Source organism: Cytobacillus sp. IB215316 (assembly GCF_033963865.1).
Classification (GTDB): Bacteria; Bacillota; Bacilli; order Bacillales; family SM2101; genus Nanhaiella; species Nanhaiella sioensis.
Map to the genome: position 1 here is coordinate 115,343 of NZ_JAXBMC010000006.1, position 57,671 is coordinate 173,013.

At 34.1% G+C, this 57,671-nt stretch carries 59 protein-coding genes (2 of these 59 running past the window's edge); 23 read left to right on the forward strand and 36 right to left on the reverse strand.

Annotated features, from left to right (window positions below):
- The 4 genes from SLH48_RS11995 to dnaN form a co-directional block, all read right to left on the reverse strand.
- Positions 1-83 carry the 5' portion of a phosphotransferase enzyme family protein gene (locus SLH48_RS11995; RefSeq protein WP_320258355.1) on the reverse strand. 775 nt of this gene lie to the left of the window's left edge, so the window shows 83 of its 858 coding nt (coding positions 1-83); it begins with the start codon at positions 81-83; its stop codon lies off the left edge, out of view.
- Between the two features lie 261 nt (positions 84-344).
- On the reverse strand, positions 345-611 hold the full coding sequence (locus SLH48_RS12000) for a CD3324 family protein (RefSeq protein WP_320258356.1): 267 nt from the start codon (positions 609-611) through the stop codon (positions 345-347).
- Between the two features lie 406 nt (positions 612-1,017).
- Complete coding sequence (locus SLH48_RS12005) at positions 1,018-1,455, reverse strand: VOC family protein (RefSeq protein ID WP_320258357.1); 438 nt, start codon at positions 1,453-1,455, stop codon at positions 1,018-1,020.
- Between the two features lie 288 nt (positions 1,456-1,743).
- A complete protein-coding gene (gene dnaN, locus SLH48_RS12010; RefSeq protein WP_320258358.1) occupies positions 1,744-2,874 on the reverse strand; it encodes a DNA polymerase III subunit beta in 1,131 nt (376 codons plus the stop codon).
- 315 nt (positions 2,875-3,189) lie between these two features.
- Between dnaN and SLH48_RS12015 the strand changes: the two genes are divergently transcribed.
- A complete protein-coding gene (locus SLH48_RS12015; RefSeq protein WP_320258359.1) occupies positions 3,190-4,410 on the forward strand; it encodes an MFS transporter in 1,221 nt (406 codons plus the stop codon).
- A gap of 319 nt (positions 4,411-4,729) precedes the next feature.
- On the opposite strand, the gene SLH48_RS12020 is transcribed toward SLH48_RS12015, so the two are convergent.
- On the reverse strand, positions 4,730-5,656 hold the full coding sequence (locus SLH48_RS12020) for a DMT family transporter (RefSeq protein WP_320258360.1): 927 nt from the start codon (positions 5,654-5,656) through the stop codon (positions 4,730-4,732).
- Positions 5,657-5,757: 101 nt separating this feature from the next.
- Here SLH48_RS12020 and SLH48_RS12025 point away from each other — a divergent pair, with 101 nt between their 5' ends.
- Complete coding sequence (locus SLH48_RS12025) at positions 5,758-7,233, forward strand: PLP-dependent aminotransferase family protein (protein WP_320258361.1); 1,476 nt, start codon at positions 5,758-5,760, stop codon at positions 7,231-7,233.
- A 94-nt stretch (positions 7,234-7,327) separates the two neighbouring features.
- Here the strand turns inward: SLH48_RS12025 and SLH48_RS12030 are convergent, their stop codons facing one another.
- The 5 genes from SLH48_RS12030 to pdaA form a co-directional block, all read right to left on the reverse strand.
- A complete protein-coding gene (locus tag SLH48_RS12030) occupies positions 7,328-8,182 on the reverse strand; it encodes a GNAT family N-acetyltransferase (protein WP_320258362.1) in 855 nt (284 codons plus the stop codon).
- A 145-nt stretch (positions 8,183-8,327) separates the two neighbouring features.
- Positions 8,328-9,362: a HAMP domain-containing sensor histidine kinase gene (locus SLH48_RS12035; RefSeq protein WP_320258363.1), complete on the reverse strand. Its 1,035-nt coding sequence runs from the start codon at positions 9,360-9,362 to the stop codon at positions 8,328-8,330.
- On the reverse strand, positions 9,359-10,069 hold the full coding sequence (locus SLH48_RS12040) for a response regulator transcription factor (protein ID WP_214480656.1): 711 nt from the start codon (positions 10,067-10,069) through the stop codon (positions 9,359-9,361). Before SLH48_RS12040 ends, SLH48_RS12035 begins: the two co-directional genes overlap by 4 nt.
- A gap of 51 nt (positions 10,070-10,120) precedes the next feature.
- Entirely contained in the window at positions 10,121-10,882 is a 762-nt protein-coding gene (locus SLH48_RS12045) for a DM13 domain-containing protein (protein WP_320258364.1), read from the reverse strand.
- A 132-nt stretch (positions 10,883-11,014) separates the two neighbouring features.
- The gene (gene pdaA, locus SLH48_RS12050; protein WP_413785417.1) at positions 11,015-11,779 is read right to left on the reverse strand and encodes a delta-lactam-biosynthetic de-N-acetylase; all 765 of its coding nucleotides are present in this window, start codon (positions 11,777-11,779) and stop codon (positions 11,015-11,017) included.
- Positions 11,780-12,116: 337 nt separating this feature from the next.
- Here pdaA and SLH48_RS12055 point away from each other — a divergent pair, with 337 nt between their 5' ends.
- A complete protein-coding gene (locus tag SLH48_RS12055) occupies positions 12,117-13,784 on the forward strand; it encodes a DUF3981 domain-containing protein (RefSeq protein WP_320258366.1) in 1,668 nt (555 codons plus the stop codon).
- 640 nt (positions 13,785-14,424) lie between these two features.
- On the opposite strand, the gene SLH48_RS12060 is transcribed toward SLH48_RS12055, so the two are convergent.
- Positions 14,425-15,957, reverse strand: coding sequence for a fumarate hydratase (locus SLH48_RS12060; protein WP_214480660.1), 1,533 nt, complete (start codon positions 15,955-15,957; stop codon positions 14,425-14,427).
- 245 nt (positions 15,958-16,202) lie between these two features.
- On the opposite strand from SLH48_RS12060, the gene SLH48_RS12065 reads away from it, so the two are divergent.
- Positions 16,203-16,448, forward strand: a complete 246-nt coding sequence (locus SLH48_RS12065; RefSeq protein WP_214480661.1) for a hypothetical protein — start codon at positions 16,203-16,205, stop codon at positions 16,446-16,448.
- A gap of 182 nt (positions 16,449-16,630) precedes the next feature.
- On the opposite strand, the gene SLH48_RS12070 is transcribed toward SLH48_RS12065, so the two are convergent.
- The 3 genes from SLH48_RS12070 to SLH48_RS12080 all read right to left on the reverse strand — a co-directional run bounded on the left by SLH48_RS12070 (position 16,631) and on the right by SLH48_RS12080 (position 18,510).
- A complete protein-coding gene (locus SLH48_RS12070; RefSeq protein ID WP_320258367.1) occupies positions 16,631-16,843 on the reverse strand; it encodes a hypothetical protein in 213 nt (70 codons plus the stop codon).
- A gap of 305 nt (positions 16,844-17,148) precedes the next feature.
- Positions 17,149-18,024 carry an NAD-dependent epimerase/dehydratase family protein gene (locus tag SLH48_RS12075; protein ID WP_320258457.1) on the reverse strand — a complete coding sequence of 292 codons (876 nt, stop codon included), beginning with the start codon at positions 18,022-18,024 and terminating at the stop codon, positions 17,149-17,151.
- A gap of 303 nt (positions 18,025-18,327) precedes the next feature.
- Positions 18,328-18,510, reverse strand: coding sequence for an SE1561 family protein (locus tag SLH48_RS12080; protein ID WP_214480739.1), 183 nt, complete (start codon positions 18,508-18,510; stop codon positions 18,328-18,330).
- A 275-nt stretch (positions 18,511-18,785) separates the two neighbouring features.
- Here SLH48_RS12080 and yfkAB point away from each other — a divergent pair, with 275 nt between their 5' ends.
- On the forward strand, positions 18,786-19,922 hold the full coding sequence (yfkAB, locus tag SLH48_RS12085; RefSeq protein WP_320258368.1) for a radical SAM/CxCxxxxC motif protein YfkAB: 1,137 nt from the start codon (positions 18,786-18,788) through the stop codon (positions 19,920-19,922).
- An 81-nt stretch (positions 19,923-20,003) separates the two neighbouring features.
- The gene (locus SLH48_RS12090) at positions 20,004-20,888 is read left to right on the forward strand and encodes a mechanosensitive ion channel family protein (RefSeq protein WP_320258369.1); all 885 of its coding nucleotides are present in this window, start codon (positions 20,004-20,006) and stop codon (positions 20,886-20,888) included.
- Positions 20,889-21,099: 211 nt separating this feature from the next.
- Here the strand turns inward: SLH48_RS12090 and SLH48_RS12095 are convergent, their stop codons facing one another.
- Together SLH48_RS12095 and cax are read right to left on the reverse strand one after the other, a co-directional pair.
- Complete coding sequence (locus SLH48_RS12095; RefSeq protein WP_320258370.1) at positions 21,100-21,909, reverse strand: YfkD family protein; 810 nt, start codon at positions 21,907-21,909, stop codon at positions 21,100-21,102.
- A 929-nt stretch (positions 21,910-22,838) separates the two neighbouring features.
- Positions 22,839-23,891, reverse strand: a complete 1,053-nt coding sequence (gene cax, locus SLH48_RS12100) for a calcium/proton exchanger (protein ID WP_320258371.1) — start codon at positions 23,889-23,891, stop codon at positions 22,839-22,841.
- A 289-nt stretch (positions 23,892-24,180) separates the two neighbouring features.
- On the opposite strand from cax, the gene SLH48_RS12105 reads away from it, so the two are divergent.
- Both SLH48_RS12105 and SLH48_RS12110 read left to right on the forward strand, forming a co-directional pair.
- On the forward strand, positions 24,181-25,368 hold the full coding sequence (locus SLH48_RS12105; protein ID WP_320258372.1) for an MFS transporter: 1,188 nt from the start codon (positions 24,181-24,183) through the stop codon (positions 25,366-25,368).
- A gap of 316 nt (positions 25,369-25,684) precedes the next feature.
- Positions 25,685-25,831, forward strand: coding sequence for a BH0509 family protein (locus tag SLH48_RS12110; RefSeq protein WP_214480668.1), 147 nt, complete (start codon positions 25,685-25,687; stop codon positions 25,829-25,831).
- 196 nt (positions 25,832-26,027) lie between these two features.
- Here the strand turns inward: SLH48_RS12110 and SLH48_RS12115 are convergent, their stop codons facing one another.
- Complete coding sequence (locus SLH48_RS12115) at positions 26,028-26,975, reverse strand: DMT family transporter (RefSeq protein WP_214480669.1); 948 nt, start codon at positions 26,973-26,975, stop codon at positions 26,028-26,030.
- A 271-nt stretch (positions 26,976-27,246) separates the two neighbouring features.
- Here SLH48_RS12115 and SLH48_RS12120 point away from each other — a divergent pair, with 271 nt between their 5' ends.
- Entirely contained in the window at positions 27,247-29,196 is a 1,950-nt protein-coding gene (locus tag SLH48_RS12120; RefSeq protein ID WP_320258373.1) for a heavy metal translocating P-type ATPase, read from the forward strand.
- A 378-nt stretch (positions 29,197-29,574) separates the two neighbouring features.
- Here the strand turns inward: SLH48_RS12120 and SLH48_RS12125 are convergent, their stop codons facing one another.
- The 3 genes from SLH48_RS12125 to SLH48_RS12135 are packed head-to-tail and all read right to left on the reverse strand — an operon-like array spanning position 29,575 to position 31,255.
- Positions 29,575-30,417 carry a YihY/virulence factor BrkB family protein gene (locus tag SLH48_RS12125; RefSeq protein WP_320258374.1) on the reverse strand — a complete coding sequence of 281 codons (843 nt, stop codon included), beginning with the start codon at positions 30,415-30,417 and terminating at the stop codon, positions 29,575-29,577.
- A 13-nt stretch (positions 30,418-30,430) separates the two neighbouring features.
- Positions 30,431-30,757, reverse strand: a complete 327-nt coding sequence (locus SLH48_RS12130; RefSeq protein ID WP_214480671.1) for a YtxH domain-containing protein — start codon at positions 30,755-30,757, stop codon at positions 30,431-30,433.
- 27 nt (positions 30,758-30,784) lie between these two features.
- A complete protein-coding gene (locus SLH48_RS12135) occupies positions 30,785-31,255 on the reverse strand; it encodes a low molecular weight protein-tyrosine-phosphatase (RefSeq protein WP_320258375.1) in 471 nt (156 codons plus the stop codon).
- A 542-nt stretch (positions 31,256-31,797) separates the two neighbouring features.
- Here SLH48_RS12135 and SLH48_RS12140 point away from each other — a divergent pair.
- From SLH48_RS12140 to SLH48_RS12155, 4 genes are all read left to right on the forward strand, one after another.
- The gene (locus SLH48_RS12140; protein ID WP_214480673.1) at positions 31,798-32,022 is read left to right on the forward strand and encodes a DUF1128 domain-containing protein; all 225 of its coding nucleotides are present in this window, start codon (positions 31,798-31,800) and stop codon (positions 32,020-32,022) included.
- A gap of 303 nt (positions 32,023-32,325) precedes the next feature.
- On the forward strand, positions 32,326-32,469 hold the full coding sequence (locus SLH48_RS12145; protein ID WP_320258376.1) for a hypothetical protein: 144 nt from the start codon (positions 32,326-32,328) through the stop codon (positions 32,467-32,469).
- Positions 32,438-32,956, forward strand: coding sequence for a hypothetical protein (locus SLH48_RS12150; protein WP_320258377.1), 519 nt, complete (start codon positions 32,438-32,440; stop codon positions 32,954-32,956). The genes SLH48_RS12145 and SLH48_RS12150 overlap by 32 nt, the downstream gene beginning before the upstream one ends.
- Before the next feature lie 52 nt (positions 32,957-33,008).
- Positions 33,009-33,584: a DJ-1/PfpI family protein gene (locus tag SLH48_RS12155; RefSeq protein WP_320258378.1), complete on the forward strand. Its 576-nt coding sequence runs from the start codon at positions 33,009-33,011 to the stop codon at positions 33,582-33,584.
- Between the two features lie 91 nt (positions 33,585-33,675).
- Here the strand turns inward: SLH48_RS12155 and SLH48_RS12160 are convergent, their stop codons facing one another.
- From SLH48_RS12160 to SLH48_RS12175, 4 genes are all read right to left on the reverse strand, one after another.
- On the reverse strand, positions 33,676-34,494 hold the full coding sequence (locus SLH48_RS12160) for an aminoglycoside adenylyltransferase domain-containing protein (RefSeq protein ID WP_320258379.1): 819 nt from the start codon (positions 34,492-34,494) through the stop codon (positions 33,676-33,678).
- A 102-nt stretch (positions 34,495-34,596) separates the two neighbouring features.
- On the reverse strand, positions 34,597-35,559 hold the full coding sequence (locus SLH48_RS12165) for a CPBP family intramembrane glutamic endopeptidase (protein WP_320258380.1): 963 nt from the start codon (positions 35,557-35,559) through the stop codon (positions 34,597-34,599).
- A gap of 270 nt (positions 35,560-35,829) precedes the next feature.
- The gene (locus SLH48_RS12170; RefSeq protein ID WP_320258381.1) at positions 35,830-36,210 is read right to left on the reverse strand and encodes a phage holin family protein; all 381 of its coding nucleotides are present in this window, start codon (positions 36,208-36,210) and stop codon (positions 35,830-35,832) included.
- Between the two features lie 406 nt (positions 36,211-36,616).
- Positions 36,617-36,811, reverse strand: a complete 195-nt coding sequence (locus SLH48_RS12175; protein ID WP_214480676.1) for an XtrA/YqaO family protein — start codon at positions 36,809-36,811, stop codon at positions 36,617-36,619.
- 238 nt (positions 36,812-37,049) lie between these two features.
- On the opposite strand from SLH48_RS12175, the gene SLH48_RS12180 reads away from it, so the two are divergent.
- Complete coding sequence (locus SLH48_RS12180; RefSeq protein ID WP_214480677.1) at positions 37,050-37,406, forward strand: helix-turn-helix domain-containing protein; 357 nt, start codon at positions 37,050-37,052, stop codon at positions 37,404-37,406.
- A 107-nt stretch (positions 37,407-37,513) separates the two neighbouring features.
- Positions 37,514-37,993 (forward strand): ImmA/IrrE family metallo-endopeptidase, encoded by a 480-nt coding sequence (locus tag SLH48_RS12185; RefSeq protein WP_320258382.1) that lies wholly within the window; start codon positions 37,514-37,516, stop codon positions 37,991-37,993.
- 175 nt (positions 37,994-38,168) lie between these two features.
- Here SLH48_RS12185 and SLH48_RS12190 read toward each other — a convergent pair whose 3' ends face one another.
- From SLH48_RS12190 to SLH48_RS12205, 4 genes are all read right to left on the reverse strand, one after another.
- The gene (locus SLH48_RS12190; protein WP_320258383.1) at positions 38,169-38,438 is read right to left on the reverse strand and encodes a hypothetical protein; all 270 of its coding nucleotides are present in this window, start codon (positions 38,436-38,438) and stop codon (positions 38,169-38,171) included.
- Positions 38,387-38,617, reverse strand: a complete 231-nt coding sequence (locus SLH48_RS12195) for a hypothetical protein (RefSeq protein ID WP_320258384.1) — start codon at positions 38,615-38,617, stop codon at positions 38,387-38,389. Before SLH48_RS12195 ends, SLH48_RS12190 begins: the two co-directional genes overlap by 52 nt.
- A 373-nt stretch (positions 38,618-38,990) precedes the next feature.
- Positions 38,991-40,451 carry a methyl-accepting chemotaxis protein gene (locus tag SLH48_RS12200; protein WP_320258385.1) on the reverse strand — a complete coding sequence of 487 codons (1,461 nt, stop codon included), beginning with the start codon at positions 40,449-40,451 and terminating at the stop codon, positions 38,991-38,993.
- Positions 40,452-40,479: 28 nt separating this feature from the next.
- A complete protein-coding gene (locus SLH48_RS12205; RefSeq protein ID WP_320258386.1) occupies positions 40,480-41,019 on the reverse strand; it encodes a GNAT family N-acetyltransferase in 540 nt (179 codons plus the stop codon).
- 394 nt (positions 41,020-41,413) lie between these two features.
- On the opposite strand from SLH48_RS12205, the gene SLH48_RS12210 reads away from it, so the two are divergent.
- The gene (locus tag SLH48_RS12210; protein ID WP_320258387.1) at positions 41,414-41,965 is read left to right on the forward strand and encodes a pyridoxamine 5'-phosphate oxidase family protein; all 552 of its coding nucleotides are present in this window, start codon (positions 41,414-41,416) and stop codon (positions 41,963-41,965) included.
- Positions 41,966-42,053: 88 nt separating this feature from the next.
- Positions 42,054-42,905, forward strand: coding sequence for a phosphotransferase (locus SLH48_RS12215; RefSeq protein ID WP_320258388.1), 852 nt, complete (start codon positions 42,054-42,056; stop codon positions 42,903-42,905).
- A gap of 123 nt (positions 42,906-43,028) precedes the next feature.
- On the opposite strand, the gene SLH48_RS12220 is transcribed toward SLH48_RS12215, so the two are convergent.
- On the reverse strand, positions 43,029-43,937 hold the full coding sequence (locus SLH48_RS12220; protein WP_320258389.1) for a pseudouridine-5'-phosphate glycosidase: 909 nt from the start codon (positions 43,935-43,937) through the stop codon (positions 43,029-43,031).
- Positions 43,938-45,032 (reverse strand): carbohydrate kinase, encoded by a 1,095-nt coding sequence (locus tag SLH48_RS12225; RefSeq protein ID WP_320258390.1) that lies wholly within the window; start codon positions 45,030-45,032, stop codon positions 43,938-43,940.
- A gap of 426 nt (positions 45,033-45,458) precedes the next feature.
- On the opposite strand from SLH48_RS12225, the gene SLH48_RS12230 reads away from it, so the two are divergent.
- Together SLH48_RS12230 and SLH48_RS12235 are read left to right on the forward strand one after the other, a co-directional pair.
- On the forward strand, positions 45,459-46,133 hold the full coding sequence (locus SLH48_RS12230) for a response regulator transcription factor (RefSeq protein ID WP_214480686.1): 675 nt from the start codon (positions 45,459-45,461) through the stop codon (positions 46,131-46,133).
- Positions 46,130-47,512, forward strand: a complete 1,383-nt coding sequence (locus tag SLH48_RS12235) for a HAMP domain-containing sensor histidine kinase (RefSeq protein ID WP_320258391.1) — start codon at positions 46,130-46,132, stop codon at positions 47,510-47,512. The genes SLH48_RS12230 and SLH48_RS12235 overlap by 4 nt, the downstream gene beginning before the upstream one ends.
- Positions 47,513-47,795: 283 nt before the next feature.
- Here SLH48_RS12235 and SLH48_RS12240 read toward each other — a convergent pair whose 3' ends face one another.
- Positions 47,796-48,263, reverse strand: coding sequence for a GNAT family N-acetyltransferase (locus SLH48_RS12240; protein WP_320258392.1), 468 nt, complete (start codon positions 48,261-48,263; stop codon positions 47,796-47,798).
- A gap of 252 nt (positions 48,264-48,515) precedes the next feature.
- On the opposite strand from SLH48_RS12240, the gene SLH48_RS12245 reads away from it, so the two are divergent.
- Complete coding sequence (locus SLH48_RS12245; RefSeq protein WP_320258393.1) at positions 48,516-49,289, forward strand: SDR family oxidoreductase; 774 nt, start codon at positions 48,516-48,518, stop codon at positions 49,287-49,289.
- A 542-nt stretch (positions 49,290-49,831) separates the two neighbouring features.
- On the opposite strand, the gene vanY is transcribed toward SLH48_RS12245, so the two are convergent.
- The 5 genes from vanY to SLH48_RS12270 form a co-directional block, all read right to left on the reverse strand.
- On the reverse strand, positions 49,832-50,710 hold the full coding sequence (gene vanY / locus SLH48_RS12250; protein WP_320258394.1) for a VanY-A/VanY-F/VanY-M family D-Ala-D-Ala carboxypeptidase: 879 nt from the start codon (positions 50,708-50,710) through the stop codon (positions 49,832-49,834).
- A gap of 103 nt (positions 50,711-50,813) precedes the next feature.
- Positions 50,814-51,929: a HAMP domain-containing sensor histidine kinase gene (locus tag SLH48_RS12255; RefSeq protein WP_320258458.1), complete on the reverse strand. Its 1,116-nt coding sequence runs from the start codon at positions 51,927-51,929 to the stop codon at positions 50,814-50,816.
- Positions 51,922-52,623: a response regulator transcription factor gene (locus SLH48_RS12260; RefSeq protein ID WP_320258395.1), complete on the reverse strand. Its 702-nt coding sequence runs from the start codon at positions 52,621-52,623 to the stop codon at positions 51,922-51,924. The genes SLH48_RS12255 and SLH48_RS12260 overlap by 8 nt, the downstream gene beginning before the upstream one ends.
- Before the next feature lie 316 nt (positions 52,624-52,939).
- The gene (locus SLH48_RS12265) at positions 52,940-53,962 is read right to left on the reverse strand and encodes a metal-dependent hydrolase (protein WP_320258396.1); all 1,023 of its coding nucleotides are present in this window, start codon (positions 53,960-53,962) and stop codon (positions 52,940-52,942) included.
- Positions 53,963-54,055: 93 nt separating this feature from the next.
- Entirely contained in the window at positions 54,056-54,640 is a 585-nt protein-coding gene (locus SLH48_RS12270; RefSeq protein WP_320258397.1) for a hypothetical protein, read from the reverse strand.
- Between the two features lie 471 nt (positions 54,641-55,111).
- Here SLH48_RS12270 and SLH48_RS12275 point away from each other — a divergent pair, with 471 nt between their 5' ends.
- From SLH48_RS12275 to SLH48_RS12285, 3 genes are all read left to right on the forward strand, one after another.
- Positions 55,112-56,203 (forward strand): NAD(P)/FAD-dependent oxidoreductase, encoded by a 1,092-nt coding sequence (locus SLH48_RS12275; protein ID WP_320258398.1) that lies wholly within the window; start codon positions 55,112-55,114, stop codon positions 56,201-56,203.
- A 161-nt stretch (positions 56,204-56,364) separates the two neighbouring features.
- Complete coding sequence (locus tag SLH48_RS12280) at positions 56,365-57,279, forward strand: ATP-binding cassette domain-containing protein (protein ID WP_320258399.1); 915 nt, start codon at positions 56,365-56,367, stop codon at positions 57,277-57,279.
- Positions 57,276-57,671: the 5' portion of an ABC transporter permease gene (locus SLH48_RS12285; protein WP_320258400.1), read on the forward strand. The gene runs 318 nt beyond the window's last position; 396 of the gene's 714 nt are visible here — the first part of the coding sequence; the start codon lies at positions 57,276-57,278; its stop codon lies off the right edge, out of view. Before SLH48_RS12280 ends, SLH48_RS12285 begins: the two co-directional genes overlap by 4 nt.

Here is a 57,671-nt window from a genome sequence, read left to right on the forward strand (position 1 = left end):
TCAATCATGTTAGCCGTTTTTATTCCTAAATGTTGTTTTAATACGTACTTATTATTATCATGTGCCTCAATTAAAAATGTCATATTATCATTCCACCCTAAGCTCGATATTTTTCGAACATTTAGTTTGAAATGATCATTCAACAATTGCTCAACTTGTTTGATATTATACACCTACTCACCTCTTTATCCTTAATCGTTATGATTACATCAATTAAACTTTTTGCTATCATTACTTTAATTCTTTATCATCGTTATAAATATAGAAAAAATAACCTAACACTAAACTCACCATAACAAAAGCACTGATCAAATATATATTAATGATGACCAGTGCTTTAATTACTATTTTTTTGAATATACGATTTTTTTTATTGTTTCTGTTGAAAGAAAATACTCGTCTGCTAATTGATCAATGGATCTTCCATTGTTAAATCCATTTTTAATTAAGGTGTTCCTATAGTCAATTTTCTTTCTGCCGCCAGAGTTTACTCCCCATTTTTGATAATCCTTTTTCGGTTTAGGAACATATATGATTTCCCCTGGTACATACTTTTGAAGTTCTACAAGTAATTCTTCAGGTAATTTTTCTGTAATTGTCTGTTTACTCATTTCTGCAGCCCCTTATTTAGTAAATATGATAAGGTGCAAAACCAAATGTGTCAGAAATGAACTCCTATGATTATGGTGATTTGTCACATCACCTTATGCAAAGTTTCACCTTTCAGACACTGGGCTTTGCATAAGGTACTGGAAAACTTTATGAACGTAAAAGCATTTTTCATTCTTACACTCCTTTCTAATTTAAACGGCTTTAGCTAACCTACTTTGACATGCCACAAAATAAAAACATTATGAATACTAGCCATTCTGAACAATTATAGCAAGGTGCTATTCCTACTATAATGTAAGCCAAAGATTGCTGATTGATCTATTTCAAAAAAAAGACTTATAGATAAGTTACTATATAGATATAAAGTTTTCTCATGAGTATGAGCTAGGAAGTATTATCCTATGGCTAAATTTTGCGCATTGAACCTAAAACGATATTGTATCCATCCGGGTCTTGGATACAAGTATTTTTAAACTCCCACTCGCCGTGTGTGCCAGTAAACGGCTCAACCGCAATATTTCCACCATTTCCTCGAACTTCTTCCACTAGACTGTCCAAATCATCCCAACTAACATGAATAAACGTATCCCATCCGAATTCAGGGCCTTGCCAATCAGTTGGATAATCTGAACGCTTTTTTGATGCAGCGTTAGGTCTCACATCCTCAGGAAATTCCGATTGTTGGAGAATAATAGTCATGCCGTCTCTTTTTGCGTGTCCCCAGTCATCAATTTCACATCCTAGGACATCACGGTAATATTCCTGCGATTTTATTAAGTTAGAGACTAAACGTACTTGAATCGTTTGTCCTAATTTCCCACGCTTTAGTTGGTTTACTTCCATCCCTACTCACTCCTGTTCATGAATTTATAAACTAGTTAAGTAAAATAAGGTTTCTATAATCTTTAACAGGTTCCTCCTTTGTTTTAAAAATAATCGTTCGACAAACATATAACTAGCCTCTCCCGATAATACAAATCGGGACTTCCGATAAATAACGATATAGAAACTATAATGCTAGACTTAGTCATTTGCTATCACCACACTGAAAACTTCAACAATAAAATTTGCATCTATAAATCTTGTCAATCAAATGTAGCATTATATGTAATTATAAGTTGCTGAAATATATTAGTACGTTCTCACTGGTGATATTAGGTGTAGGTGTGATATATTGCTCAGCGGTTGGAGAAGAATTGGTTTCATCGAACCCCCAAAGCTGATGCTTACATCCTCTTCATTTATAACTCTTAAAGCATCCATTAAAAAGCTGCCATCGAGTGAAATGCTTAACTCCGATTCTCCGCTTAAAGTCTTTACACTTTGGATTTCTTCTATTTGGCCTATCTGTGATGAATTTGATGAAATTTTCAATTTTGACTTATCTACAATTTCGAGGTGTATATTATTGTTTGTCCATTCATTAGCAAACAAGCTAGCTCTATCTATCCCATTTAGCAGCTGCTTCGTGTTCACAGTTATAACTGTTTTTGCATCTTTTGGTATTAACTCGTGAATGCTCGGATAATTACCTTCAATTAATCTAGAAAAAATGGAACTATTGTTCATGCTAAATGCTATATGATTCTCTGTTGCATGAATTTCTATTATGTCAGATTCATGATCTATTAACTTGGTTAATTCATTTAAGCAAGAACTAGGGACAATGAATGATTTATGGATGTTTGATTCAATCATGTGCTCTCTAAGAGCTAGTCTATGAGAATTTGTCGCTGCAACAGTTAACCTACCTTGTTGAAATAACATAAGCACACCTGTTAATATTGGTCTCGATTCATTTTTGGATACTGCAAATGATGTTTGTTTAATGATGTCAATAAAATCTTTACCTGTTATTGTACCGACTTGACTCTCATCCATTTCTGGTATGCTAGGGTATTCATCTGCATTCATACCATTTAAGCTAGTGATTATGTCAGCTGATTGAATCGTCACAGTGTGATTATCATTTGCTTTAACATGAATTTGATCAGGTAACTTCTTAACTATTTCATGTAAGTATTTCGCTGAAATCACAATACTGCCTGTATGATAAATATCCACTATGCGTAAGCCATCAATTACAGCTGGAATAGTTTTTTCTATTACAATATCAGAATTACTCCCTATAAGAGTTAAACTGTCCTGATTTGCAATCACTTTAACTCCTGTAAGTATAGGAAGAGGTGTTTTGTATGATATAGCTCTACTTACTTCTTTCATCGCTTTTTTAAAATGTTCATTGTTTATTGTAAATTCCATTAGAAAGTCTCCTCTTATTTCAAGCTCTACATTAACAAATGCTTGATTTTCCAATCTAAAATAATTTAATAAAACACTAATTCCTCATTCTAAAGTAGTAATTAAAGATCCATCCTTCCCCCCATTTATTATTATGAGGATTTATTAAAATGAAATCAAAGCTTCTTTTCATAACTCTGTTGCTATATTTTCACTAACTTTATTTAAAAGCCACAAAAACATATAACTCCTAAACGAAGAGATTACTTATATGGATTGAAAGACAACGAAATCGAAAACAATAGCCCTTTTACATTTGTCCAAGGAGTGAATACAATGCGATTCAGCCATCATTTTTATTTTTATATAAGTAGTGAAGCTACTAGATTATTTTCAAGAGTGTTTTATGTCATGACTATTACTACATTTATTTTTAAAACAAGTGGTTCTGCCACAATGGCCGCCATGTTTCCGTTAATCGATGTATTATCGACATTACTTGCTGGTTTTGTGGCTCCCTTAGTTATGGACAAAATCAGATTAAAGCCATTAATTTTCGTATCCAAAGGGCTAAATACGATAATCTTACTTTTAATTCTTTTAACTTTTACAATGTTTTCTCATTCAATAATGACCTTATTGATTTTCGTTTTTATTAGATCTTTTATAGACGGGTTGATCAGTCCTGCAAACTCCGCCATGCTTCCACGTATCGTATTGAAAAACCAGTTAGTGAAAGCAAATGGCTTTTTATCCATTACAAATCAAACATTAACTGTTCTTGGGTATACTCTTAGGGGCTTTATCGTAGTAAAGATAGGTGTTGTGCATTCATTACAACTAACCTTATTCATATCTTTACTATCATTCTTCTTATTTTATTTCGTGAAAGACGAGAAGGAAATGATCACCAATCATGCAACAAAAAAATCAGCATTCAGTTCCATGAGTGAAGGGTACTTATCACTATGGAAAAATCCAGCTTTGCGAATCATTACAACGATGGATATATTAGAAGGAATCGCCAATGGTGTATGGATTGGAGCGAACATCCTAGTATACGTAATTGAATTTTTGAATAAAGATGAAGCTTGGTGGGGGTACATTAGCGGTAGCTACTATATAGGTACAATTCTAGGTGGGTTATTCGTTGTTTCATTTTCAAAGTGGGTTAGTCATCGCCTGATCGCTAGCATGATTATTGGATCATTCGTAGTTAGCATTTTCACATTAATTTTCGGATTAACAACTAACCCGTTTGTACCAATATTGTTAAGTATTATTAATGGACCTGCATATCAATTACGTGATATTTCTCAACAAACTCTCTTTCAACAAAACGTGGAAGACAAACATTTACCGAAGGTTTTTGCAGCAAAAGGACTATTAACATCTGCTACACTTGGAATTTCTATAGGTATCATGGGTGTAATCTCAGATACATTCGGTGTACAGTATACTTTTTTCATAGCAGCGAGCTTATATGGTATTTCAGCCGTCCTTGCTTTGTTTATTTGGAGGAAAAACAAACAACAATTGAAAGCGGAGTTAACTTAAGGCTTTTTTTCGTAAGCTGTTTTCGCATTAATTGTTGCTTTTCGTAATTAGAGCTAAATACGATTATAACTAACGTTCGTGGCATCTTTTCTTCGGTACAACAAAAACTAACATATAAAACCACTTTTTATGTTAATAAGCAACAAAGTTTACGAAAAGAGCCTTTCGTAAACTTTATTGCAATCTTTACTGTATATGGATAGTAAGAACAAGTATTATTAGAACCCACACGTTTAAGTAGAAAAGGTACTACGAAAGCTGGATGTATACATTCTTACTAGTAAAGTCATACTTACAAAAACAGCAACTCCCCTTCCGACTATATATTTTTAGCTACTTTTTTAATTAAACTCCCTTTTTTATAATATTCTTTAAATGTTTCTTGATTAGTAAAAAATACTCCGACAAGCACCAAAATTGAACCAAAGATAGAAATCAAGTAGATTTCTTCACTTAAAAGGGTAATACCTAATATCATCGCAATAATAGGTGAAACGTATAACCATGTAGAAGGAAAAACTGGATTTGTCTTACCAACTAGCCAATAAAAAATACCATGACCTAAAATTGAACCAAAGAAAATCAAATATATGAGTGATAGCTGTGCGGTCATATTGGAGAACGAGGCTAAATTTGGTCGTTCAATTATTAATGAGAGCAGAAAAAGCATGATACCTCCGAAAAGCATTTGAAAGCCATTTAATAAAAACGGGGAAAACTGTGAGCTTGATGACATTATTTTTTTTGACCTTATTGTCCCAACGCTGTAGAACAGCTGGCCTAGAATTACAACAATGGAACCAATAATCCAAATCGCATTCACATCACCATTCATTCCTGGCCATGCTATGAGCGCTACACCACATAAGCTTGCAATCAAACCAAGCACTTGTATAGGTGAAAATTTTGATTTATCCTCATATTTTTTTAGTAAAAAGACCATAATCGGTCCGAATGCAGACAATACAGCAGCTAAACCTGAAGGAATATGCTGTTCTGCCCAATAAAGTGTTGAAAATGTGCCAAATGTTAAGAAGAAACCTATGATGGCTAATTGCAATATCATACGTAAAGGCGGAAATGGAGCTTGTCGAATTTTATAGAACAGTATAACAATTACTCCAGCAATAAAAAACCTTAGTGATGCAGAAAAAAAAGGTGCAACTCCTGCATCAATACCTATCTTTATTGCAAAAAAGGTTGTTCCAAATATGATACATATAAATAAATAATTAAATAAAATCATATTACCCACTCCCCAATCGCTGTTTGTTTAGGTAATATTAAAATAAATATTCTATAACAGTAAAACACTTAATATAACAGTTTAAAGAAAGGATGATGACATTGAATATATCTCTTTCAAAAGATTCTGATCACTCATTACCTGAGCAAATATACCTATCATTATCAGATCGTATTAAAACAGGCTTAATGTCAGAAGGAGATAGATTACCATCTGTTCGAAAGCTTGCTGATCAACTACATGTTAGTTTAGTCACCGTTCAAAAAGCATATGAATTACTTGAAAAAAAGCAATTAATAGAAAGAAGACATGGTAAGGGGAGTTATGTAAAAAAACAACATGAGCAACAAGAAGAGATATCTCATCATAACTGGCAAAATATGATTGTTGATTATTTACCGAGGGCACAAACATGGAAGGAGATGAAATCATTTTCTAATCAACTTACATATAACTTATCACTCGCTAACTTGAGCGAAGAATTCTTGCCAGTAAAAGAATTAACTGCAGTTACTAAAAAAGTCATTACAGCTGAGCCAAATATTTTAACTACTTATGGCCCTGGACCTGGAGATAAAATTTTACGTGAAACGATATGTGAATACCTTTCTCATTATGGCTTATCATCAACCGCTGATCAAATCATCATCTCAACTGGCGTCCAGCAAGGGCTCGATTTAGTTGCTAAGACTTTTCTTAATGAAGGAGATGTCGTATTGGTCGAAGCACCAACATATATTGGCATTATTGATTTATTTAAATCCCGTGGCGTAACCATTAAAACGATACCTACCAATAAAGATGGAATCAATGTTAACGTGCTTTTACGTTTATGTGAGCAATTTTCACCAAAGCTCATATACACAAATCCCACTTTCCAAAACCCAATGGGGACAATACTTCCTCCAAAAAAGAGAAGGAGATTAATAGAAATTGCACAGGCTTTCAATGTAATCGTTATTGAAGACGATCCTTGGACAGAGCTAACTATAGAAGGTTCTGCAAAGCCTATCAAATCCATGGATGAGTACGGTCATGTAATTTATATGAGGGGGTTTAGCAAAACAATATCTCCTGGTCTTAGGATAGGCTGCATCGTAGCAAATGGGAAAATATTAAATAAGTTAAAGGCTGCTAAAAGTGTCTCAGACCTCGGCTCCCCATTATTAAATCAACGAATTCTTGCACGATTTATGCAAACATTTAACTTTGAAAAGCATTTTATGAAACAAAATTCTTTATTAAAATATCGAAGGAACCTCCTCATTCAAGCACTAAAAAGCTTAAAGGTAGAAGGTGTTACATGGACGGTTCCTAAAGGTGGACCCGTCATGTGGATTACTTTTCCTACTCACATAAACACAGAACATCTATTATTACATGCACAGAAGCAAGAGCTATCGTTTCTACCTTCAGCGATGTGCTACCCAAACGATCCAGAATATCACCATTTAAGAATTAGTTATGGCAATTTAAATATTACTGCATTTGAGAAGGCATTAAGTATTTTTGTAAATGTAACAAACGACTTTATGGAATCATATAATCCACAGCTAGAAGATTCACCACTTTTCTAGTCTCATTTCGATAAAAACCAGGAACCTATTACAGTTTCCTGGTTTTTGCACCTCATAATATATAGTCGTGATATTATCTGAGAACGTAAGTCATTTATCCAAAGGCGGGATTTAAAATTCCATACATATGGTCATTCTTTCCTGGTAAATCTTTAGCATATAAAGTCATTTGTGGAGATAATAGTATGTTTTTAAAATCATACCTCTGTTCTAATTCATTAATAAAATCCGCTTGATTTGAAGGTACATCAATTTGTATTGAACATGCGTGATGTCCAAAAATGTTGGATATTAATAGCTTAGCTATGCTAGGGTCTTTAGCTATCAACGGACTAACCCTGATCGCATCTCCTACTTTCATTGTCATGCTAAACCCTTTAAGCATTCGATCCTCTCCCCTTACAACGAAACCACTTTCCATATTATAAAAAAGTTGTTCATACATTGCACTGCGATTAAGTCCAAATGCTTCTATATCTAACTGAATCACATCTATTAAATCTTCTATATTCATCTGTTCAATTTTCTCAAGCTCTCCTTGTTTTAACGCTAAATAACTATTATCTAACTGTAATCTATGGATATTTCTTATTGCTTTAAAACCAAGAGATTTGTACAAAGGAAACCCTTCTGGAGAAGAGACAAGTGAGATTGGTGAATCTAATTTATTAGCTTCTTCCATACATATTGTCATTAATTGTTTAGCTAATCCCTTACGACGATATCGCGGATGGACACAAACAATACCAATTGATGCAAGATTATTCTCATACTGAAAAATTCCTGCACATGATATAAGTCTGTTGTTATCGTAATGACCATAGAAAGCTCCTACAGATATCATTAGCTCAAACTGTTGCCCAGTAAAGCTCCAAGCTACGCTCGTTGTTAGTACTAGTAGGTCATCTATATTATCTATTCTTTTAACCTTATATTCCAGTTTATTCACCTTTTTCTCCCTTCCACAATTTAGCAAAATAATATTATATTAGATTACTTTATTTTACCTATTTTTACAATAAGACGTTAAATTAAAGGAAGGGTATAACTTATAACAAAAAACGACAGGTCCAAGATCGCCTGTCGTTCACTATTTATTGCTGTTTCGGGAGTGTAAAATAAAATGTGCTTCCTTCACCTTGTTTACTTTGCACACCAATTTCTCCGCCATGTAAATCTATTATAGATTTAGATATTGCTAGTCCTAATCCAGCACCGCCATGAGCTTTGTTACGTGATTTTTCAACTCGATAAAACCGTTCAAAAATATGTGGAAGCTCTGATTCGTGGATACCTTCCCCTTCGTCAGTAACACTGACCTTAACACAATCTACACTTTCCTTCACTTCAATTTCTAGCTGACTTCCTCTCGGAGCATACCGTATGGCATTTTGTAAAAAATTAATAAGCACTCGCTTTATTTTTTCAGGCATAATCATTAGCGGCGAAAGCTTATCTGGTATTTGAACCGATATCTTCAAGCCGTGCTCTTCAATTTGAAAGTATTGATTTTGAAGTGTTTCAACAATTAAGCTATCTAGGTGATATCGGGTAGGTTCAAATGCCTCAGTACCTGCCTCAAGCTGAGAAAGTTGAAATAAATCATTAATCAGATGATCTAGTCTTTTCGTTTCAAGACGTATTGTTTTTAAATATTGATCAAACGTTTGTTTATCTTCAATAACATCATCCTGCAGGGCTTCAACAAACGATTGAATTGAAGCCAATGGAGTACGTAAGTCATGTGAAATATTTGCAACAAGTTCTTTTCTCGATGCTTCAGCTTGCTTGATCTTTGTAAAGCTTTCCTCAAGCTTGCTGCTCATTTCATTAAAATGCTCTGCCAATTGCTGAAATTCTTTAGGCCCTATTGAGGAAACTTTACCTTCAAATTTACCCTCTGCAATTTTTTTTGATTCTAATCTAATAAGAGTTATCGCCTTTTCAATGGGTCTAATTAACAACCCATGAATAAAAAATGATAAAATACCAGCCGCTACGGTTACAATCGTTAAAAGCTCAATCGCCTCATTAGGGAGTAGCATTCGAACATAGCTTATCGTAAGGAATATTAATATGATAATAATACTTAGTGCATTAGCAATTAGTAGTTGCGTGCGCATCTTCATAACAATTCACGCCCAGTAAACTTATAACCTATACCCCATACAGTTTGAAGAAAGACAGGTTCTGATGGATTCTGTTCTATTTTTTCACGAAGTCTTCTAATATGAACAGTGACTGTAGTTGTATCCCCAAAGAAATCAATGTCCCATATTTTATCTAATAGTTGGCTCCTTGAAAACACTTGATTTGGGTGGCTTGCAAGTAAAAACAACATGTCAAATTCTTTAACAGTTAATTCAATATTATTATTAAACGCTACCACCTTACGCATTTCAGAATCAATTTCTAAGCCATCAAATTTAAGCTTAGTCGTTGTCGATTTCTCAGTTGACTTCTTACTACCAACATGAATCCTACGAAAGATAGCTTTCACCCGCAATACGAGCTCACGGGGACTGAATGGCTTCGTCATATAATCGTCTGCCCCTAGCGTCAGTCCCATGAGTCGATCCATTTCTTCTCCTCTTGCAGTGAGCATAATGATGGGTACATCGTCCTCATTTCTTATTTCTTCACACACTTCCCAGCCATCTTTTTTTGGCATCATCACATCGAGGACAATCAAATCCGGTTTGTGGCTTCGCCAAAGTGTTATGCCTTCTTCTCCATTTGATGCTAATAAAACGTCATAACCTTCCCGTTCTAAGTAACGTTTTGAAACATCTGTTATGTTGGACTCATCATCAACAACTAAGATTTTCTGTGACATCCACTATCCACCTCTTACCTCTTTTCTCGTATTGTACCACGAGAGTGGATATTATTGCTTTTCAAGCATTGCGTAGCCGAAATCAACATCAAACGCACGACACCAAACGACTACTTTGTTATACTCACTTAAATCTACACCCTCAGGAATTTCATAGTTTTGATCACCTTGATTACCTTTTAATTTCCCTAAATCAACACCCTCACTCGTAGGCTGCCCTTCTTTAGTTAAATAAACTTTAAGATCGGGACCGTTCGTTACCGAGAATTGTTCAAACCGTATATACATTTTGCCATCTGCTGTGACAGTGAATGCATTACCGCTAATATTATGCTCATTATCAACTTCAACAAATGTTCCAGCGTAGGATTCGTTAGACATTTCTTTATCTTTGTTCATTGCTTCTTCAGATGCATCATCACTCATTTCTTCTTTTTCAGACATGCCCTCCTTATCTTCACCTTCCATTGTTTCTTCCATATCAGACATGCCTTCCTTATCTTCACCCTCCATTGTTTCTTCCATATCAGACATGCCTTCCTTATCTTCACCCTCCATTGTTTCTTCCATGTCAGACATACCTTCCTTATCTTCATCTTTCATTGTTTCTTCCATATCATCTTTCATCGCTTCTTCATCAGAACCCATATCTTCTTTATCATCCATCATTTCTCCTTGTTCACCGGATGCGTTTGCAGAACCAGGTAACGGCTCATTCACTTGCTTGTCTAAAAACAATGGTGACAATAACCACCACCCTATTAATACTGCTACGATACCGATACCTGTAAAAAACAGACTTTTTTTATTCATAATTTCGTTCACCCTTTCTATTATTGTACACTACTATAATCGCGGATGAACCTTATCAAACAATAACAAAAATCTTACAAAAGTATTAAATGAAATTATGTCAAAAAAAGAAAGTATTCTACGTTTACTATCTTATCTTTCAAAAATGATTGGCTCTAATAACACTTTTTCCATAATGAGTGTATCTAAGCTTTTGAAAGAGTAACCTTGTTCATGAAGATCGTCTATCGCCTTTCCAAGTGCCTCTGTATTATCTTTTGATACTGCATGTAAAAGGATGACTGCACCAGGATGAATTTGTTTCATGATGTTATCATACGCATACTTCCAGCCTTTCTGTTGATCAATATGCCAATCAATGAATGCCAATGACCAAAAAACATTATGATAACCGAGCTGTTCTGATATGGCTAATGTTCGTTCACTAAAGATTCCTCTAGGTGGACGTAAGAAACTCATACCTTTTTGAGCTGTTAACTCCTCGGTTTTTTTCTTGACTGACTCCAACTCCTGTTTTAAACGCTCATCACTAACAGTTGTAAAATCAGGGTGCTTCCATGAATGATTACCAATGATATGTCCTTCTTCTACCATCCGTTTGACTAAACTCGGTTGATCTTTAAGATAATGACCTGTCAAGAAAAAAGTTGCTTTCACATCTTTCTCTTTTAAAACGTCTAATATTTTGGCAGTATATTGGTTATTTTCATACCCGTTATCAAACGTTAAATATATATCTTTTTTTGATGTATCCCCTATATAAAAGCTATTGTATTTTTCAAGTAATTGGTCAAGTTCCTCACCAGCTGAAGGTGGTTCATTATTCGTACTTCTTTTAAACCCCCAATGAATCGGCTCGTTAGATTCACTCGCTTCTGTTGTATATGAAAAAGTAATTGCTAATAATAGCGATAGAAAAATTGCTTGTATGAATCGAATCTTCAATCGACACCCTCCTAATAATGTAAGTTCAACATATTTTTATTAGTTTTTTACGTTAGTTGAATTTCATACTAGGTAGAGTTTTCCGATGTCTATTTTATAAAGCTGTTTTCGTATAGATTGTTTTTCGCACAAAAAAACAAACATAGTTCATCTTTTCTTCTATAAAACGATGACTTCTTTGTTAGAAACTTTGGCAACACAGTTTACGACAAGAGCCAATTATAAAAATGAAACCTTTGATGCATATAGACGTAGTACAAGATATATATGCGGAGGGAGGAAGAACAAAGTGAAATTTGTTATTTTACTTACGATCTCTTTATTTATGATGCCTTGGACAAAACAAGAAAGACAATCTACAGTAAAAATAATGTGGATTCCTGTGCTTTTTTGGTTAGTTATTGGAATATTAGAGTATTTCTTTTTAATTGATAATCAAATAAGTTCAATTTTAACAACCTACACAATTGTTGCAGCAGGTTTTATTATTCTTAGTTCGTATTTTTATGAGAACGATAATAAAGTTTTGATGATTAAAGCAACGTTAAGTGTACTCCTCATTACAGCTTTTGTTTATACGACCTTTTTTCATTCAATGATCATTGCTAAAAATAAATATGAAGGAGTCAATTTTGAAGTTCATGATATATCAGAACCTTTTACCAATGAGGATACACCTTTTTCTGTCCCACCAGAAACTGCTCGTAATAAAATGCTAAAAGTTTTTGGTAACATTGATAATGTCTCATATTTTGAACTCGGTGATTTAACACCACAAATCGTCAACGGTGAGACATTATATGTAGCACCTATAGAAGCTTCTGGTTTTTTCAAAGCAAGAAAAGCCGGTTCCACTCCTGGGTACATTACAATGTCAGGTACAAACCCTGACGCAGAAGCCAGTCTCGCCTTAGGCTATGAGATGCAATATGTACCTAGCATGTATTTTAATGATAACCTTCAACGAATTGTTCGCAAGGCATTTCCTAAAGGGATATTTTATGGTGAACCGAAATTTGAGATAGCTGATGATGGTAAACCTTTTTATACAATGACATATGGTGATAAAGTTTCTCTACGTTCTGGATTTAATGTCAAAGGAGTAATTTTAGTAGACCCTAACACTGGTGATATTCAGAAGTATACTAAAGAAAAAGCACCTGCATTTATCGATGGTGTGCTCAATTTCGAAACAGCTTCACTCCAAAATGAATACTTCGGATATCTGGCACATGGTTATTGGAACAGCTTATTTTCTCAAACAGATGTTAAAATACCTACCGATTGGGGTACGTACGAAGGCGTAACACCTATTTTTGGGAAGAGTGGAAAAATGTATTACTTTACAGACTTTACCTCTCCGAAAGAAGGTGTAGATTCAGCACTTGGTTACTCTCTCATTGACGCACGAACAGGTGAATTAAACTACTATAACGGTGAATTAGTAAAGGGGGTTATGGATGGCTCTGCAGCTGAAGAGGTTGTCGATAATACTTTTAAAAAGGAAAAGTGGCATGGTACGATGCCAGTTATTTACAACGTGTACGGTGAACCAAGTTGGGTTGTACCTGTTACAGATGATGGTGGTCTAGTTCGTCAGTATGCAGTGATCTTAGCGTCAAATGCAAAAGTTTTTGCTACTGGATCAACACAAAAAGAAGCATTCAATAAGTATAAAAGCGCCCTTTCTAGAACCGACTCCACACACCGCGCCTCTACAACTAGTGAAGAAAAGAATATAGAAGGGGATGTTCTTCGTGTTTATAAGGAAATTGATGATGGTGTAACTTTTATTTTTATACTTCTAGATAATAGCGATAAAATATTCATGGTTTCTTCCAGTGACTTTCCATATGCAATGTTTACTGAGCAAGGAGATACTCTAAAGCTAGAGTATGCAGATAATAATGAACAAATCGTTTCCGTTAATCAATATCAAAACCTAGGGATTGATTAACATACACTTAAACAAGGCTAGTGCAAAATTACACTAGTCTTGTTTTTTAGTAAACCATTTAAATTGGCCCGTATATTCAGAATTTGAACCGTAAATCATCTAATTTGGCCCGTTTATTCAGAATTTGAACCGTAAATCATCTAATTTGGCCCGTATATTCAGAGTTTGACCCATATAACAGCTAATTTGAACCGTATATTCAGAATTTGACCCGTAAAACATTTAAATTGACCCGTATATTCAGAATTTGAACCGTAAAACATCTAATTTGACCCGTATATTCAGAGTTAGACCCATATAACATCTAATTTGACCCGCATATTCAGAGTTTGACCCATATAACATCTAATTTGGCCCGTATATTCAGAATTTGACCCGTAAAACATCTAATTTGACCCGTATATTCAGGATTTGACCCCTAAAACATCTAATTTGACCCATATATTCAGAATTTGACCCATATATTCAGAATTTGACCCATATAACATCTAATTTGACCCGTATATTCAGAATTTGACCCGTAAATCATCTAATTTGGCCCATAAATAATAAAGGTAAGTCGATAAATCTACTGTACACCTCCAATAACAAAGGATCACTAGCAATTGCTAATGATCCTTTGAAAAATCATATATATCTCCTATTTAAAAACAGGATCTTTAAAAGTCGCTAGCTTTTCTAAAGATGATTTATCAACATCTTCGTGTAAGCTGTTGCCGTGAGAATCCATCGTTACTACAGCAGTAAACCCTTCAACTTGCAGATGCCACATTGCTTCAGGAATGCCAAACTCCATGAGGTCAACTCCCTCAACTGATTTAATACAATCAGCATAATATTGTGCTGCACCACCTATAGCATTTAAATAAACGCCGCCATGCTCTTCTAAAGCTGCAAGTGTTTTTGGTCCCATACCACCTTTACCAATAACTGCACGGACACCAAACTTCTTCATAATATCACCTTGATACGGCTCTTCGCGAATTGATGTAGTAGGACCTGCTGCTTTTACATGCCAATTGCCTTCTTCATCTTTCAACATTACTGGTCCACAATGATAAATAATTTGTCCGTCCAAATCTACTGGCGCATCGTGGTCAGTTAAATATTTATGAATCGCATCGCGCCCAGTGTACATCATGCCATTAATATGAACGACATCTCCCACTTTTAATTCACGGATTTGTTCTTCCGTTATCGGTGCTTGTAATACAACTTCGCGTGTTTCCGATTCCTCGTCAGCTTTATTTGCGTCATTAGCAAAATCTACTTTTTCTCCGTCCTGATACAACCATTCATTAATCTCGCCTGTTTCTGGATTTACAGTCATACCTAAGCGTCGATATGCCCAGCAGTTGTACGCTACTGATACAAAAAAGCTTGCTGGGATTCGGTTTATGACACCCACTTTACAGCCGAGAAGCGTTGTTTCCCCACCAAAGCCCATTGTACCAATACCGAGCTTATTCGCATTTTCCATCACGTATTCTTCAAGTTTACGTAAATCTTCGTTAGGGTTTACATCATCAACCGTACGGAAAAGCTGCTCTTTAGCTAACTCATAACCACTCGTACGATCTCCTCCGATTCCAACACCAATAAAACCAGCACTACATCCCTGCCCTTGCGCTTGATATACTGAATGCATGATACATTTTCTAATTCCGTCTAAATCACGTCCTGCACGACCAAGCCCCTCTAGTTCACATGGCAAACTATACTGGATGTTTTTGTTTTCACAGCCTCCACCTTTTAAAATTAGTCTTACATCAATATAATCTTTCTCCCATTGTTCAAACTTAATTACCGGAGTGCCTATACCTAAATTATCACCACTGTTGGCTCCAGTTAAGGAATCAACAGAATTAGGACGTAGCTTGCCATCCTTTGTAGCTTGTGCGATAGCACTATAAATCGCATCCTTTACCTTTAACTGATTTACCGCTACAGGCGTTTTAATTTTAAATGTTGGCAAACCCGTATCTTGACAAATAGGCGATACATTTTCATCCGCCATGGAAATATTGTTCGTAATGGTTGATAATGACATAGCAGCTCGAGTACCTGCATTTTCACGTTTTTTCGCTTTTGCAATAGCACTACGGACATCCTTTGGTAAGTTTGTAGATGTTTCAACGATAAGCTTATACATACTTTCTTGAAGCTTCTCCATACAAAATCCCCCTTATATTCCGCTAAAATGAAGTTGTCTTATTTTTCACAATTAAATTATACTCCTACAATATTATTTTCGAAAGCGATTTCTTTTTCACACTACCAAATAGGAAAATAATGCTATAATTATTTTAGAATCTTATCGTAAAATTTGTTATTAATGCTAAGGTGTTGGACACGAAAAACATCATTATTTAAATAAAGAACGGCCGGATTACAGTGGTTAGAGGAGGAATCAACAAGTTGAAGCTTTGTATACATTGCGATTCAGATATGATAGAAAAAAAGAACTATTTAGAATTTAAATTACCAATTGCTATGTTGCTATTAATATTCCCAAACGGTGTATTCTTTTGTTGGGTACCTTTTCTCATCCCAGGAAATTATGTATGTAAAAAATGCTATAAATCCTCGAAAAAGGTAAAGGAAATCGATTGGAGGGAATATGAGTTACTAGAAAAAATAAAAACACAACAAACAACGAAATAGTTTAAAGGCTATTCTATTATAGATCGGTGATTTTTGAATGGTTGATATAATACGGTTCCTGAAGGCCCAAAATCGATTCTAATGGTTGAAGTTCCTATCTTTTCTACTCTTTATGTTTATTTTCTTAGTCAAAAGGTTAAGAAGACTAGCATAAGCGCTTGGAATAAACCCAAACGCAATTATTATTTGTTATTATAGATATTTCTGTGTACATAATCTGCATTTTTGTGAAAAGACCACTGACCTAAAATAGTAGCTAAAACCATAAACATTCCAGCTACCACAAAGCCAATCGTATAATAACCTATGAAAAAAAGAACGAATGAACCTACAAGTGAAAGTATCAGAGCAACGATTAACCAAGTTTTTATTTTTTCTTTTTTTATATTATCCAATTTCATCTCTCCTATTATTTCTAAACAACATTTTAACGTAATTTTTAATTATATAAAATGATCTTTTCAATTAAATATAGTAATTATATTACCAATAGCATTCATTGTTATAGACTTTTTATCGCATTAATGTCACTTCTCTATAACTCGTATCGAACACAGATAACATCGTTTTGCTATGATAAGTGAGAAAAAATAGCAACAGAGCTTATAAAAGAACAACATAAAAAAGGGCAGATAACTCTACAACTACATACCTAAGGCTGAAGATATGTACCATGAGTTCTGACCTTCAATGTTAAGACTTATTTCTCGTTAGCAATTATTTTTATTAAATTGGGTAACCACTGATATAGATTAGTGAATGTATATCCTAACCCTTTTGCTTTATCAGTAGAGATTGTCCATGTTTTTTCAATTCCATATGGAGAGTGTTCGTCTTTTGTGGATTCTTTAGAAAGCACAGCATTTTTGCCGATTTCTTTCTCAATAAGCTCCATCAATTCACCCATCGAAATCATTCCATCAGCACAAGCATTGATAGGTCCTGCAAAATCTTGGGTACCCGTCCAAGCAATAAAGTCCCCTGCCTCCTGCTGGTTAATAAAGCCCATTTCTACATCGAGATTAGGGAAGTATATTTGTTCTTGTTTTTTCACTTTGTCAATATGAAGCTTCAAACGTTCTGTATAATCATGCTCCCCCAACACAATCGGAATACGAACTGCTACAACTGGAAAAGAAGCATGTTGAAAAAAAGCAGCCTCTGCTTGTCGTTTGCCTTCCTGGTAGGATATTTCCTCGGTAGGAATAGGGTTAATTTCATATGTATATGGATCGAACAATTCTTCTGCCATATCCACACCATAGTCATAAACTGACATCGTTGATGTAAATACGTATTTACCTACCTTACCTTTTAAAGCTTCAATGGTAATTTCTGCATCCTGTGCATTATAGCATATTTGATCAAATACAATATCCCATTTACTATTTTGTACCGCAGTTATTACTGACTGCTTATCAAATCGATCAACCTTTAATTTTTTCACTTCATCGCCGAATGGGATTGTACTTTTTTGTCTCGTTGCAACAGTTACTTGAAAGCCTTTCTTTAATAATTCATTAACTAAATTTACTCCAAAAAAACGTGTTCCTCCGAATACTAATGCAGTTTTCATCACAACAACACCTCCGTAATCATTATATATCGAAGCCATTTAGAAAAACGAGAAATTTGAATCATAAGCTCCATATTCTTAATCTATGTTACCTTCCATAAATTCTAGACCAAGCTATCTCCCTTTTACTGTAAAAGTAAAAATCAGGTGTAGAGTATTCCACACCTGATTAATTAATTGTTGCTTATCGTAATAAGAGCTATACATGAATATTACTAACGTTCAAGGCATCTTTTCAGACATATCATACACATCAGATACTCATGTAAGTAAAAAACGCAACAAAGTTTACGAAAAAAGTCTTTATTTATGATCTTTTATTTGTTCACATTTATCTTCAATATCATCAATCATCTGTATTAAACGATCAATATCTTCAAGCTTTGTTTCTTCTGGATCTAATGAGTCGATCGTCTCTAAAAACATATTTAATCGATCCTTCAAATATATTATTTGTGAGTGATTGCCATTTGATGTTTTATCCAACTAGCTCGCCCCTTTCTCTCTATTATCGTAACGAATTCACAACCATTTGACAACATCCCTCATCATTCTACATAATTATCGGAGGTTATTGTTTAGTCAAAGTTGTTTTCACATTGCTTGTAGCTTTTCGTCCAAAGATATAAGCACGTAGTCAAATAGCGTTCGTGGCATCTTTTCTACTTATTGAATTATTAAGCTATCATAATATTCATCAAAAATAGCAACAAAGTTTACGAAAAGAGCATTAGTCAAAAACAATCGTTAAGGAGTTATACATGAGCACAACAAAACAAAAAAAGCTAATTTCTCCCTTAAATGATCCATGGGAGGCATACACAGATGTTGAGGAGTTAGGTCAACTAGAATTAACAAATATTGAATTCACCACGACAACTTTATGTAATATGCGCTGTGAGCACTGTGCAGTTGGCTATACTTTACAATCAAAGGATCCACATCCATTGCCCCTTAATCTATTATTAACGAGGTTAGATGAGATTCCACATTTACGCTCCGTAAGTATTACCGGTGGTGAGCCAATGCTATCTTCATCCTCAGTTAATGGATATGTTAAACCGTTATTAAAATACGCTCATGATCGTGGTGTGCGCACACAATTGAACTCAAATCTTACAGTTCATTTAAGTAAATATGAACAAATCATGCCATATTTAGACGTACTTCATATATCACACAACTGGGGAACAGTTGAAGAATTTGCTGAGGGTGGGTTTGCGATGATGGAGCGCAAGCCAACGTTTAAACAGCGTGAAAAGTATTTTAACCAAATCATCGAAAATAGCCGAACATTGTCAAAAGAGGGTGTTATGATCTCTGCAGAAACGATGTTAAACAAAAGGACTCTCCCTTATATAGAACAGATCCACCATCAAGTGATCAATGACATGCTGTGTGCACGTCACGAGATTCATCCAATGTATCCGAGCGATTTTGCTAGTCACTTAGAAGTTCTGTCATTAGATGAACTCCGAGCAGCCATTCATCACTTACTTGACGTACGTGATGAAAATACATGGATGCTTTTTGGCACACTACCTTTTTATCCTTGCAGTGATAAAGATGAGGATCTCACCTTGCTAAGACGTCTATACGAGAGTAGAAATATATCCGTAAGAAATGATCCTGACGGTCGTTCTAGATTAAATGTAAACATATTTACTGGAGAAGTCATTGTCACAGATTTCGGTGATGCCCCCCCATTAGGGAATATACAATCGAATTCTTTATTAGAGTCTTATCAGCTTTGGACGCGATCTCCTTTAGCAAAAATGTTAAGCTGCCACTGTCCTGCTGTAAAATGTCTTGGTCCCAATTTATTAGTAAAGGATCGTTATTACAAAGACACTGATTTTCTAACAAAAGAAACGAAACTAGTAAGAAGCGAAGCTTAGCATTTTCTATTGAAAAACTTAAGATTAATCGTTATTGTATATATAAATGTTGAAAATTAATTTCACAGAAAGTGTTGATAAATGATGCAAACTACGTTAGAAATACTAAATACAGTATGGCAGCATGAAATAACTAAAGTCATCCGTTTTGGGTTTATCGTTTGGTTAGCTGTCCTCATTATTAATAGAATGGTTCACAACTTTTTTAAGAGAACACATTTTTTTGAAGAGCGCAAAGAACAAACAATTGAAAGTATGGTTCGCTCGGTTACGAAATACGTAGCTACATTTGCTTTTATTATATATACGCTTGATGAGCTTTTTGACATTGAAGCTGAAAAACTCCTAGCTGGAGCTGGTGTAGCAGGAATCATACTCGGCTTAGGCGCACAAGGGCTAATAAAGGATGTGTTGTCAGGTGTGTTCCTGTTGTATGAAAAACAACTTGATAAAGGGGATTTTATCACTGTCAACAACACGTATAACGGGACGGTAGAAGAGATCGGACTCAGGTTTTTGAAGGTGCGTGAATGGAGTGGCAAGTTGCTTACTATTAGTAATGGGGAAATTCAACAAATCCAGAACTATAATATTGAAAATATGCGTGTCATCGAACGCGTCGTCGTTAGTTTTAGAGAAAATCCAAAAGAAGTATTCAAACTGTTAGAGCAAACTTGTGTTCAATTAAATGATTCTTTACAAGCTTATTTAAAGACGAACAATGAACAAGTCGTTGAACCATTCCAAGTATATGGAATGACGTCCCTAAATGCTGGCTTTCGCGGCTATGAGTATACAATTATAGGCTTAGTGGATGACGCACACTTCTGGACTGCAGCGAAAGAGACTAGACGAATTGTTGCTCAAGCTATGTTTGACCATGATATTTTAATGGCTGAAGGCCAATTAATTGTACAAAACAACCAAGAAATGAACGACGAGACAAGCACAAGACAATTTCAATAGTTTTTTTTCGTAAGCTTTTGTTACCATTGAAAATAATTTAGAACAACAATAAATAATTCTATGCAAATGACCTCAATTCAAATGAGAAAAGATGCCTAGAATGCTTAGTTTATTTTTATTTCCTAGTACGAAAAGCAACAATCATTAAAATACATTCTTTCAATAACAACAAAGAGCGCCATTACACTAAAGTCGTAATAGCGCTCTTTCCTTATCTCGGATGATTTGTTGTAACAAAGGAGAATGATACATGATCTTGGACAGGAATCCAAGCACCTATCCCTTGAGAAGTTACATTTTTGACCTCAATTTTCTTACTGTTACCCCTCAACACTAAATATACTTCACCATAGGTCACTTTACCTTTTTCATTCACAGCAGGTGAGTGTGAATATAAATAGCCCACTTTCTTTGGAGGTATATTATATATTTGCTCTTTTTTTGTACCTAAGCCAACAATCGTTTGAAATGATAATTGTAATTTAGTTTTGTCCATTGATTTTAACAGCATCATTTTTTTTACATCCTCTTCATTTGGGACAGTTGAAGTTAAACCTCCCTTCACTACCTTTTGGGTATCCTGGGTGTAAAATATTTTCTGAGGTGCTTCTCCTCCTCTATTATCAAAATAATTAGTATTAATTTTTTGATATTCCCAGTTTGTTGTCGTTTCTTGTGATTCATAATTTAATGGCCATTCACCTAAAAAAATCGTTGCACGATACCCAATTGCATGCGGAGCGTTACCTATAGAAGACTCATTTAAAATACGTATGAGATCCGGATTTTCTATTGTTACATTTGATGTTTCAATAAGCTTCTTAGCAAGTTCACTTGGCTCCAAGTATGGTAAATCTTCTGTTGGGTTTGGATAAGTATTTTCTTTTGAAATATTTACAACAGAATCAGGTATTACATATTGATTCTTTGCTGCTTTTTTCTTTTCCTCTGCTGTAATGACACTCGGATTTATTAAAGACATAAAGAATAATAATACAATAAACTGTGATATACGTTTCATTTGCAATTACTCCTTTCAAACACATAATCTTTTCATTAGTTTTTTCGAACAGACTATAGATTATCCAACTTAATTACATCAATTTGCATATTTTTCTTCAACAATACATTTACTAAGTTCAACAAACTATTTTCACAATTGCTGTTGTTGTTTTTAACAGATTCATGACATAAACGATGACAAGCATTTAAAAATAAGAAAAGAACTAAAAAAAGCGTGCAATAAACAGAATATTCAAATAAATTTTGAATATAATAAACTATACTTACCAAAAAGGAGGGATCTCGAAAGCATCATACAACACATAAGGAGGTATGCGTATCGAGTAGAATCATCGTAGTGACTACTTTAAAAAAGGTACGAAATACGACAAGTGAGTTTGTGTGAATGTAGTTAGGTAATAATTACTTTGAATTTACGTAGATGATAACGATTGGAAATATATTTATTTTACAATTCCATTTCCTGAACATAAAAAATTAAGGGTGCTTCAACAATAACGTCTGAAATCATTGCCTATTAATAAATAACTTAATAGGTAGGTCAGATACATTGAAGGCATCCTTATTTATATTCTTATAATGATATGAGATTTAAGTTCAAAACATCTTGATTTTTGTTAAAAATGGACAAGTCTTTACTATTCTCAAAGTTTGAAACTTGTGCCATCTTTTCTTCTTTAAAACAATGATAAAGGGATAAAACCACTTATTGCACTTCTAATTTACAACCAATAGCAACAAAGTTTACGGAAAGAGCCTTATATAGGCTCTTTACCTATAGACTACAGTTTCTTCGAGCTAAGAAATAAACACTTACATAACTAGAATACGTGCCATCTTTCCATTTGTAAAATATTTACAAATTAATAAAACTGCTTCTTGCACTTCTAATTTATTACCAATAACAACAAGGTTTTGAAAAGAGCTTTATAATAAGTAAAAGCCAATTCCCATAATGATATATGCTGCTAATAGTGTTGCACCTTCAAACCAGTTCGTATCTCCATCATTTGTCAAAACAATCGTTAAGAATACTGAAGAAGCCATGGCTACGAGCTCAGGAAGCGTAAACACAAGAGCCATTTTTGTCGGGAAGAATAAAGAAATAAGTACAAGTAGTGGTGCAATAAACATGGCAATTTGTAAGGTTGAACCGACTGCGATTTCTACAGCAATATTCATTTTATTTTTGTACGCCATAATAATCGCCGAAGCATGTTCAGCCGCATTCCCTACGATAGCAACAATGATCACCCCGATGAACAACTCGCTCCACCCAAACGTTTCACCTACTATTTCAAATGTGTGAACAAGGTTTTCTGACACGTAAGCAACTGCTGCAGTTGCTAGCGCTAAAACTGTGATGGCTACCTTTTTCGACCATTCCGGTTCCTCGTGTTCTTCTACCTCATCCGAGCTATGCTGATAAACCCCACGATGTGAGACAAGCCTAAAATATAGTGCAGCTATGTATAATGCCATTAAAATAATTGATATCCCAATACTTAAAGCTAGCGTTTGGCTTTCAGTCATTTCCATTGAAAAAACTTCAGGGATTACAAACGCAACAATAACAGCAAACATTAGGAGACCCGCATTGTGACGAGCATCGTATGCGTTAAATTCTTGACGTTTAAATTTCAAGCCTCCAACAAAAAAAGATAATCCGCCTACAAGTAGTAAGTTCCCGATAACGGATCCAGTTAACGAAGCTAATACAACACCAATAAGACCAGCTTTTAGAGCAAAGATTGAAATGATTAGCTCAACTGCATTTCCAAATGTGGCATTTAAAAGTCCACCTATACGTGGTCCACTAACGATAGCAATACTTTCTGTTGCTCTCCCCATGTAGCTAGCTAAAGCTATAATTGTAATATTGTAAATAACGAACATTATCACAGGTGACCAATGCAATAGACTACCAACAACGGATAGTGGGATACCAGTAGCTACTAGGAGAAAAAATATTTTATTCATTTCCTCAAACCTTTCTGTTTATAGCTATAATTATTATTAGTAAAATAAGGGAATGTTTTACTAACCATACTCTCATTGAATACTACATATATTTTTCACTTAAGCATTGAGAAATTATAACTAATTCCTCGTCTTATTTATACAAACAGTTAAGGGTGTATTAACGCTTAGAAAAAATAAATATAACAAATGATGTTATTTCTGAAAAACCCTTGTATATCTCTTCATTTATTTGTACGATCTTTATCGGGTACATTTTATTAACATCGTTAGAAATAGAGGTTATACAATGGATAAAAATAAATTTCGATTTTGGATACTAGTTAGTATTGTTATGATTTCTGGTTTTTCACAAGGTATGCTACTGCCACTTATAGCAATTATTTTTGAAAATGACGGGGTTAGTTCGGCTTTAAATGGCTTAAACGCAACTGCGCTTTATATTGGCATACTTCTTATATCTCCGTTTATGGAGCAACCTTTAAGAAGGTTTGGCTATAAATCTGTTATTATCATGGGCGGACTCATAGTGATCGTATCTCTCGCGCTATTTCCTCTTTGGAAATCATTTTGGTTTTGGTTTATTTTACGTCTTTTTATTGGCATAGGTGATCATGCACTACACTTTGCAACTCAAACGTGGATAACTTCGTTTTCCTCAGCCAAAAAGAGAGGGCGAAATATTTCTTTATACGGCTTATTTTTCGGCCTTGGATTTGCGACTGGCCCATTATTAACTCCTTTAGTAAAAATTAATGAAACACTCCCTTTTGTAGTATCATCTTTGTTATGTCTCATTGGGTGGATATTCATTTTTATGCTTGATAATGACTATCCTGAACAAGATATCGAGTCAAATTCTTTCAAAGAAACGATTCAACGTTTTAGTCAAGCTTGGAAATACGGTTGGGTTGCATTTTTACCACCATTAAGCTACGGATTTCTAGAATCGTCTTTAAACGGTAGCTTCCCTGTTTACGGTTTACGTATTGGATTAGAGGTAGCAAGTGTTTCTATTTTACTTACTGCCTTCGCTATAGGAGGTATTGTGTTCCAACTACCACTAGGCATGCTGAGTGATAAATTTGGTCGAAGAAATATCTTAATGGGCATTCTTTTCTTAGGTTTTGTAGCATTTTTAGCTGCCAGCTTTTTCGAACAATCCATCGTTCTACTAACGACGTTCATTTTCATAGCAGGTATGCTAGTAGGATCTACTTTTTCCATGGGTATAAGTTATATGACAGACCTAATGCCAAAAAATCTACTTCCAACAGGAAATTTACTTAGTGGTGTTGCATTTAGTGTAGGTAGTTTAGCAGGTCCTATCCTAGGAGGTACATTTATACAATTCTTCGAAAATATTAGCTTTTTCACTATTATAAGCATCATGTTATTAAGCATATTTTTTATCGTCACTTTTTTTGGTAAACAGCCTACCATACAAGAAAGTGAACCTGTGAGATTGAGCAAATAACTATTTAATACGAGCCTCTGTGCTACTGCATTCATCTTACATCAAAAAAAATAATGTAGGACATCACCCAGATAAATTAGACCTCAACTTATAGTTGAGGTCTAGTTGTGTAACAAAGCTTTTGTTGCATCTTAAATACAGCAGCAAAGTATAGAAAGAAACCACATCATTTATACAGTTACGAAATAACTCTCGGTAGACTAAAATATTTTCAAAAAAATCAAAAAAGTATTTGCACATTTTTATTAAACTGTTATATAATACAAACAAAGATAATATACTGTATTAAAACAGATGAAAAAAGGAGCGGATATAAATGAGTAGACAAGAAAGAAAAAATATGATTGAGTTCATTGAGAAAATGAAAGGTATGGATCGAGATCACTTAATCTACATGACAGACGCTGAAATTGAGCATATTTACAATACTACTTACTACCAATTTGAAGAAATCGCTGAATAACAGTTTACTGCTTTTCAACACAATACCTCATTAATAAGTGTTCAACCACTAACAATATTCCTTTTATATTCGAAATTCCATTAACATGACTAACTATAAAAAATACACCTCGATAACATAACATCGAGGTGTATTTTTGTATATTCGTGCTTTTGATAACACTCAATAGTTGGCAGCAAAAAAATTAGTACATGGCTTAACTAACTTGATCATTCACCTTTCTTAGCCGCTTCCTATCAGGTCGATTCACAATAATAATCCCTGATGTAACAAACAACAATCCAAATACAACGAAAAAGTGAATCGATTCTTGTAATAGTATACTAGATAATATTACACCGAATACAGGGACAAGAAATAAGAACATCGATACCTTGCCGACCTGATTATATTTCATGACATTATTCCAAAGCACAAAACCTGCTGCAGATAAAAAGGCTAAATACAGCAATAAGAATAATGACTTTACTGTAAACTCAAAAGGAAATATACCTGCCATTATCATCCCTACGGCTAATAAACCAAAGGATCCAAATAACATTTGATAAGCAGTTAAATAGCCAACATCCATACTAAAACTGCCATTTCTCGCTTTTAAATTTCCAAAAGCACCCGAAACCATTGCAAGAAGTAATAATAATTCACCTAAGCCGAATGAAAAAGAAAAGGAACCTCTAGTTATATTTACTAAAATGACGCCTGTAAACCCAACTAGTACCCCTACTACCTTTTTTCTATTTAAGGAATCATCATTATACATAAAATGTGCAAAAATCATTTGAAATAATGACGTAGTCCCTGCGATTATTGATCCTTGTATGCCCGTTGAATAGCTTAATCCTATATAAAACAAAACATATTGGAAAAATGTCTGATACAAACCTATATGAACTAGTGGCTTAATTGTACTCTTTTTCAAAAAGATATTTCGTTTTATAAATACGTAAAAAACCATAATCATTAATGAAGCCAAAATGAATCGGTAACCAGCGAATAAAATTTGTTCACCAATCTCATTAGGTTGAATGTTCAATTCTTCATAACTGAGCTTAATGAATGGGAAAGCACTCCCCCACAAAAATGTCGCTGCAGCTGCCGCAGCGATCATCCCTAATTTATGAGAAAAAAAGCGTTCTGCTGTCAAATCAATACATCTCCTTGATCCTTTAAAGTACACTTACCTAGTTATAATCCAATCTAAAATTTTATACAAGTATTTTGAGCTTTTTAAGCACAATATTCTTTCCTTAATGCATATAGTATGGTAGAGTATTAAATAAGAAATATAATAAATATTTAATTAAAATTATTATAAAGAGTGCTGCTATCCCTATAAGATGGCAGCTTTCGTCATTTTATTGGGATATTGATTTTGATTACTTTTCTCAATTAGATTAATTAGGAGGAGAGATTTTATGGAAACAAGTGAAAAGGCAGTAATAAAAGATAATACCCAATCAACTTACATCAATTGTAAAACTGATCATACTGAAACATTTATTAACAAACTGCAAACACATATAGAATTAATTGCAGCTTTAAGCTCCGGTGTACTCATTTTTCTTGCATGGGTAATGGATACACTCAGTATGCCAACATTCTCAGTTTCCTTATATATATTAGCGTTTCTTATTGGTGGTTTTGCGAAAGCTAAAGAGGGAATAGAAGAAACTATTAAAAACCGCGAGTTGAATGTTGAAATGCTCATGGTCTTTGCTGCTATCGGATCAGCTTCAATTGGCTATTGGTGGGAGGGCGCAGTATTAATTTTCATATTCTCTCTTAGTGGCGCATTAGAAACATATACGATGAACAGAAGTAATCGTGAGATTTCGTCGTTAATGGATTTACAGCCTGAAGAAGCGATCTTACTAGTGGGTGATTCAGAAAAAACTGTTCATATCTCAGAATTACAAATTGGTGATACGATTTTAATTAAGCCTGGTGATAGAATACCCATTGACGGAGAGGTTCTAAAAGGGCAAACGTCCATTGATCAAGCGACCATCACTGGCGAATCGATCCCTGTTTCGAAGGATATCGGGGACGAAGTATTTGCTGGGACAGTCAACTTACGTGGTGCCATTCTTGTAAAAATGACCAAACATAGTGAAGATACTTTATTTCAGAAAATCATCCGACTTGTTCAATCAGCACAAAGTGAAAAATCTCCTTCTCAGCTTTTTATTGAAAAATATGAAGGAACTTATGTGAAAATTGTGTTAATCACTGTATTAATCATGATGTTCGCACCCCATTATCTATTTAATTGGAGCTGGACTGAAACATTTTATAGAGCAATGATCTTATTAGTTGTGGCTTCGCCATGTGCACTCGTTGCATCGATTATGCCCGCTACATTATCTGCCATTTCAAATGGTGCAAAGAAGGGTATTTTATTCAAGGGTGGCGTTCACTTAGAAAAACTTAGTGAGGTCAAGGCAATTGCTTTTGATAAAACAGGAACACTTACGAGAGGTAAACCTACTGTGACAAAAGTACTCGTGAGAGATGGTCTATTTCATGAAGATGTCATTACAGCAGCTGCTTCATTGGAAAGTCATTCTAGCCACCCACTAGCTCAAGCCATTGTATCTTACGCAAAAAGCACCTATAAATGTACGCTTAGTCAACCTGATAGCTTAGAGGATGTTGCTGGTTGGGGAGTACAAGGTATGTACAATAACCAAATGTGGAAAATAGGCAAAGCTGACTTCGTCGGCAGCGAATTAGCAGAACAGTTCCACGGTGGAATTGCCAATCAATTGGCTGACGAAGGCAATACAGTCGTTTTTATAGCTGACTCTAACGGAATCGCTGCAATTATTGCACTAAAGGACGCTGTTCGTGAGGAATCGATTAAAGCAATTCAAAGCCTTAAAGCACTTGGTATTCAAACGATTATGTTAACAGGAGATGGAGAACAAACGGCAAAGGCCATTGCAGAAGAATGTCAGGTAAATCACTATATCGCCGAGTGTCTACCAGAAGCGAAAGTTGAACACTTAAAGCAACTTAAAAGCAAATATAACAATGTAGCGATGGTTGGTGATGGAATCAACGACGCACCTGCGTTAGCTACAGCAAACGTTGGTGTAGCTATGGGAGAAGGGACAGATGTCGCATTAGAAACAGCAGACGTCGTTCTCATGAAAAACGACCTGTCAAAAATTGCGGAAACAATCAAGCTATCACAAAAAATGAATCGTATCGTAAAGCACAATATCATTTTTTCAATCGCGGTCATTTCCCTATTAATCCTGTCAAACTTCCTCCAAGTTGTTAATTTACCACTTGGTGTAATTGGGCACGAAGGAAGCACAATATTAGTTATCTTAAACGGCCTACGGCTGCTAAAGGCGTAACAAAAGCAAAAGGGGCCTTGACGTTGTTTATTCAAGACCCTTTTGCTTTTCTTTTTTGTAGCTGCAGAACCACTTAGAAAAATACATCCGATGGCATAAAAAAATCAGATGCATTTGCTCCACTGCTTGTCGAGAATCAACAAGATACTTCCGCTTTTCTCGTTAATGATAACCGTTTGTGCCATTAGCACTGCTGCTTGTTTTATGTTTAGGGTTTGATCCAGCTTGTTGATTTTTCTGCTTTGTATCTCCATCTTTTTTCGTTTTTTTCGTCATTGCTTCATCCTCCTAGCTCATAATGATAAGAAACTTATCATCAATTAATATGGCTAGTTTTTCCCTAAGCATAATAGTAAATTATAGAAGAAAGCAATAACATTACTCGTCACAATCAATTCTACGACAATTAATGATCGCATTAATTTCTCCACCCACGATAATAGTCATCCCAGTTAGGTAGAACCATATCATTAATACAATAATACCGCCGAGACTACCATACGTGGAACTATAATTTCCAAAACTTTCAACGTAGTAAGAAAAAGCTACAGAGACGATAATCCACCCAACCGTCGCAAAAATAGCCCCTGTTGTAACTTCCTTCATTTTCAAGCGTTTATTAGGTGCAATGAAATAAAGAAATGAAAATACAACCAATAAGATAATAGAACTCAGAATCCACCTTACCGCATTCCATGCATTCATAAATTCTATCGAAAAGCCAAATGATGACGAAATAAACAAGCCAATTTTTTGTCCAAATACAGGAAGTAATAACGCAACAACAATTACAAAAATCATAGCAAATGTTAATAAGATCGACACACCTCTAGCGACGAGAGGTGATCGACTTTCGTTCACTTCATACGCACGGTTAAAAGCTCTCACTACCGCATTCATCCCTATCGACGCTGTCCATATTGTCCCAATAATTCCAAATGAAAGAAGTGTGCTATTTTGTGAACCGACGATAAGCTTTAAATTCGCTTCAATCATTTCAAGTGTTTCACCTGGAGCAAATTGTTGAAATACTTCCATAACATCCTCTTGTGAAACAGGTAAATAAGCAAGTAAGGTCACTAAAAAAATTAAAAAAGGAAACAATGAAAGCAAGAAAAAATAGGCCAACTCAGCAGACAAACCTATAATATCATCATCATTAAACCGCCTAAAAAGCTCCTTAACAAAGAAGACGACACTCATTCTCCGCTTAGTCTCCATTTAGAACACCCACTTATCCTTCCTTATCGTTAAAAACTTTCTCTTTCGTATCCTTCACTACCTCTATCATTTGAGGAGTTGATTGTTTTAATTCATGGGCTTTAGTCGTAACAAACGATACATCTTCTTCTATTTCTTCAATCGTTGTTCTCACTGTATGTATTTGATCTTTAATTTTCACTGCTAATGTAGCAGGATCTTTTAGAAATTCTCCCGTAGTATGCACTGCTTTTCTTCCTTGTGTAACAACTTCTTTCCTTGTTTCCTTGTTTAGCATTGCAATTGCTCCACCTACGAAAGCGCCTGCCATCATCCCTTTGAACAAATTATTTGCTGACATGCTCACCTCTCCCTTTTATTACACCATTCAAATATTATGTTTATTTTTTATCATCTGTAGTAAATTTTCACAGCCTTTGACGACTAAATCATAAACTTCTTCAAAATTCCCTGTAAAGTATGGGTCTGGCACATCATCTATATCACTTTCAGGAACAAGGTCAAGAAGTCTTCCAATAAAACCTGTTTTATTGTACCCCGCCATCTTATGGAGGTTTCCAATATTTTCAGAATCCATACCAATAATATAATCAAAATTCTCTAAATCATTTTCAACAACTTGCCGTGCTTTCATACCTTCGAAAGGAATCCCCTTACCTGTTAGTATCCCTTGTGTACCTTCGTGAGGTGGCTTACCTATATGCCAATTTCCTGTGCCCGCAGAATCTATTGTTATTTTATCACCAAGACCTTGGTTGTTAACTATTTCTCTGAACACAGCTTCTGCCATAGGCGAGCGACAAATATTACCTAAACATACAAATAAAACTCGAATCATGTTTTCCAGCTCCTTTATCTTTCCATCTCCATTATAAGCAAAATTTGATTTGATATGTAAGATAGAATTTAAAATGTCACTCTTGTTTCATTTATTATGCTCATATTAAATTATTCTTCCTTACATAGTATTTATAATGATATATTTTTCAATGGTTATTTGATTATGAAGAGGCGTTTGATATTACTAATATTCGGAGGCTCTTTTCGTAAACATTGTTGCTATTGTTATCAAATTTGTACTATAAAAAGTGATTTAATGTTGTTAGTCATCGTTGTACAAAAGAAAAGATGCCACGAACGCTATGTGTATACGTGCTTATATCTTAGTACGAAGAACAACAGTCAATACGAAAACAGCTATATAAAAAGCGAAACATAGTTTACGAAAAGAGCCTTATAAAAAAAGATGTCAAGAGTTCTATAGTACGAACAGTATTTATTTGAAAGAGCAATTGCTATAGCCAGAAAACAATTAAAACTACCTACCTATGTTAAACATGTTACAATAATAATAATAGTAATTTTGGAAAGGATGACATGATGAATTTATCTCAAAAATCAGTAGATAATGTGAATTATATGATTGAACAAATTAAAGAAAAATTGAATGTACTTAATTTAGGGGCAATTAAGTCATCCCATTTTGACGAGGAAATGTACGAAGAACTAAAGGAAATTTACGAGCTTGTCATGAAAAAAAATTCATTCAGCCCTAATGAAATGCAAGCCATCGTTGAAGAATTAGGTAACCTGAGAAAGGTTTAATAATAACAGCTCATTTGAAACAAATAGTAAAGCTATCAGAATTATTGCTTTACTATTTGTTCCCTACATACTGTTCCGTAAATCCACACTCCCGCAATATGCATCATACAGCACCGTTTTATAGAAGAGAAGATTGTACAGCGAAAGTCGACTTCAAAAAAGAAATTTATTCCCCACACTCATACAAACCGTTAACCCGCTTACAGAATTATTTCATTAGGGCATTGAAGTTTTTACACGCTTCAATGCCCTATGAATGTTTTGGTACACGTTAGCATAGTAGTGTACAAAGGGGGGATGGGCATGGCGGCTCTTTGGCTAAAGACAATTGGTTTCTTAATCATTCTATTCTCAACTCTAGGTGTTTATATTTATTTTCTAAGAGTGTCACTTAACTCAGAAGATGCATCGATTATTGATCCAATCCCGGATAACAAAAAACAATAAATCACGCACAATTAAGCATCAAAAGAAACAAGTTTCTTTTGATGCTTTTTTATTTGGTATTGTCCATTTCATACTGTTAATGGGTCAATTCTTCATTCTTTCGGGTCTGTTCCAACTGTTTATCGGTCAAATCTCTATACTTTCTGGTCTGTTTCAACTGTTTATAGGTCAAATCTCTATTCTTTCGGGTCTGTTTCAACTGTTTATCGGTCAATTCTCCTTTCTTTCGGGTCTATTTCAACTGTTTATCGGTCAATTTTCCATTCTTTCGGGTCTATTTCAACTGTTTATCGGTCAATTTTCCATTCTTTCGGGTCTGTTTCAACTGTTTATCGGTCAAATCTCTATTCTTTCGGGTCTATTCCAACTGTTTATCGGTCAAATCTCCTTTCTTTCGGGTCTATTTCAACTGTTTATCGGTCAAATCTCCTTTCTTTCGGGTCAAGTTTCCGCTTTTTTCGACAAAAATTTACAATTAAAAATATAGGATTTATCACATTGTTGGCGAATTTATATTTATCAGAGGAGGCATGCAATTTATGGCAAGAAAAAAAGCACTATTATTACTTTTTGATGGATATTGTGAATTCGAAATAGCGTCTGCCATTTCTATGTTAAAAAACACTCATGAGTTACATACATTTGGACTTGAAACAACTCCATTAAAATCGGAGGCTGGATTAACAACAATTCCAGACCTCACTATTAAGGACATTGATATTAACAATTATGATGTACTCATCATTCCTGGGGGAGATTTAAAACCGATCGCAGATGCACATGATTTATTTGAATGGGTCAATCATTTTGTAGCAAAAGGTAAGACCACAGCTGCTATATGCAGTGGTGTGTTTATTTTGGCAAAAGCGCAAGCTTTAAATCATAAACACTATACCGTCACTTTATCAAAAGTACAAAGAGATTTTTTAGGTTGTTTTGATGAAGACTACTATCGCTATCAACCTACAGTTAGAGAGAATAATATTCTAACCGCACAAGGACATGCTTATGTAGATTTTGCAATTGAGCTGAAAAAAATGATTGGTGAAGTAAGTGCAGAAGCAGTAGAATTTTATCAAGGTAAAGGAAACAAACTAATGGAACAGGAAGTGTAAAATAACAAGAGTGACTAAATATTAGTCACCCTTGTTTATTTAACATATATAACTTTAAATGAGGAGAGGTGATATGAACTTTAGATATATATCAACGCTCAAACCACTTTTGCTTACACTCATTAAGAAGGTATCTTGCAAAGGCTAAAAAAGTTTCAATTCTCTGCTCCTCTGACTCAAATAATGTCTCTTTAACACCCGTACGAATATTAATTGCTTCAAGTATAATATTATGCCATTCCTCAGAAATGTGCTGTAGAGCATATTTACCAGCTCCATGCTTTGAAATGATCTTATGTTCTTTTAATGTGTAGTATTGCCTCAATATGCCGAGAACGGACCACTCAATCTCTGTATCAATCTCTTTAGTAGAAAGGTTCAATAAGTTTTGTATAGAACCTTCAATTTTTTGTATGCGAGGAGTCCAATAATTTTTCATATTTTCCATTACATACGTAACAAGATCATCTTTTGACGCTGCAAATTCCAGCGTTTGTACCTCAGGCCCTATCACAGTTAGACCATCAGATTTAGAAACAGACCAAGTAATTGGGTTAAAGTTGAAGTAAGGGCCAAACCTTATCTTCCCATTATTATAGTAAACATTATCTTTGTCATTTGACTCAAGCTTTCCTAGTTCCTCCCACTTTATATACACACCGTCCAATTCTGGATATTTATACTGATTTGCAATTTTACTATGTAGTTCAGATAACAGCAACATTTCATCTTGTGTAAATAAACGATTTAAGACAGCTATAAAATCAATATCACTGGAATTGTTAACGTAAGCGTCTAATGCGATTGAACCATGAATATATAAGCCTTCAAGCATATTAGGAAACTGTTCATTAAAAAATGAAATGTAAGCGTCTAAAACAGCTTGTACTTGTGTTGGAATCGACCTCATTTTTCCTCACCTTTCAACCTTTGTTTGTTACGGAGACAAGATAGTTCTTATCATTTACTTAAAAACCATCCAGATTTTTTGTTCAAATCTACTTAATCATCCCTACATGTCATTTGTTATTTTGATAAATCCCGAATGAATCCATTTAGACACATAATAGTTGTAGATTGCATGAGCTAAAATTGGTGCCCATATATTTTCGGTCCATAAATAAATGACCGAAAATACTATACTTAGTGCAAAAACAACGATATTATAAACCACATTATTTTTGTATTGCGGTATATGAAGTAATGTAAAAATAATACTGATCAACAATATAGAGGTTGTAACATCTAAATAAAGTAATAATAGTTCAAAAATTGCACCTCGAAATAAAAGCTCCTCCGATATCCCTGCACTTAATGCGATAAACAAAGGTCCCCACCGCACTTTTGTAAGCTGAATCAAACCTTCAGTATATTTATTTAATGGGATTGTAATCAAATCAATTTTGACTCCCAAATATATAAATATTAATGGAATGAATGCACCTGCTACTCCATATAAAAAAACTTTTAACGAAAAAGGAGAAGCGATATAAATTTGTGGAGTTAGCCAAATGTTAATGATAAATAATGCGACAACAAGATTTAAACAAGCTGCTAATAGAGCAGGTAAAAGAAAGTTAGTATTTGAACCACCTTCACCCTTTTTTGCCATTGAATTTTCCTGTTTTCTACTTAACTTCTTTTTAGAAAGCTTAAAGAACAAGTCAAAACAAATCATTAGAAAAAATATTAAGAGTAAGAAAAAGTTCACCTCAGGAAAAAAGAATACGCATAATGTAGCTATAATAGGGATTGAGTACATTAGAATATCTAGTAACCCTATTATGAGGCTCTCTGTTTTTTCATATGTATTTGCTAAATTAGCCTTCTCATTGACAAAGTTATATAGAAACCAAATTGCTAGTAATAAATAAAAATATTTAATTGGTGCGTCTTCAACCATATAATTAAGCATAAAGATCGGTACCAATAAAAGAGGCAAGTATGGTTTAACAATTAGGTTTATGCGATTCATTTTTTGTCCCTTCATTGTTGCTTTACATTACTTGAAAGTTTAGCCTAAAACAACTTTTATCACTAAATAATTGTAAATTATTCTCATATTATGGAATCTATCATACTATAAACTGCATAACTTAACAATATTGGTTGAATCAGTAAAATGTATCAATATTGTAGAGACAGTTAAATGTTATTCGGTACGTATGTGGTGATTACAGCTCTCACCTCTTTTAATGGGGGCTATTTACTAGTCAATCAACACCTTTAATGATTTACTCGTCTTTCATTTTCTCGTCGATGCATCACTATTAAATACTTTGATTACTTCACGTATTTGTCGGGGAATTGGCACACCAAGTTTACCACCGTTTTCTGTAATACTAATAAACTCAATAATAATATAAGCGATTGTTACCCCGTCGCCAATGTAACCTGTGCTAAACACTATTTTTTCCAGTAAATAAACTGCGCTAATTAATAATAGGACGTACATTTTTTTCAGTAATCCTTTAAAACCATTTGCACCATTCAGATTTTTATCCATTAGACCAACGAGTAAGCCTGTAATACAATCAATAACCATCATTGCTAGGAGTATAGCTATTGCTAGACCTACACCTTCTATTAAAAATGAGATGACATATCCAATTCCTACCCATTCCATACAAGCTCTCCTTTCTCAGCAAAAATATTCTATCTCAACCTTAACTTGTTCTAAGATTTTTTTATTCCATCTATCTAAAGTCAATTTGCATTTTTTCCATTCTCACTATTTTGTTTTGACTAACTTTTGGAATCTTAGGCTGCGTGACGATGGTACTGTAATGGCAGTCCATGTTCCTATTAATGTTTTTAATTACTTACCAATCAAACGGACTAAGATACTCTTTTGACAACCACCTACAATTTTCACAATGATTTTTTATAGCTTAGTTGAATCTTTACCAAATCACCTCAATTCATCATTTTTTAGTTACTAAGTTTATAAGAAAGGACACCAAACCTCAGATATGATATCCAAAGCTTGGTGTCCTCCAGTCGACTGGTAGAACGTGATTTATTTTTCTCTGTTAAAACTCTTCACCTTCATCAAACTTAACTCTTGTCACTTCGTTTTGATGAGTAATAATCTTTGTTTCACCGTAACTAGGTAATTGAGAGATCTTTGCTTTCCCGTTACTTACAATAACAACATAAGGTGCCTGTTGTTCATTTACATTAGTTTCAAACGTTGAATCTGTGATATCTATTTCTTTCAATCGCATTTATCATCCCCACTACTTAAGGTGTAACGGGATTCACCTACCTTCCTTAAATAAATTGCCATATTGGCAAAAAATATTTCTTCCACTTATGAATATGTCATATTTTTGTGATAATATCATATTAACTTACCTAAAAAGTAATTGTCTACATCTTTTTACCATTTAGGTAATTATACTTACTTACCGAATTGGTAAATGCTAAAATATAATCATAAATAACTGTAGAGGAGAATATTCGATGAAGGTATTAGGGGAACGGATCAGATCGTTACGGCTAAGTCAGGGATTTTCACAAAAGGAGGTTGCTCATGCGATCGGAGTATCTAATGTCCAGCTCTCCCGTTATGAATCTGGTGATCGCAAGCCTGATGCGGAAACAATCAAGGACCTTGCAGATTTTTTCAATGTATCAACAGATTACTTGTTAGGACGAGCAGACAATCCCGTTTCATTAGCTCTAGTAAAACAAGAAGATCATAAAGAAAGCTTATTTTTCTTTGATCAAAAGAGTATTACAGAGGAGGAAGCCCAAGCATTAAATGATCACTTAAAATACCTGCGAGCAATCGCTAAAAAAGTAAATAAGGACGACTAATCATAGCTTACAAATATTTTAGTCAACTCCATTTAATTCTATTTCCACTACTAAATGATTGCAAATAAGAACATATGTTTGTATAATTTATGTAAGAGGTGAAATTTGTGGAAGTAGTATATGAACCAACACTTTTAGAAACATGGGTTTCAGTTTGGTATAAAAAAATGAACATCCATCAACCATCAGATATCCTTGAAGAAGCCATTTGTCAAATCAATAATATTTATTTTTTCCGAAGGCCCATACCGAGCTATTCTTATGAGAACGGCAAGTTTAAATCCATTACTGTTGATTCAAGAGTACAAGCTTTACAGCAGAGAGAACAATTTTTTCACGAGCTCTGTCATATTCTTCGACATTACGGCTGGCAATTACAAATGATGCCTCCAGCATTTAGAGACTTACAAGAGCGTGATGCCCAACATTTCACTTTATATGCAGCAATTCCATACCATATGATAATGGCATATAATCTCAAAAGCTCAACAATCATCGATACACTTATAGAAGACTTCAAGGTTGGCGAGCAGCTATGTACAGAAAGAGTAAGAAGAATATTTAGAAATTCATCAGTTGTAAAATAACTCCTTTAGGGTAACAGTGTCTGTATATTTACACTTAAGATGTAGACATGTAAACAAAAAAAGACCGAGAAATTTCTCGGCCGATCCCTATATAAAAAACTATGGCTTAAACATCATGCTCAGTGTTAGTTATTAATAGAACAATGTTATCTCCACTACGTATTCTTGTACTTGGCTAAACATGTTGTTTATTAACAGTTATTAAACCGTCCTGTAACTTTTTTACAATTTCGTTTCTACTAATATTACTTAAGCGATCAGCTAACACTTTATCTATTCGAAAATCACCAATCACATGAATTATTGATATTTGAACACATGCTATCTCATTAACTACTAACGATTTATAACAAATTGGGGTATTAACTTCGTCATCAGTTGGGACAGCTTCATTCAACCTAATGTGATCGGTATAGCTTTTATAAGCTTCAAGCTTTTTTTCCACGTATGGTTTTTTTCACACTTATAAATCGCATATCGATAAATATTTTTTCCATTCGCATTATGGCGTCTAATTAATGTATCGTAAAAGAGAACGACTCTACCACAATTTGAACAATAGCGTTGATCTTGTATCACATCTTCCATATGAATTAAATTCAAATAAAAGTGTTTTACGTTCATTTTCTTCACCTCTTCACAAGATAAAGAAACGAACCAACTACTCGGATATATTTTGTAGCATGACCGATTTCTTAATTATTGTATATAAAAAAGTTCCCCCGACAGCGAGAGAACTTAGAATATTGCATACTCACATATTCGTTCCGTTCCTTTGTAATGGGATAAAAAGACAGACTTCTCCTAAGGAAATATATACATATTCCAAAGAAGCACTATCAAATTTGTTGGTCCATTACAAAGTAGATGTTGGCATAAACAGAACCGAATCCTTTCTCCAAGTAGATTTATTTGTATATTAACATACACACTAAAATTACCAATATACTCTTATACTATTAACTGTTATAAAACGTGCGTATCATTATTAAGCCTTTCATGAATCTAATGCAACAATCTTCTTTCCTAGGTTAGAAAAACCATCTGACAATCTAGAAATACTTTGTTGTTGGTTAATGACTAATTCTTTGACATCAGCAATACTATTTGTGTTTTTCTGAGTGATATTTGTGTTAACTTCAACTTTTGAACCTACCTCTTGCATCATCGATTGAACACCCATTATAAATTCTTGCAAATGTATCGTTTTATCATGGAAACTTTCCATGTAAGAATTTACATTTGAAGATATCATTCTTACATGATTCATTCCTTGTCGATTCTTCTTAATGGATTCCTGAGATCCAGTTATCGTGTGCGATGCTTTGTTAATTTTCTCTCGAAAAGCTAAAAGATGTTCACCAATTGATTCAGATGACTCTTTTGAAGACTCAGCGAGCTTTCTTACCTCTTCTGCAACAACAGAAAATCCTTTACCGTGTTCTCCTGCTCTAGCAGCTTCAATCGCTGCGTTTAATGCTAATAAATTCGTTTGTTCCGCTATATCTGATATTGTGCTTAAAGTGTCTTCAATAATTTGTGTTGTGTTTTTTACATCTTCCATTAAATCAACGGTTAGTTCAATGTCACAATTAAATTCTTCAAGATCTTTTTCTAATTCTCCGACTTTGCTCACGCTTTCTGTTGTTGCCTGTTTTGTAGATTCAACATATTCATTCATTTCTACAACGGATTTAGTAATATTTTCTATTTGTACATTTGTTGATTCCATTTCACTATACAATTCCTCTGTAAGGCTTGCTTGTTCACCATAAGCAATTACCATACTTTCAATTGAAGCCATCATTTCCTCAGACCGTTGACCTGCATCGTTTGTTTCAGTATTTAAATTCTCTTGATAATCTTTAACTGAAACAATTGAGGAATGGATATTAGCTAAAATGTGTGTAAGGTTATCTTTAGATTTGATCGCTTCGGCCTTCTGTTCTTCATTTTCTTCCCGTAATTTATTATTAAATCTCGTCTGTACAGCATTTGCAACGAAAACAAATAAAAATGACATTAAAATATATGCTGTATCTTGTTGCGTGATCTCAGCTATAGATTGGTCAAGATTTAATAACACAACTACGAATGTAATAATAAAAACTACAATGTTTATATTTCTTTCTTGATATATTCCCACTATAGTCATTAATACAAATAAGAACATGATATTTACAATATGAGGATCTAAGACAAGTAACATGATCATGAAAGTGCCTGCTAGAATGATATTAAAGTATTTAAATATATTCACATATTTCTTTAATTTAGATCGGTTGGAAATGAAATAAACTGGTCCTAAAACTAAATATATAAACCCTAATAAAGGTAATACTACGTTTAAAGGCACACCTATTAATATGTTAAATATTTGAGTTAACGTAACCATTGCAGCAAAAATAATCATGACTATGTTATTTCTTTCATTCATTAATTTCATATTACTTTCCATGCAAAAAACTACTTCCCTTCTCTGTTGTTTAAACTGAAACTACATCTTTTATTTCGACCATTTCCTTCCACCAATTGAACGTGTTTTTATTTTCATAAACAACTACTGCATCCATTATTGCAGGTATTACATCTGCTCCTTTATAGAAAAATTTATCACTTACTTGTTTAATATCACACTTGTAAACTTTATCAATATATTGATAAACTTTGGGATCACATAAGGCAATAGCATGTGTGTATTTATATCTTTCTGCATATTGAACAGCCAACCTAATTCCATTCATTCCTAACACACCTCGATAATGAGGTAAAACGGCATAACCGTCAATTTCAAAGACTTTCATGTCCTCTTTAATAACGTCATTAAATATTTCACTTGTAAATTCGCTCATATGTGCAGATGGTGAAAATTCAACAGTCCCCCCTGCTTCTCCATTATCAGCTATTAATAAAAATTTATCGGAGTGTTGATTATGTTCCATTTCAAATCCTTTTTCTTGCCAACACGATTGCTTAATGTTGTTAAACAAATCTAATTGAGATGTACTACTTACAACTTTATACATTGCTTCGCCAACTTTCTCCTCATTTATTAATTATCCCTATCCTTACTATATCGCCATTAATTACAAATTTTTAATACTACTTTCTATTTATTTCATAAAATTTAACAACTAGTTATTTTGTAACAACAAATTGAATTTTTTACCAATTTATACTTTTTAAAAATAAGTCATCAATGGTTCTAATTAGGAGATGCTCATAAAAATATGATGTAAGTAATAAGTTGACATATTATACTGTAAGTTCTTACAATTACGGTAATTCATTTAGCAAAATATAGGATGATTAACATTACTTCATCACTGATCACATACCTTCAACTATTGGAAAACCTTTGAAGACCTTCTTCTTTTTGACTGAAGTTCTTTACATTTTATAAACAGGAGGAGAATTTAGATGGGAAAACAATTTAGGGAGTTAACTGAAGAACAAATACACTTCATACAAGATCAACACATCTTTTTCATTGCCACTGCTCCAACGGGTGATGGAAGAATTAATTTGTCACCAAAAGGGTACGACTCCATAAAAGTCATCAATAACCATACTATTTCTTATGTGGATTTTGCAGGCAGTGGCAACGAAACAGCAAATCATTTACTCGATAATTCGAGGATTACATTTATGTGGTGTAGTTTTGAACAAAAGCCCCTCATTTTAAGAGCATATGGATACGGCGAAGTTATAAAAAAATATACTGATGAATATTTTACATGGATGGACAATTATTATGCTCATATCCCACCCGAATCAGCTAGACAAATTTTTGTCGTGAATATAGAATCTGTTCAAACTAGTTGTGGTTTTGCTATTCCCTTAATGGAGTACGTAAACGATAGAGACACATTAAGTGCTTGGACAAAAAATAAGACTTCTCAAGGAAAGTTAGACGAATATATAAAAAAACATGAACCTCGTCTAGATGAAAAATATCCTATACAAAAATAGATGAGCTTTAAAATATACAACTTTAGATTATATGAGGAACGAATGTAAAAAGACATATAGCCTTAATTTTTTTGAAGGGTTGAGAAATATGAGTGTAACAAAAATAATTAACCAATTAATAGAACATAATATTATCCCATCAAAACCAGAATATAAACCATTAACTGGTGGTACTGTTAGTGAACTATACCTAATAAAAAATGTGGATAACTCTCATTATGTTATTAAAATTAATGAAACTAATATTGTGAAGTCAGAGGCTGAATATCTTAATTATTATAAGAATATCAGTTTAATACCTAACCTTATTTTTGTAGAGCCATCGTATAAATACATCGTTTATTCTTATATTCCTGGGACTACAAACTATACACTGAAAAGTAAAAAAGACTTACTTATCACACTTGTGTTAGAGCTAATAAATAATTATCAAACAGTCACTTCAAAGGAAAATTGGGGATGGGCAGATGAACCAGCAGAATCATGGAGAGACTTTCTTAAGAGTGAAATCACTCGTGCGAACACTCACATAGCCCCTTATTTAGGCAGTGCTGAATATGATTTTGTTCTTAATTTAATTCCTGAATCATCTACTTCGACTCACCCGTACTTACTTCACGGTGATTGTGGTATGCACAACTTTATTTTTGACTTGGCAGAATTAAAGGGAGTCATTGATCCAACACCTGTTTTAGGAAGAAGCTACTATGATTTAATTTATGCTTTTTGTTCCTCTCCAGTAGAGTTAACAGTAGAGACGATAGATTCAGCTATGCTGCATTTAACAACTGATGATCGTGGTTGCTTTTCATATAAGGATGTACTTATTGTCTTATACCTCAGGATAGCAGCATGCATCAAACATCATCCAAATGATTTTGATGAATATAAAAGAGCGTGGTATTACTGGAAAGAAATATTAACGAGGAGAAAGCTATAGTACCTATTGAATGAGCCTATTCTTTCATAGCTTCAAAATAGGAAGAAGTGTTTTATTAAGTAAAATCAAAGTCAAACAGCACCATATTCCGGTGCTGTTTGAGCTTAAAGATGTACCTATTCTCTATAGATTTGATGCTATTTTAGCAGCGACAATCGCATTATTTTTTACTAAGGCAATGTTTGCTATCAAGCTTTTTCCATCTGTTAATGCTTTCACTTTGTCTAGTAAAAAAGGTGTTGCGTCTTTTCCTGAAATTCCATTCTCTTCTGCTTCAACGAGCGCTTTGTCAATGATTGATGTAATATACACTTCATCTAATTCATCTTCAGTCGGGATCGGATTAGCAATGACGAGACCACCTTGTAATCCCAGCTCCCACTTCGTCTGAATTAAATTAGCTATTTCCTTCGGTGAATCTATTTGATAATCTACTTCAAATTGACTCGTTCTTGAGTAAAATGCTGGTAATGCTTTTGTGCCATGACCTATAACTGGAACACCGTTTGTTTCTAGATATTCTAACGTTAGTCCTAAATCTAATATTGACTTGGCACCCGCACATACGACTGCTACATTTGTTTGAGCAAGCTCTTGAAGGTCAGCCGATATATCCATCGTCTGCTCTGCTCCACGGTGAACACCACCGATTCCACCTGTGGCAAATACTTTAATGCCTGCTAGATGCGCACAGATCATAGTAGCTGCCACCGTTGTTGCGCCGTGCTTTTTCATTGCAACGATATACGGTAAATCTCTTCTACTTACTTTTTCTATTACCTTACTCGTAGCTAATAGCTCAAGCTCATCATTATTTAATCCAATTTTTATTTTTCCATCTAATATGGCAATTGTAGCAGGTACAGCACCGTTATCTCGAATTAATGCTTCTACTTCTTTTGCTGTTTCTACATTTTGCGGGTAAGGCATACCGTGCGAAATGATTGTTGATTCTAATGCTACAACCGGCTTTTTTTCTTCTATTGCCTTTGTCACTTCCTCTGAATACACTAGTACATCTTGTAAGTTCATTTACTTATCCTCCTCAAAATATTGTTGATATGTTTTCACCAATAACTGCTCATGCAATTGGCTGTTAACCGTTTCTTGCGTTTGCAAAGTAAGCATTGAACAGGTCATTCCGTATTTACATGACTTCCTAAAATTTTCTCCTTTATTCATTGCATATAGAAAGCCAGCTACAAACGCATCCCCTGCGCCAGTAACATCTATCGAATTTTTAGTAGGTGCAGTAATTTCTCCGTAAGCGCTATCATTTGTTTGGTAGATAATTCCTCTTTCGCCACGTGTAATAATGACATTCTCTACACCTAGCTGCTGAATTTTTTCACACATAACACGATTATTTCTACACTCTCCAACTAATGTCATCGCTTCTTGTTGATTACAGATAAGCCAAGTAACTCCACTAAGGACATTAGGAAGCTTTTTCATCTTTGGAGCAGAAACAGGAGCAACGCAAAGCTTAATGTTATCTCGGCGGCATCGTTCAATGATTTTTCGTATTAAATGACTAGGTAAATTAGTGTCTAGTAAGACAATCGATGAGGAGGTGATGTGACTCCAACGTTTTTCAATAAAACTATCATTGATTGAATCATATATTGCCATGTCAGCAAGGGCAATAACCATTTCACCTTCTTGATCTAATACAGCTGTATATGTTCCTGTGTTCATCTTTGGAAGCTTCATAACTTGACTTGTATCAACGTATAAGTTTGTTGATCCAATCAGCCATTCACCTTCTTGATCATCACCGACGACCGATACAAGTGAGACAGCACTGCCAATTCGCCCGATATTTTCTGCAATGTTTCTTGCTACACCACCACTAGATTGTGTAACGGAAACTGGATTAGACGAGCCGTACTGTATGCTCTCTTGTGATTGTGCTTTACGATCTACATTCGCTCCACCTATACATGTTATTCGAGACGCTTCTGGTAAAGCATACGCTCTTCCAAGAATTTTTCCTTGTTTTGTCAATGATGAAATATAGCCTGCTATTGCTGACCTAGACAACTTCATCGTTTCTGCTAGCTCATTTTGCGACATATAAGGGTTTTTACTTATCAAATGTAAAATATATTTTTCTTTTTCATTCATGAAAATACACCCCACATTCCAAAATAACAACATTTGTCTTAACAATAGACTTTTGTTGATTATTTGTCAATGAATCTCATAAACACTAACTTCTTGTAAGAATATGTATGATAAAATAAAATTAATTTAATAGGCTGTTTTCGCATCAATCGTTGTTTTACATACTATGAAATAAACAAAGTTGACGTCTAGAATTCATGGTATCTTTTCTTTTGCAATACGATTACAACCGTATAAGATGACTTATTGCAGTTCTATTAGGGTCAATAGCAACAAAGTTTACGAAAAGAGCCTATCAATAAGAGTATAGTAGTTCAATTAAATTTGATCACCTACGAACTAGGTTGAGACTCTATCCCACCTAATTCGTAGATTCTCTGTGGGATAAAACTAAAATAGACTAAGGTAAATTAGGAGAGCAATTGTATGGCTAAAAAAATTCTATACATAGAAGATGATTTAGAAATCGGCACTTGGGTATCAGCATGCTTGAAAGAGTGTGGATATGACATCACTTGGGTGAAATCAGGGGATGAGGCAATAAATTACGAAGAACAAATTGATCTTGTTATTTCAGATGTTATGCTACCTGGGCTCGATGGATTTACTGTCGGACAGCGTTTAAAAATGAAGTTTCCTGATACGCCAATTATGATGTTGTCAGCAAGAACTGCTGTAGAAGATAAGCTCCAAGGATTATCTTTTGCAGATGATTATGTGACAAAGCCTTTTCATATTGATGAGTTGCATGCTAGAGTCGAAGTATTACTTCGTAGATTTGGAAAAGCTTCACAGCAAATGGTTAAGCTTCATCACCTTGATGTATTTATTAATGAGTCACGTATTATCAATACTTGTAATAATGATGAAATCATTTTGACAGGAAAACAGCATAAAATATTCTTTTATTTATTGGACAATCTAAATCAAATTTTAACAAAGGAACAAATCTTTGAAGCGGTTTGGGGCGAGCAATATATAGAAGGAGATAAGACGTTAATGGTACATATCCGCTATATTCGAGAAAAGATTGAACAGAACCCAAGTGAGCCAGTGGTTATAGAAACAATCCGTGGAATTGGATATAGGATAAAGCAATGAAATTTCGTCATTCACTTCAAGCTAAATACATCATTATTATTTGTTTGGCAATCATGCTCGTACCTTTCGCTTTTCCTTTAACGATCATTCTCATTAATTTACCTTTTACAAGTACACTTGATAATGATGAGACCATTTATACAAACAGTATAAATCTTGAAAATATGTGGCATGAAGAAGCAGCTAAACTTGCTGGTGCTTCCGATGAAACAATTGACACCCGCTTACACGAGTTAAGCAAACTCTACCCCGATGCTACGATGTTTTGGGTTGATGGAACAGGAAAAACCAGGCTGACAATACCTATTGATGTGGATATTCAAAATCAATGGTCAGCCTCAAATAGTATAGCATTTATTAAGCAAACGTATGATAAAGACCCGTTTACGATCATTGCATTTATCGGTGAATCCACTACAGAAGGATTTATCGTATTTCAAATTCAAAGAGACCTCATGTTAACTGAGTGGGAAAAGAACAGAGATCAATTTGAATACATTATTTATCTTGCAGTAATCATTTTAATGATCGGTTTTATTGTTGTATCATGGCTTTTTTTCAGAAGTATTCGCAAACGACTTATCTCACTACAACAGGTGATGACGCATCAAACAGCAGATGGTATCCCTGAACCAATACTCATTCAAAAAAAAGATGAAATTGCTCAACTAGAAGAAGCATTCAATCAAATGATTTACCAACTGAAACAAAGTCGAGAAAAAGAAAAAGAAGAAGAACAATTGCGAAAACAATTAATTGCAAACCTATCTCACGATTTACGGACACCACTTACTACAATTAGAGGTCATACACATTCATTGAATAAAGAAGAGCTCAGTACAGAAGGTGAACAATCTATTACGATCATTAATGATAAAATAGATTACCTTAGTCAATTAATTGATAATCTCCTCTCATTCACGCTCATTTCGTCTAATAAATACCCATACAATCCAGAGAAGATTGATATATTACGTATCGTTCGTTCTTCGGTCGCTTCATGGTATCCGATCTTTGAAAAAGAAGATTTTGTAATCGAAGTAAATTTACCTGAGCAGCAAGTACAATGGGTTGGTGATAAACAATGGTTTACACGCATACTTGATAATTTACTACAAAATGTATACCGCCATGCACAAGCAGGTAAGTATGTAGGAATTAGCATCATAAATCAACAAGGAAAAGACATGCTCATCATTAAAGACAAGGGTCCCGGTATGAAAGCTCAATCTCAGCATAAAGGTGCAAAAGTTGGACTGTCTATCGTCCATTTAATGCTACAAAAAATGGAAATCTCTGTGTCACAAGTAAGCGATGAACACGGTACAATATTTTATCTTTCACAAAATGACTATATTAAGGATCACAGAACATTGTAGGGTGGACACATAGTTCCACCCTTTCTTTTTTATTGTTACTACACTAGAAGATAAAGATGTCATTTCACATAAAAGTCATCGTTCTATAAAGAAAAGGTGCTACGAAATCTAGTTGTATTTTTCAGTACGGAAAATAACAATCTATGTGAAAACAGCTTAATTTTATGAAAAGCTATATAAGGCTAAATTGAATAGCCAGAGTTTAAAACAAGATAAGGTGTATATATCAATCAGTACCAAGTTATCTGTCTAGAAAATGGTTTTGCACCATATTTACAATGTCTTAGTTAATCATATTCATCATTGCTCCCTTACAATGCTCAAATTCATTTCTGCTATAATAATCTACACTTTGGTCACTTGGCCAAACAATAATAAACTCATATTTTTGTTCTTTTGCCCACTTATTAATCGTTGATAATAGTTTACTTCCTATACCTGTTCCTCTATAGCCTGGAACAGTGTATACATTGGTCATAAATGCAAATGGATAAGTTACTCTCCCTGGTCTAGGTACTTTTTGTACAAGCTCTGTATATATATGTGAAACGATTTTCCCTTCAATTTCTACAACCCAAATAAACCACTCATCACTTGCTAATGACTCTATTAAAAAGGACTCACACTCTGTGTGATACTTACTATATTCACTATCTTGTATTTTTCCACATTCATCATCTTCTAATGTAAAATCCCATCTCATCTTAATTAATTGTTCAATATCTGTTGTTTCTGCAAGTCTAATATTCATATCGTTTTCATTCCTTTCACATACAGTTCATACTGCTTTGTTTAACTAAATGTTATTGTTAAATTCTTTTTTATTTGCTAAATTTATACAGTGGCTAACGAAGTTATACAGTTCAACCTAGAATAAATTATACCAATAATCATGTATGACTACCTATCTAAGCAGTCTGCATAACATTGTTTAGTTATCTATTTTTAGTTATCTATCTACCGGCATAACTAGATCATTATTTTTCGTAAGGAGGACATATCTATGCATGACTTAAAGGGCAAGATTGCTATTATAACAGGAGCAAGTAGACTTAAAGGAATAGGCGCAGCAATTTGTAGAGAATTAGCCGAAACAGGATGCCATATATTTTTCACTTATTGGACAGATTACGATAAAAGCATGCCTTGGAGCATGGAATTAGATGAACCAATGAAACTAAAAGAAGAGCTACAACAAAAAGGTATTGATGTGTCTTGTATGGAATTGGACCTATCAAATCCTGATGCCCCCGAGCTACTCTTAAATCGAGTCGTTGAGCGACTTGGGTATCCCAATATGTTAATTAATAATGCTACATACTCTACGAATAACACGTTTGCTAATTTAACCACAAAAGAACTAGATCAACATTATAAGATCAATATTCGCGCGACAACTTTATTGAGTATTCAGTTTGCACAAAGGTTTAATAAACAATTTGGTGGAAGAATTGTCAACTTGACTTCAGGGCAATTTCAAGGGCCTATGCCTGGTGAATTGGCTTATGCAACGACGAAAGGTGGAGTTGACGCACTGACGATTACTCTCTCAGCAGAACTCGCCCCCTTAGGAATAACAGTAAACGCTGTTAATCCAGGGCCTACGGATACTGGATGGATGACAGAAAATATTAGGAATGACCTAAAACCATCATTTCCTTTCGGAAGAATAGGTGAACCTACAGATGTTGCCAAGACGATAAAATTTCTCGTAAGCGAAGAAGCTGCATGGATTACAGGTCAAATCATCCATTCAGAGGGTGGATTTAGAAGATAATCTCATTAAAGCTCTTTTCGTAAACTTTGTTGCTATTTTCACATGAACAGTATGATGAGTATGATAAGGCTTCATAGGTTTTTAAAGTAGAAAGGATGCAACAAACGTAGGTATAGACATGCATATACCTAAGTACAAAAACAAAAATCTATGCGAAAGCAGCCATTAGAAGAGATAAATATGATTTTACTCAACACCTACTATTATAAAGCAGACAAGATACGATAAGCTCTAGTTGTATCTGTGTCTATTTTCGAGAATAGCAACAACCCTATTAAATTAGCATTCCCTCTCCGTCTATAACTGACAGGATCGATGTTATTATCTTGCTATTCGTTATAACAATCTTTTAGTTCCAATTATTACTTATGCACTTTTGAATCTCTTTCATGCTTTTTATTATTAGCACCTGTATTAGTCTTATATCAACGCAAGTGGACATAAATTGCTATTCTACACAACTTATGTCCACTTTCATTTTAATATCGCTATTTTTCACATTAGCCTTTATATATAATTGTGTAACTGATTTCCACTAAATATTACATTTTTTCATACACCGTCACAATGACTCCATCTATATTGTTACCTGAAATGTCGTATTGCTTATCAATAGGTACTTGAATTTCACTCGTTTGAGGAACAGGATAATATGAAACTGTATATTGATCACCATTCACATTTGCAAAGATGTTCTTTTCTTCTTTTAAATAATCTATATATTCTTCTAATGCTAGATTTTTTTCTTCCATTATAGCACTGTGAGGCAAACCAACATAACGGATATGCCATGGTTCATATTGAATTCCTGTTATGTCTATTTTATCCTTTGGATAGCGTACGATAAAGCCATACTTCCATGCATTTTGCTCTAACCACTTTCCTTCAGGTGCTTCACTCATCTTCATTTGAGTAGAGCCCACATCAAGGGATAGCCCTAGATTATGCTCGCTGGAACCTGCAGGTAGTGCAAAATCAGAGCCCAGTTCTTCATACAAGCTATTTTGTTCATCGAATCCCCGATAGCCACTACTAATAATAAAATGACTAACTCCTTCTTTGTTAGCTGCAGCTATCATGTCGGAAAAATTGTTTGCAACTGCTGTTGATAAATATATTTCAGTATTCATCAGCCCATATCCATCTGTTAGTTCTTTGTGTGTGTATAAATTGACAATATCTAATTTCACACTCTCTTGAAGAACAGGATATTCATTGTTTACCAATAATAAATTCCCTTCAAAAATTTGTTTTTTGGCAATTTCAATTTTCTTCATTTTTATCGCTTTTTCTTCATCTTTCTTTACATCTACAACAATATTTTGTTCTTTTACTTTATCTTCGTAATATGGTGCTGCTGCTATATTAACTGCAATACCGAAGCACAATGCTATAAAAAAGAAAAACCCCAGCTTTTTCATTTTCAGTACCCCCTTGATCTAACTTACATATATCATAGGAGAAACTATTTAAAAGAAGAGTAGGATAAATTTTAAATTTTTCTTAAACATTTATGCTTATTCTTCACACCTCATCTGTTGATATATCTACCCGTGGCAAGCGTACTTCGAATAGCGTTCGTTCCAAGCTACTTTCAACACTAATCGTTCCATTATGTTGCTCCACAATATTCTTTGCAATGAATAAGCCTAGACCGGTGCTACCTTTTTTATGCGTTCGAGCTTTATCACCCGTATAAAACATATCAAAGAGATACGGTAGCTCATCTTCAGGAATATAATCTCCATAGTTTACAATCTGAATTACGACTTCTCCTCTATCAACGAATCCGTTAATATCTACATACTTCCCATCATATCCATATCGATTTGCATTAGTTAGAAGGTTTTCAAACACACGTGCTAACAACTCACCATCACCTATAATAAGTAAATTGGGTGAAATATCTAATCTAGCAGCTAAATAATTTTTCTCAAAGACGGGATACATTTCTTCGTTTAATTGTATCAATAATTCACTTAGGTTAACCTGTGTGTTATCAATTGTTAACATACCATAGTTCATTTGTGTAATTTCGAATAATTCATCAATGAGTTTCTCTAATCGCTGAGATTTAGTAAAAGCAATCGTTAAAAAATGCTCCCTCTGCTCATCAGTTAAATGTTTGTCATTAATGATCAGGTCTAAATAACCTAATATAGAAGTCAGCGGTGTACGCAAATCATGAGCTAAATTTACGACTAATTGATCCTTACTGCTTTCAGTTAAATCCCCTCTCTCTGTCGCTTCTTTTAATTTATTACTTGCCAAATTAATATCCTGTGCGATTACCCTAAACTCATCGTTTGAATAAATTTCTACACGATGTGCAAAATCACCTCGGGCAAGATAATGAATCCCTTTCGAAATCTCATTTAAATGATTCTCATAAGGTTTAGTAAATAAAAAGAAAAAGAATATTGAAAGTGGAATAAATATTACTAGAAAAAAAGTAATTTCACCAATTTCTGTTATAAATGAATACAACGGAAGAAGTAAGTCATTCCCAAGATTAACCATTGTCCGATAAAGTGCCTGAAATAACTTAAAGAACAAAAAAGATATGAGAGTAGATACAAGCATACTAAAGTAAAATAATACAATCATTTTCAAACGAAAACTTTGTAAGATTTTAACCATTGAATGCATACCCTACTCCCCACACCGTTTTAATAAACTTATTCTTTCTATTATCTTCTGCGAGCTTCTTACGTAACGTACGTATATGAACCATAACTGTGTTTCCACCTTCAAAATAGGCTTCTTTCCATACATGCTGAAAGATGTTCTCTACATTAAATACTTTTTTGGGATTCCTTGCTAGTAAAAGTAATATCTCATATTCTTTTGGTGTTAAATCGATGTCTTCACCATATAGTGTAACTTCCCGTTGTTCTGGAGAAATAATTAAGCCACCGAACTCTAGAATAGGGATATCTTCTTTTTTTGTAGATTTGTTTAATTTAGTAAAACGGCGAAGCTGTGCGTTTACCCGAGCAACCAATTCAATAGGAGTAAATGGTTTCGTCATATAATCATCTGCCCCAATCACTAACCCATGTACTTTATCGAAATCAGAGTTTTTGGCACTCAAAAAAATGATTGGTATATTATAATCTTCACTACGAATTTGGCGGGCAACTTCATATCCGTCTATTTTCGGCATCATAATATCTAAAATGAGTAAGTCCACTGGTTGTTTGTGAATAACTTTGATAGCCTCTTCCCCATCAGTAGCTTTCATAACTTTATAACCTTCTTTTTCCAAATGGATTGAGATTAGATCAGCGATTTCTTGCTCATCTTCAGCTATTAAAATTGATATATGTTCCATTCTTTCATCTCCTGTAATAGATGGTATTATCAAAACTTTCACCCAAAGTAAGTCATTCATATAAGAGGTTTTATAAAAAAACTTGTCCTCTTTTAATCCTATAGATGATCAAGGGTACCGCACACCCAACAACCTAGAAAAAAAATGACAAGTTGTACATTTAAGATTATTATTGAATTTTTATAGATAATTATCCAGTTCGCAAATACTTTTCAAACACGCGAAGATTAAAAGCATGATTTAAAAACACAAATAGAATAATTGTCCGATAGTATTCTCTCTGTTTGGATAAATAAATTTAGTATCATATTCTCATTTAGAACGGGTAATACGTGTCCAGTATCTCATCTTTTTCCTCATCAACCAACTCTTCTAAATTCTGAGTTTTTGGATTGAGCTTAAAGACATAAACATATTCATATTGAATATTTTCTTCAAGTAGATCAATATTCACAGAGTTATCAAAAATATAATTTGTAGTAATATAATATTCATCATTATTTATATTCATTTTTTGTAATAAATGCTTAAGTCCACTGTGAGTATTAACATTACGTTTTAGCTCATTCACTTCAAAAAATGATGCTTCACCCTCTACATTTAGATTCTCAGCGTTCACGACGTAGTTCCACTGTGTTTTTGAAAATGGGTTACCACTGACGGGTTCGAGAGTAACCTCTGCATAAGGGTATTCTTTTAATAATTCTTCTTGTATTTGAATCTTTGAAAATCCTTTTAAACTAGCAAAGGATATGAATAAGGATATCCCAATTATAAGTAGGGTGACTTGGTATTTCTTATTTGTTTTGTTATGAAATAAAAATACTAATAACACCAACAAAATAAAAGGATAAACAATAAAACCGTCATTTCCTGTGAATATATTTAACCCAATATCAGCTGATTCATTAATAGGATAAAACAAACTTAAGCCATTATCGAGAAAATCCATTAGCAAGTGTCCAATAACTAATGATGACAACATTGTTATCCATAGTAAACCTAGCGTTAGTTCAGAACGAAAGAAGCGTCTTGCAATAATAGCCAACCCTAAGCTTAAGCTAGGAGCTACCAAAATAGAATGACCTAACATGTATAGGTTATTTGCATAGTTTACTTCAGTAGGAATGATAGAAAAGAAGATTGATGTTAGTAATGTTAAATCTGGTGTAAGTCCAGCTATAAATCCAAATAATAGTAGAGTCATCATTTTTCTTCTTGACAGTTCTTTCTTTCGGCATATTAAATAGGCTATGAATGATCCTATTGCCCCATGATAACCGATTTCGCTTATCAATAAGAATACATCTGTCACATTCATTAAAGTTGAAATATTCATTTCTTTAACTCCCTTCAATCCTTTAAAACTGCTTACCTTTCGCCTTTTTCCATTTGTATAATGTAATTGAAAAAAGCATATAGAAATTATTGTCTAGTCGGAAATGGAGTCAACAACCTCATTTTGATATACTAAATCATTCTCGCTTGAAAAACCTTCTAATATAGCATACTCATCTATTTGTTCAGTCGTATAAAAAAATTTATAGCCTTTATAATCGAAATATTGTATGTCGCTATTTATACCATTAACTGCTATGTTGTCTATTTGTGCATTCGTAATCATACCGATAAATAGTTGACGTTCACGTTCACTTCGAATATCTTCTTCAGTTGCATCTATTATGGTTGCAGGCTGTTTTAACACCCAGTACATTTCTCCTTCTAAGTCATTTTTATTTGCAATGAGCCCACTTGTTAACAGCTCTTCATCTTTTAGTGTATAGAAATAAACATTTCCTGTAGTATCAGTGACAATGTTTAAGCTAATATCATCATTTATTTCAATAGTCTTAAGAGAATCTTTAATCATAGGATATGGATGGTACATCCCTTCTTCAAATATTGCAAGATTATTTACTGGTGGACGTATTAATATTGCAGAAATTAACATAAATATTGCTGCGATTATTGAAAGCTTCATAGTTGGAGATAATGAAGTTGAAACTTTATTACTCATATATCTCTTCCCCCTCTTAAATATCATTTTTAGGTATAGGCTGTTTTCGCAGTGATTGTTGTTTTTCGTATTAAGAAGTAAACATCCACACAACTAGCGTTCGTGGCATCTTTTGTTCTGTACAATGATAGCTAACAACATAAAACCACTTTTTTAAGTTACTAATTTGATAGCAAGAGCAACAAAGTTTACGAAAAGAGCCTTAGTATATTTTAAAGTAGATACCTTTTACTTTTTAATCCTGTTACAGCATGGGTACAACGTATACTACACTTTAATTTTCTTTTTCACGTTTTTTTATTGTAACCAGCAATTCTTAAATTTTGTTTTATATAAATATAAAGAATTTCTTAAGTTTTATAGGCGATTATTTATGTCAACTGATACTCTGTTTACATTAAGCATATTCTTTTTCCTTCCTCGTCTATAAGAGTATGATAAGAACAAACTACTAAAAGGGCTGACTTAAATATGAAAAGGATTGTACTCGTTGGTGGAGGTCATAGCCATCTCCACTGTGTGAAAAAACTAAAGGCAAATAAACAACCCGATATTGAATGGGTTCTAGTTTCTAGCTCTAGATATCAATATTATTCAGGTATGTTTTCAGGTTTTGTAGAAGGATTATATGAAGAGTCAGACATAAGAATTGATTTATTACAATTATCGAAATGGGTGGGTATTCAATTTATAGAATTAACAATAAGCTCTATTGATCCTATTAACAATACTCTTTACTCAGCAAGTGGGCAAACGATCTCTTTTGATTATGTTTCCTTTGATATTGGCTCCTTAAATATTGATCCCAACATACCAAATTTAGCTAACAATAGCATTGCAGTTAAACCGAATCATCTTTTCCCGAAACATATAAATGATCTACGCTGTAGTAAGCACCCAGTTATTGTCGGAGGTGGAGCATCTGGGATTGAAATGGCTCTGTCATTGTTAGCATGGAAAAAAAAGCATACCCCTAATGACAGTGAAGTCACGTTAGTTCATTCATCTCCTCTACTTCATTCTACAGGGATAAGGTCATCAAAAATCATAACGCAATTGGCACATAAATCCGGATTAAATGTAGTTAGTAAAGAAACTGTAGCCACAGTAACAAAGGAAAATTTAATTACACAAAAAGGAATTAGAATCAATTACTCTCACTTAATATATTTAGGGGGACCTCAAGCTTCTCCATTATTTAGAAATTCATCCTTACCGACAGATTCACACGGCTTCATGCTCATAAAAAGTACATTACAGAACATTAGATATCCTCATATATTTGGAGCAGGTGACTGTATTTCTATCGAATCAGACCTAAATATACCTAAAAATGGTGTAACCGCTGTTAGACAGGGTCCAGTATTATGGAAAAATCTTAACCGAATAGTACAGAAGAAAGATTTACTTGAATATCAACCTCAAAAAAATTATTTAGCACTAATATCTATTGGCAATCATCATGCACTGTTAATTTATGGTACGTTTGCTACCTCAGGGAAGTGGACATGGCATGCAAAGAATTGGATTGACCGCCGTTTCATGAATCAATTTCAAACTTAATTTCTGTATGATTTTTTTCCAGAACCAAGGTGTAGAAAACCAAGTCCAGTTTGTACAACTGACGACTTCCCCCTCGATTTGTACAGTTTAAACAAAATTTAAACTAACAGTTCCTCTCGTTTTAACCTACGATGTGTAGGATGAAAGACGAGGTGATCATAATGAGTGAATATATTATTCAAACGACAAATTTAACGAAACGATTCAAAGGAAGAATCGCAGTTGATCGTGTAAATTTAGAAATAAAATCTGGAGAGATTTATGGGTTTTTAGGTCCAAATGGTGCAGGAAAAACAACTACCATCCGAATGCTCTTAGGATTGATGAAGCCATCTTCAGGGGCAATTTTTATATTCGGACGACAACTAAAACAAGATAAGCTTTCAATCCTTAGAAAGACCGGTTCTCTCGTTGAATCTCCATCTTACTATGGCCATTTAACTGGCTATGAAAATTTGGAAGCTGTGCGAAAAATTCTTGACGTACCTAAAAAGAGAATTAACGAAGTCCTTTCAATTGTACGTTTAACAAAGGATGCAAAAAGGGCTGTGAAAGGCTACTCTCTTGGAATGAAGCAACGATTAGGGATTGCTACTGCATTATTAGGAAATCCCGAATTACTTATTTTGGATGAACCTACTAACGGTCTTGATCCGTCTGGTATTTTAGAAATTCGCGAGTTAATCAAAAATATGCCGAAAGAACATGGTATCACCGTTCTCGTATCTAGCCACCTACTTAGTGAAATTGACCAAATGGCAACACAAGTTGGTGTCATTTCAAAAGGATCAATGATTTTTCAAAATTCCATTGAAACATTAAGACAACGAGCAAAAAGTAAAGTGCACGTTGCAGTTAGTGACGCTAATATAGCTTACCGCACGATGCTAGCAAATGGATATACAGTTGAACAAAATGAGTCAGCACTATTATTTGACAACATAACAGATTTTCAAGTTGCACATATCATTAAAACGCTCGTACATGAAAATGTGTCCATTTATCGTGTAGAGGAAATAAAAAAATCATTAGAAGATATCTTCCTCGAACTCGTTGGGGAGGCTGGTAGCCTATGATCGCAAAAGTATTATCTTCAGACCTGTTAAAAGTACGCAAAAAAATGATATGGTTTCTCATCTTTTTAGGTCCGTTTGGTGTTATAGCCTTACAAGCGGTAAACTTTGGGGTGCGCTATGACTATCTTACAAATTATTATGCCGCTGATTTATGGGGAGGGCTCCTAGAAAATATCCAACAATTAGCTACGCCTACACTAGTGCTCGGAATTGCTATTATTACGTCTATGATAGCTAATATAGAGCATCAAGTGAATTCATGGAAGCAGCTTTTAGCTTTACCTGTTTCAAGAATTACCGTTTTTTCTTCAAAGTTATATTTATCAGCCATGCTCTTATTCCTGTCTTGTTTACTATTAGGCATCGGCTCAATCATTCTTGGTTTCATATTT

Excerpts from the sequence above, each read along its gene's own strand:
- SLH48_RS12270 (WP_320258397.1), bottom strand. The coding sequence starts at position 54,640 with ATGAGTAATAAAGTTTCAACTTCATTATCTCCAACTATGAAGCTTTCA.
- SLH48_RS12060 (WP_214480660.1), bottom strand. The coding sequence starts at position 15,957 with ATGGAGAAGCTTCAAGAAAGTATGTATAAGCTTATCGTTGAAACATCT.
- SLH48_RS12095 (WP_320258370.1), bottom strand. The coding sequence starts at position 21,909 with ATGAAACGTATATCACAGTTTATTGTATTATTATTCTTTATGTCTTTA.
- SLH48_RS12275 (WP_320258398.1), top strand. The coding sequence starts at position 55,112 with ATGAAAAGGATTGTACTCGTTGGTGGAGGTCATAGCCATCTCCACTGT.
- SLH48_RS12280 (WP_320258399.1), top strand. The coding sequence starts at position 56,365 with ATGAGTGAATATATTATTCAAACGACAAATTTAACGAAACGATTCAAA.
- SLH48_RS12000 (WP_320258356.1), bottom strand. The coding sequence starts at position 611 with ATGAGTAAACAGACAATTACAGAAAAATTACCTGAAGAATTACTTGTA.
- SLH48_RS12110 (WP_214480668.1), top strand. The coding sequence starts at position 25,685 with ATGAGTAGACAAGAAAGAAAAAATATGATTGAGTTCATTGAGAAAATG.
- SLH48_RS12170 (WP_320258381.1), bottom strand. The coding sequence starts at position 36,210 with ATGGAATGGGTAGGAATTGGATATGTCATCTCATTTTTAATAGAAGGT.
- SLH48_RS12020 (WP_320258360.1), bottom strand. The coding sequence starts at position 5,656 with ATGATTTTATTTAATTATTTATTTATATGTATCATATTTGGAACAACC.
- SLH48_RS12255 (WP_320258458.1), bottom strand. The coding sequence starts at position 51,929 with ATGGTTAAAATCTTACAAAGTTTTCGTTTGAAAATGATTGTATTATTT.
- SLH48_RS12120 (WP_320258373.1), top strand. The coding sequence starts at position 27,247 with ATGGAAACAAGTGAAAAGGCAGTAATAAAAGATAATACCCAATCAACT.
- SLH48_RS12130 (WP_214480671.1), bottom strand. The coding sequence starts at position 30,757 with ATGTCAGCAAATAATTTGTTCAAAGGGATGATGGCAGGCGCTTTCGTA.
- dnaN (WP_320258358.1), bottom strand. The coding sequence starts at position 2,874 with ATGGAATTTACAATAAACAATGAACATTTTAAAAAAGCGATGAAAGAA.
- SLH48_RS12240 (WP_320258392.1), bottom strand. The coding sequence starts at position 48,263 with ATGAATATTAGACTTGCAGAAACAACAGATATTGAACAATTAATTAAG.
- cax (WP_320258371.1), bottom strand. The coding sequence starts at position 23,891 with ATGAATAAAATATTTTTTCTCCTAGTAGCTACTGGTATCCCACTATCC.
- SLH48_RS12210 (WP_320258387.1), top strand. The coding sequence starts at position 41,414 with ATGGGAAAACAATTTAGGGAGTTAACTGAAGAACAAATACACTTCATA.
- SLH48_RS12265 (WP_320258396.1), bottom strand. The coding sequence starts at position 53,962 with ATGAATATTTCAACTTTAATGAATGTGACAGATGTATTCTTATTGATA.
- SLH48_RS12075 (WP_320258457.1), bottom strand. The coding sequence starts at position 18,024 with ATGAAAACTGCATTAGTATTCGGAGGAACACGTTTTTTTGGAGTAAAT.
- SLH48_RS12235 (WP_320258391.1), top strand. The coding sequence starts at position 46,130 with ATGAAATTTCGTCATTCACTTCAAGCTAAATACATCATTATTATTTGT.
- yfkAB (WP_320258368.1), top strand. The coding sequence starts at position 18,786 with ATGAGCACAACAAAACAAAAAAAGCTAATTTCTCCCTTAAATGATCCA.
- SLH48_RS12175 (WP_214480676.1), bottom strand. The coding sequence starts at position 36,811 with ATGCGATTGAAAGAAATAGATATCACAGATTCAACGTTTGAAACTAAT.
- SLH48_RS12015 (WP_320258359.1), top strand. The coding sequence starts at position 3,190 with ATGCGATTCAGCCATCATTTTTATTTTTATATAAGTAGTGAAGCTACT.
- SLH48_RS12040 (WP_214480656.1), bottom strand. The coding sequence starts at position 10,069 with ATGTCACAGAAAATCTTAGTTGTTGATGATGAGTCCAACATAACAGAT.
- SLH48_RS12180 (WP_214480677.1), top strand. The coding sequence starts at position 37,050 with ATGAAGGTATTAGGGGAACGGATCAGATCGTTACGGCTAAGTCAGGGA.
- SLH48_RS12200 (WP_320258385.1), bottom strand. The coding sequence starts at position 40,451 with ATGGAAAGTAATATGAAATTAATGAATGAAAGAAATAACATAGTCATG.
- SLH48_RS12035 (WP_320258363.1), bottom strand. The coding sequence starts at position 9,362 with ATGAAGATGCGCACGCAACTACTAATTGCTAATGCACTAAGTATTATT.
- SLH48_RS12195 (WP_320258384.1), bottom strand. The coding sequence starts at position 38,617 with ATGAACGTAAAACACTTTTATTTGAATTTAATTCATATGGAAGATGTG.
- SLH48_RS12160 (WP_320258379.1), bottom strand. The coding sequence starts at position 34,494 with ATGAGGTCGATTCCAACACAAGTACAAGCTGTTTTAGACGCTTACATT.
- SLH48_RS12145 (WP_320258376.1), top strand. The coding sequence starts at position 32,326 with ATGGCGGCTCTTTGGCTAAAGACAATTGGTTTCTTAATCATTCTATTC.
- SLH48_RS12105 (WP_320258372.1), top strand. The coding sequence starts at position 24,181 with ATGGATAAAAATAAATTTCGATTTTGGATACTAGTTAGTATTGTTATG.
- SLH48_RS12140 (WP_214480673.1), top strand. The coding sequence starts at position 31,798 with ATGAATTTATCTCAAAAATCAGTAGATAATGTGAATTATATGATTGAA.
- SLH48_RS12005 (WP_320258357.1), bottom strand. The coding sequence starts at position 1,455 with ATGGAAGTAAACCAACTAAAGCGTGGGAAATTAGGACAAACGATTCAA.
- SLH48_RS12205 (WP_320258386.1), bottom strand. The coding sequence starts at position 41,019 with ATGTATAAAGTTGTAAGTAGTACATCTCAATTAGATTTGTTTAACAAC.
- SLH48_RS12045 (WP_320258364.1), bottom strand. The coding sequence starts at position 10,882 with ATGAATAAAAAAAGTCTGTTTTTTACAGGTATCGGTATCGTAGCAGTA.
- SLH48_RS12260 (WP_320258395.1), bottom strand. The coding sequence starts at position 52,623 with ATGGAACATATATCAATTTTAATAGCTGAAGATGAGCAAGAAATCGCT.
- SLH48_RS12155 (WP_320258378.1), top strand. The coding sequence starts at position 33,009 with ATGGCAAGAAAAAAAGCACTATTATTACTTTTTGATGGATATTGTGAA.
- SLH48_RS12135 (WP_320258375.1), bottom strand. The coding sequence starts at position 31,255 with ATGATTCGAGTTTTATTTGTATGTTTAGGTAATATTTGTCGCTCGCCT.
- SLH48_RS12230 (WP_214480686.1), top strand. The coding sequence starts at position 45,459 with ATGGCTAAAAAAATTCTATACATAGAAGATGATTTAGAAATCGGCACT.
- SLH48_RS12125 (WP_320258374.1), bottom strand. The coding sequence starts at position 30,417 with ATGGAGACTAAGCGGAGAATGAGTGTCGTCTTCTTTGTTAAGGAGCTT.
- SLH48_RS12090 (WP_320258369.1), top strand. The coding sequence starts at position 20,004 with ATGATGCAAACTACGTTAGAAATACTAAATACAGTATGGCAGCATGAA.
- vanY (WP_320258394.1), bottom strand. The coding sequence starts at position 50,710 with ATGAAAAAGCTGGGGTTTTTCTTTTTTATAGCATTGTGCTTCGGTATT.
- SLH48_RS12220 (WP_320258389.1), bottom strand. The coding sequence starts at position 43,937 with ATGAACTTACAAGATGTACTAGTGTATTCAGAGGAAGTGACAAAGGCA.
- SLH48_RS12165 (WP_320258380.1), bottom strand. The coding sequence starts at position 35,559 with ATGAATCGCATAAACCTAATTGTTAAACCATACTTGCCTCTTTTATTG.
- SLH48_RS12225 (WP_320258390.1), bottom strand. The coding sequence starts at position 45,032 with ATGAATGAAAAAGAAAAATATATTTTACATTTGATAAGTAAAAACCCT.
- SLH48_RS12215 (WP_320258388.1), top strand. The coding sequence starts at position 42,054 with ATGAGTGTAACAAAAATAATTAACCAATTAATAGAACATAATATTATC.
- SLH48_RS12245 (WP_320258393.1), top strand. The coding sequence starts at position 48,516 with ATGCATGACTTAAAGGGCAAGATTGCTATTATAACAGGAGCAAGTAGA.